Raw genomic sequence first — 57,671 nt, 5'->3', positions numbered from 1 at the left:
GCTGCTGCGCACCGGGTTCCGGATGGTGCTCGCCGCCCAGCCGGACATGGAGGTCGTCGCGGAGGCGGGCGACGGCGTCGAGGCCCTCCAGGTACTGCGCTCGACCGCCGTCGACGTCGTCCTGATGGACGTCCGCATGCCGAAGCTGGACGGCGTGGAGACCACCCGCCGCGTCTGCTCGGAGCCCGACCCGCCGAAGGTGCTGATCCTGACCACCTTCGACCTCGACGAGTACGCCTTCTCCGGTCTGAAGGCGGGCGCCTCCGGCTTCATGCTGAAGGACGTGCCGCCCGGTGAACTCCTCGCCGCCATCCGATCCGTGCACAGCGGCGACGCGGTCGTGGCGCCGTCGACGACCCGGCGCCTGCTCGACCGGTTCGCGCCGATGCTGCCCATCACCGGCAAGGAGCCGCAGTACAAGGAGCTGGAGCGGCTCACCGAGCGCGAGCGCGAGGTCATGGTGCTGGTCGCCCAGGGACTGTCCAACGGCGAGATCGCCGCCCGGCTCGTCCTGTCCGAGGCCACGGTCAAGACGCACGTGGGCCGCATCCTCACCAAGCTGGGGCTGCGGGACCGGGTGCAGGTGGTGGTCCTGGCGTACGAGACGGGACTGGTCAGGGCGGGCGGGCACGGCTGACGCGCGGCCCCGTCCGGCCGGCGGAGGCCCGCCGGAGGGTCACACCGGCCGGTCCCGCCTGCCGCACGCGCGGCGGCAGAGTCGCCCCGAAGTACCACACCCCGCGCTTCATGCTCGTCCCCCGGCTCCCCGCCGAGTCGGAGGGGAAAACCCCCGCCGACCGCGGACCCGGCCGCGCGTGGGCCCGGCGATCGACGCCGCCGTGCCCGAGGCCACCACGAAGCCCACGAGGGTGCTCCGCCACCGACAACGCCGTTCCCGATCGGGGGTCCCCGAGATGTGCCCAAACCCACAGCCTGTGGACAGCCGGGCGGCCCCGGAAGCGATTAGCGTTAACATGACGAGAAATCGTCCGGTACCCAGAGCGGACTGGAACGGGAAGGCCGCCGTCGCGTGAGTACAGTCCACCAGCCAGACCCCAAGGACCGCCCCGCGCGGCTCACCGTCGGCGTCGTCGGCGCCGGCCGCGTGGGCCCCGCACTGGCCGCGTCGCTCCAGCTCGCCGGGCACCGCCCGGTGGCCGTCTCGGCGGTCTCCGACGCCTCCAGAAGGCGCGCCGCGGCGTTGCTCCCCGACGTGCCGCTGGTCCCGCCCGCAGAGGTCCTCCGGCGCGCCGAGCTGGTCCTGCTGACCGTCCCGGACGACACGCTGCCCGGGCTCGTGGCGGGCCTCGCCGAGACCGGGTCCGTGCGGCCGGGGCAGCTGCTGGTGCACACCTCCGGGCGGTACGGCGCGAAGGTCCTGGACCCCGCGCTGCGCGCGGGTGCGCTGCCGCTGGCCCTGCACCCGGCGATGACCTTCACCGGCACGCCCGTCGACGTCCAGCGCCTGGCCGGATGCTCCTTCGGGGTCACCGCGCCCGACGAGCTGCGGCTGGCCGCCGAGGCCCTCGTCATCGAGATGGGCGGCGAGCCCGAGTGGATCGCCGAGGAGAACCGGCCGCTGTACCACGCGGCGCTCGCGCTGGGCGCCAACCACCTGGTGACGCTGGTCGCCCAGTCCCTGGAGCTGCTGCGCACGGCAGGCGTCGAGGCCCCCGACCGGATGCTCGGCCCACTGCTCGGCGCGGCCCTGGACAACGCCCTGCGCTCAGGCGACCAGGCGCTGACCGGCCCGGTCGCGCGCGGGGACGCGGGCACGGTCGCCGCGCACGTCGCGGAGCTGCGCAGGCACGCCCCGCAGACGGTCGGCGGCTACCTGGCGATGGCCCGCGCGACCGCCGACCGGGCGCTCGCCCACGGGCTGCTCAAGCCGGAACTCGCCGAGGACCTCCTCGGGGTACTCGCCGACGGGGCCGACAGGACCGACGGGACCAACGGCGCCGAGGGAGACGCCCGATGACCACCACGCTGCTGCGTACCACCGGCGAACTGCACGCACGCACGCGCGTGGGCCGCCGCGCCGTCGTGATGACCATGGGCGCCCTGCACGAGGGCCACGCCACCCTGATCCGCGCCGCGCGCGCGATCGCCGGGGCGGACGGCGAGGTCGTCGTCACCGTCTTCGTGAACCCCCTGCAGTTCGGCGAGGGCGAGGACCTCGACCGCTACCCGCGCACCCTGGACGCCGACCTCAAGCTCGCGGAGCAGTCCGGCGCGGACGTCGTGTTCGCCCCGGCCGCGGAGGACGTCTACCCGGGCGGCGCGCCCCAGGTCCGCATCACGGCGGGCCCGATGGGCGAGCGCCTGGAGGGTGCCTCGCGGCCCGGCCACTTCGACGGCATGCTCACCGTCGTCGCCAAGCTGCTGCACCTCACGCGCCCGGACATCGCCCTGTACGGGCAGAAGGACGCCCAGCAGCTCGCGCTGATCCGCCGCATGGTCCGCGACCTGAACTTCGGCGTCGAGATCGTCGGCGTACCGACCGTGCGTGAGGACGACGGTCTGGCCCTGTCCAGCCGCAACCGGTACCTGTCCGCCGGGGAGCGGCGCACGGCGCTCGCGCTGTCCCAGGCACTGTTCGCGGGCAGCGACCGGCACGCCGCCCAGGAGGCGCTGCGGGCGCGGGCCCGCGAAGTGCCCGCCACGCGTGCGCGTGCCGAGGCGCTCAGCGCCATAGGGGAGTCCCGCGCGGCGGCCGACGCGCACGCGGTCGCCAAGGCGTCCCCGGGCGGCCCGGCGGCCGTCCGCGCGGCCGCCCGCCTGGTCCTCGATGAGGCCCTCCGCCTGGACCCGCCGCTGGTCCTGGACTACCTGGCCCTCGTCGACCCGTCCGACTTCACCGACATCGAGGACGACTTCACCGGCGAGGCCGTCCTCGCCGTCGCCGCCCGGGTCGGGACGACCCGGCTGATCGACAACATCCCCCTCACCTTCGGAGCCGCCTCGTGACCAGCACAGGCATACGACTGCACGCCCCCGCCCCCGGATGGTCCATCGCCGCGGACGTGGTGGTCGTCGGCTCCGGCGTGGCCGGCCTCACCGCAGCCCTTCGCTGCGAGGCCGCCGGCCTGACGACGGTCGTTGTCACCAAGGCCCGCCTCGACGACGGCTCCACCCGCTGGGCGCAGGGCGGCATCGCCGCGGCCCTGGGCGAGGGCGACACACCCGAACAGCACCAGGACGACACGCTGGTGGCGGGCGCGGGCCTGTGCGACGAGGAGGCGGTACGGATCCTCGTCACCGAGGGCCCCGACGCCGTACGGCGCCTCATCGACACGGGCGCCCACTTCGACGAGTCCGAGGAAGGCGGCCTGGAGCTCACCCGCGAGGGCGGCCACCACCGGCGTCGCATCGCGCACGCCGGCGGCGACGCGACCGGCGCGGAGATCTCCCGCGCGTTGGTCGAGGCGGTCCGCGCGCGTGGTCTGCGCACCATCGAGAACGCGCTCGTCCTGGACCTGCTCATGGACGCGGACGGCCGCACCGCAGGCGTGACCCTGCACGTCATGGGCGAGGGCCAGCACGACGGCGTGGGCGCCGTGCACGCCCCCGCCGTGGTCCTCGCGACCGGCGGCATGGGCCAGGTCTTCTCCGCGACCACCAACCCGTCCGTGTCCACGGGCGACGGCGTGGCCCTCGCGCTGCGCGCGGGCGCGGAGGTCAGCGATCTTGAGTTCGTCCAGTTCCACCCGACCGTGCTGTTTCTCGGCCCGGACGCGGAGGGCCAGCAGCCCCTGGTCTCCGAGGCGGTACGCGGCGAGGGCGCCCACCTGGTCGACGCGGACGGCGTGCGCTTCATGGCCGGGCAGCACGAACTGGCCGAACTCGCGCCCCGGGACATCGTCGCCAAGGGCATCATGCGCCGCATGCAGGAGCAGGACGCCGAGCACATGTTCCTCGACGCCCGGCACTTCGGCGCCGAGATGTGGGAGCACCGCTTCCCGACGATCCTCGCCGCCTGCCGGGCGAACCGCATCGACCCGGTCACCGAGCCCGTCCCGGTCGCCCCGGCTGCCCACTACGCCTCCGGAGGCGTGCGCACCGACTCCCGGGGCCGTACGACGGTCCCGGGCCTTTACGCGTGCGGAGAGGTCGCCTGCACCGGCGTGCACGGCGCGAACCGGCTCGCCTCCAACTCCCTCTTGGAGGGCCTCGTCTACGCCGAGCGCATCGTCGCCGACATCGCGGAGAGCCAGGCGGACAGCGGCCTCCACGCGCGCGTACCCGAGCCGGTCCCCCACCCCGGCAAGCCCGCGCACCCCCTGCTCGCGCCGGAGGCCAGGTTCGCGATCCAGCGGATCATGACGAACGGCGCGGGCGTCCTGCGCTCGGCCGACTCCCTCGCCAAGGCCGCCGACCAGCTCCAGCGGCTGCACACCGAGGCCCGCGACGCCCTCGACGAGAACGGCAAGACCGCGGAGCCCGGCGTCGACACCTGGGAGGCCACCAACCTCCTGTGCGTGGCCCGCGTCCTGGTGGCCGCCGCCCTGCAGCGCGAGGAGACCCGCGGCTGCCACTGGCGCGAGGACCGGCCCGAGCGCGACGACACGACCTGGCGCCGCCACATCGTCGTACGGCTGAATCCGGACCGCACACTCGCCCTGCACACCACCGATACCGCAGACTTCCCCCCGACCCGGCAGAACCGGCAGCGCCTCCAGGAGCAGTGACAGAAGTGAGCACCCCCGACCTTCCCCTCGCGTCGACCGGCGGCTGCGGCGACGGCTGTGCCTGCGGCGCGCAAGCCGACGAAGAATTCCTGGAGTGCGGTCTCGACCCCGCGCTCGCGCAGCTCCTTTCCGACGCCGGACTCGACCCCGTGGAGGTCGAGGACATCGCCAGCGTCGCCCTCCAGGAGGACCTGGCCCACGGCGTGGACGTGACGACGGTGGCGACCATTCCCGAGGACGCCGTCGCCACCGCCGACTTCAGCGCGCGCGAGGCGGGCGTCGTGGCCGGCCTCAGGGTCGCCGAAGCGGTGATCTCCGTGGTCTGCACGGACGAGTTCGAAGTGGAGCGGCACGTCGAGGACGGCGACCTCGTGGAGGCCGGGCAGAAGCTCCTGTCGGTCACCACGCGCACGCGTGACCTGCTGACCGCGGAGCGCAGCGCCCTCAACCTCATGTGCCGTCTGTCGGGCATCGCGACCGCCACGCGCGCGTGGGCGGACGTCCTGGCGGGGACGAAGGCCCGTGTGCGGGACACCCGGAAGACCACGCCGGGCCTGCGCTCCCTGGAGAAGTACGCGGTCCGCTGCGGCGGCGGCGTCAACCACCGCATGTCCCTCTCGGACGCGGCCCTGGTCAAGGACAACCACGTGGTCGCCGCGGGCGGCGTCGCCCAGGCCTTCAAGGCGGTGCGCGAGGCCTTCCCGGACGTTCCGATCGAGGTCGAGGTCGACACCCTGCACCAGCTGCGCGAGGTCGTGGACGCCGGGGCCGACCTGATCCTGCTGGACAACTTCACGCCCATCGAGTGCGAGGAGGCGGTCGCCCTCGTCCACGGCCGCGCGGCCCTGGAGGCGTCGGGCCGGCTGACCCTCGAGAACGCCAAGGCGTACGCGGACACGGGCGTGGACTACCTGGCCGTGGGGGCGCTCACCCACTCCTCGCCGATCCTGGACATCGGCCTTGACCTGCGTGAGGCGGAGTAAGGCCATGCTCCTCACGATCGACGTGGGCAACACACAGACGGTCCTGGGTCTGTTCGACGGCGAGGACGTCGTCGAGCACTGGCGCATCTCCACGGACGCGCGCCGCACGGCCGACGAGCTCGCGGTGCTCCTGCAGGGCCTCATGGGCATGCACCCGCTGCTCGGCGACGAGCTGGGCGACGGTATCGACGGCATCGCGATCTGCGCGACCGTGCCGTCCGTGCTGCACGAGCTGCGCGAGGTGACCCGGCGCTACTACGGCGACGTGCCGGCCGTTCTCGTCGAGCCGGGCGTGAAGACGGGCGTGCCGATCCTCACCGACAACCCGAAGGAGGTCGGCGCGGACCGGATCATCAACGCGGTCGCCGCCGTCGAGCTCTACGGCGGCCCGGCGATCGTGGTCGACTTCGGTACGGCGACGACGTTCGACGCCGTCAGCGCGCGCGGGGAGTACGTCGGCGGGGTCATCGCCCCCGGCATCGAGATCTCGGTCGAGGCGCTGGGCGTCAAGGGCGCGCAGCTGCGGAAGATCGAGGTGGCGCGGCCGCGGAGCGTGATCGGCAAGAACACGGTCGAGGCGATGCAGGCGGGCATCATCTACGGCTTCGCGGGCCAGGTGGACGGCGTCGTGACCCGGATGGCGCGGGAGCTGGCGGACGATCCCGGCGACGTGACGGTCATCGCGACCGGTGGTCTGGCGCCGATGGTCCTCGGCGAGTCCTCGGTCATCGACGAGCACGAGCCGTGGCTGACGCTGATCGGCCTGCGGCTGGTGTACGAGCGGAACGTCTCCCGCATGTGACGTGATCACCTGCGGAGCGCAAAGCCTGTGTGCGCCGTCCGGCGAGGCCACCCGCCCACCCGGGTGGCCCGCACCGCGCCACACCCAGCCCTTATGTCTTGTTTGTCCGATTAGCGCGTACTGTCGGAGCATGCCCACGCCATACGGATCCCGCGGCGGCATGGCGTTCGGCGTGGAGGAGCTGCGTGTGCTCCGCCGCGCTCTCGCCCTCGCCCTTCAGCCCAGCCCCGCCTCCGCCGAGGACGTTCAGGACTGTCTCCTCCTCGCCGAGTCCCTCGACGAGGCGATGCGGGAGGGGGCCCGGCTGCGGGCCTTCCTGGTGGCCGACCTGGCCCGGTACCGCGCCGCCCTGCCGGGCACCGCCGCCGGCTACCTCTCGCTCCTTGAGGAGGCGCTGGGCGCCGGATACCGCCCGGACGCCGACGACCTCGCCGCGCTCCGGGCCCTGCGCGGCAACCCCGTGGCAGCCGCCCTGCTGGACCGCTGCCAGAATCTCGCCGAGCAGGACGTACGCGCCCGTCTCGCCCGCCGGACGGCGGCCGGAGCCGCACAGGCCGCACCGGCCGTCCCCACCTCCCGTACACGCCTCCTGGCCCTCCCCGGCGGCCTTTCCGGAGCGGGCGCGCGCCAAGTCGGTGAGGAGGGTGGCCAGGACCCCGCCCGGCGGCCCGAGAAGAAGCCCGCCGAGAAGCCCGCGGAGAAGCCCGCCGAGAGGCCGGCTCCGAAGCCCGCCCCCGCCGCTCCGAAGCCCGGCCGTCCCATCCCCACCCCGGGCGAGGTCTTCCCGCGCCGCAAACCCACCCCGCCGTCCGCGAACCCGCCGCACCAGCTCGCCGCGGGCTGAGCAGCCCGGCCGTCGGGCCCGTTTCGCCCCACCCCGCCCCGCCCGTCCCCAGGCGCCCGTGGCTACCCTGGACGCATGGACTATGTCTCCGCGCTCGTGCCCCCGGTCGTCATGGCCGTGTTCTTCATCGGTCTCATCAGGGTGATCGTGAAGACCCAGGGCGGTGCCAACAAGGCGAAGGAGGATGCGGTCGTCGACGCCGCCCTCGCTCGCGCGGAGGGCGCCCGCCAGGTGTCCCCGAACGCCGACGCCTGAGTCGTCCCCGGCTGTCCCTGCCTGCCCCCTCCCGGGCGTACGACTCTCGAGTCGTACGCCCTTTTCGTCGCTGTTTGCCAGTGAATGTGCACGTCCGGCACGCCAATGCCTGGATCTCCCACTATTGTGCTGAGCTGTGCCTCGCCCATTGGGAGAACTCGAAGACGCGGTCATGACGCGGGTGTGGAAGTGGAACCGCCCGGTGACCGTTCGAGAAGTCCTGGAAGACCTTCAGCAGGAACGGTCCATCGCCTACACCACGGTGATGACCGTTTTGGACAATCTCCATCAGAAGGGCTGGGTGCGCCGTGAGGCAGAAGGCCGGGCCTATCGATATGAAGCGGTCTCCACACGGGCCGCCTACGCGGCCGCGCTGATGAACGACGCCTGGTCGCAGAGCGACAACCCCGCCGCCGCGCTCGTGGCCTTCTTCGGGATGATGAGCGACGAACAGCGACAGGACCTGCGGGACGCCGTACGGATCGTCCAGGGCCCGGAAACTTCCGAGGCCGCCACGGATACCGCGGCCGATACCGGCGGCGAGAACCCCGGCTCGGCACTGGAGGGCGGCGGGCGATAGCGTCCGCACATGTCCGTAGAGCGCCCCGAAGCCACCGCAAAAGCCATCACCGTCCGGCGGGCCCGTACCAGCGATGTCCCGGCCGTGCGCAGTCTCCTTGACGCGTACGTCCGTGACCGCATCCTGCTCGACAAAGCCACGGTGACGCTTTACGAGGACATCCAGGAGTTCTGGGTTGCCGAACGGGACGCCGGCTCAAGTACCGAGGTGGTCGGCTGCGGTGCCCTGCACGTGATGTGGGAAGACCTCGCGGAAGTGCGCACTCTCGCCGTGAAGCACGGACTCAAGGGTGCCGGCGTCGGTCATCAGTTGCTGGAGAAGTTGCTGGAGACCGCACGCTGGCTCGGCGTTCGCCGTGTTTTCTGTCTGACCTTCGAAGTGGACTTCTTCGGCAAGCACGGCTTCGTCGAGATCGGCGAGACGCCGGTCGACACCGATGTCTACGCGGAGCTGCTGCGTTCCTATGACGAAGGCGTGGCTGAGTTCCTCGGTCTCGAACGGGTGAAACCGAACACCTTGGGCAACAGCCGGATGCTTCTGCATCTGTGATCGCCAAGGATCCGCAGGCTTCGTCGGCCCGCTCCACAAGGATCGTCAAGACATATTCCACCCGGGCCCGTCGTGCCCAGGTTCCCTATGTCCGAAACGCGCATGTTTCCGGGCCGGGGCGGGCCTACGGGTCTCTCCCGGGGGTTTGTGTTTTTCCAGCAAAAGCGGTTTGCTTTCCGACGTACTGCAGTACTGCATATAACAAGGGACGGCGAAACGGCGGACGCCGCAGGCCCCCGGCCCTCAAGTTATGGATGAAAGGAAATCCGGTGGCACAGAAGGTTCAGGTCCTTCTTGTCGACGACCTCGACGGCGGCGAGGCGGACGAGACTGTCACGTTCGCACTCGACGGCAAGACGTACGAGATCGATCTCACGACATCCAATGCGGACAAGCTGCGCGGCCTTCTCGAGCCTTACGTGAAGGGTGGTCGTCGCACCGGAGGCCGTGCTTCGGGCGGCCGCGGAAAGGCGCGCGCCGCTGCCGGCGGCAGCCAGGACACCGCACAGATCCGCGCCTGGGCCAAGGAGAACGGTTACGAGGTCAACGACCGCGGCCGTGTTCCCGCGTCCATTCGCGAGGCCTACGAGAAGGCCAACGGCTGAGCGCACGCGCGCACAAGCCGCAGCCGGTGGCACTGCGTCGCCACCGTGTCCAGCACGCGTACCAGATCGGGGGCCCCGGCACCGCCGCCCCCCAAGGCCGACACCGTCGGCAGCGAGGCCTCGACCTCGCACCCCGGGTCGGGGGGCCGCAGCCACACGGCGGCCCCCTGCAGGACGCCGAAGCGGTCCGGCCCGGGCGGCCGCGCTCCGGCCCGTCCCCCCGCAGGGGGCAGCGGCGCGTCCATGAGCCCGCCCTCGCCGGTCACAGCGAGATCGAGTGGCAGCGCGCCCCACTCCAGCCAGACCAGCACGCCGGGCAACTCGTCCGCGCTCCCCGCCGCCACCAGCAGCCGCATCCGGTCGCCCTGTACGGCCACCGGAGAGCCCGGCGCCAGGTGCCGCAGCGCCGCCCGTCCCGCCTCGGCCGGAACATCCAGGACGTCGAAGCGCAGGCCCGTGCGGAGCCGTACCGGACGTCCGGGGCTTCCGGGGCCTGACGGACCCGCGGGCACCGTGGGCCACCCCAGTTCGTTCTCGTACCAACGGCGAACCTGATCGCTCATGTCGAGCGGCCGGCGGGGGAGGGGAACCGTGACCGGAGGGAGGCTGCCAACCATGCCAAGTGCAACCGTCGGAACGGCCCCCGAGTTACGCTGGGTATTCCGGTAAACGCGCAGAGTGCCGGAATCGGGGGGCGTGCGGGGGCACGGTGTGGCGCAAGGTTGTTCGCCCATAGCGGAGGGAACCGGTGCACGCGGCATGGACCGTCCGTAGCAGCGGGTAAGACATCCCTAGTGGGAGGGGGGCGACACGCAGATCAGGACGTCTCACGTTCGCCATCGGCGTACTGATGGTGGGGGTAACTGTCTGGCCTGCGGGAACATCGTCTCGCACCATCGGGTTGGAGCAGATGTCGGCGTTCGGGGTCAGGAGGCAGTGTTGGTTCTCGGTCCGGTGTCGGCAGTTGGAATGAGCGGTCCCCGCTTGCGGGACTAAGCTGCGGAAGGACAGCGAGGGGAGCGTCCCCTCACTGCCTGACCGCTCTGAGGAGCGATTAACGATGTTCGAGAGGTTCACCGACCGCGCGCGGCGGGTTGTCGTCCTGGCTCAGGAAGAAGCCCGGATGCTCAACCACAACTACATCGGCACCGAGCACATCCTCCTGGGCCTGATCCACGAGGGTGAGGGTGTCGCCGCCAAGGCCCTTGAGAGCCTCGGGATTTCGCTCGAGGCGGTCCGCCAGCAGGTGGAGGAGATCATCGGCCAGGGCCAGCAGGCCCCGTCCGGCCACATCCCCTTCACCCCCCGTGCCAAGAAGGTCCTGGAGCTCTCGCTCCGCGAGGCCCTTCAGCTGGGCCACAACTACATCGGCACGGAGCACATCCTGCTCGGCCTGATCCGTGAGGGCGAGGGCGTCGCCGCCCAGGTCCTGGTCAAGCTGGGCGCTGATCTCAACCGGGTCCGGCAGCAGGTGATCCAGCTGCTCTCCGGTTACCAGGGCAAGGAAGCCGCCACCGCCGGCGGCCCTGCGGAGGGCACCCCCTCGACGTCCCTGGTCCTCGACCAGTTCGGCCGGAACCTCACCCAGGCCGCTCGTGAGTCCAAGCTCGACCCGGTCATCGGGCGCGAGAAGGAGATCGAGCGGGTCATGCAGGTGCTGTCCCGCCGTACCAAGAACAACCCGGTCCTGATCGGTGAGCCCGGCGTCGGCAAGACCGCCGTCGTCGAGGGCCTCGCCCAGGCCATCGTCAAGGGCGAGGTGCCCGAGACCCTCAAGGACAAGCACCTCTACACCCTCGACCTCGGCGCCCTGGTCGCCGGCTCCCGCTACCGCGGTGACTTCGAGGAGCGCCTGAAGAAGGTGCTCAAGGAGATCCGCACCCGCGGCGACATCATCCTGTTCATCGACGAGCTGCACACGCTGGTCGGTGCGGGTGCCGCCGAGGGCGCCATCGACGCGGCCTCCATCCTGAAGCCGATGCTGGCCCGCGGTGAGCTGCAGACCATCGGTGCGACCACCCTGGACGAGTACCGCAAGCACCTGGAGAAGGACGCGGCCCTGGAGCGCCGCTTCCAGCCCATCCAGGTCGCGGAGCCGTCCCTGCCGCACACCATCGAGATCCTCAAGGGCCTGCGGGACCGTTACGAGGCGCACCACCGCGTCTCCATCACGGACGAGGCCCTGGTCCAGGCCGCCACCCTGGCCGACCGGTACATCTCGGACCGCTTCCTGCCGGACAAGGCGATCGACCTTATCGACGAGGCCGGTTCCCGGATGCGTATCCGCCGGATGACCGCGCCGCCGGACCTGCGCGAGTTCGACGAGAAGATCGCCGGTGTCCGCCGCGACAAGGAGTCCGCGATCGACTCGCAGGACTTCGAGAAGGCCGCCTCCCTGCGCGACAAGGAGAAGCAGCTCCTGGCCGCCAAGGCCAAGCGGGAGAAGGAGTGGAAGGCCGGCGACATGGACGTCGTCGCCGAGGTCGACGGCGAGCTGATCGCCGAGGTCCTCGCGACCGCCACCGGCATCCCGGTCTTCAAGCTGACCGAGGAGGAGTCCTCGCGTCTGCTCCGCATGGAGGACGAGCTCCACAAGCGGGTCATCGGCCAGGTCGACGCCGTCAAGGCGCTGTCGAAGGCGATCCGCCGTACGCGTGCCGGTCTGAAGGACCCGAAGCGTCCCGGTGGTTCGTTCATCTTCGCCGGCCCGTCCGGTGTCGGTAAGACCGAGCTGTCCAAGGCCCTCGCCGAGTTCCTCTTCGGTGACGAGGACGCGCTGATCTCCCTGGACATGTCGGAGTTCAGCGAGAAGCACACGGTGTCGCGTCTGTTCGGTTCGCCCCCCGGATACGTGGGTTACGAAGAGGGCGGCCAGCTGACCGAGAAGGTCCGCCGCAAGCCGTTCTCCGTCGTCCTGTTCGACGAGGTCGAGAAGGCCCACCCGGACATCTTCAACTCGCTGCTGCAGATCCTGGAGGACGGTCGTCTGACCGACTCCCAGGGCCGGGTCGTGGACTTCAAGAACACGGTCATCATCATGACGACCAACCTCGGCACCCGGGACATCTCCAAGGGCTTCAACCTGGGCTTCGCGGCTCAGGGCGACACGAAGTCGAACTACGAGCGCATGAAGAACAAGGTCTCGGACGAGCTCAAGCAGCACTTCCGCCCCGAGTTCCTCAACCGTGTCGACGACGTGGTGGTCTTCCCGCAGCTGACCCAGGACGACATCCTCAAGATCGTGGACCTGATGGTCGGCAAGGTGGACGAGCGCCTGAAGGACCGGGACATGGGCATCGAGCTCTCCCAGTCCGCCAAGGAGCTGCTGTCCAAGAAGGGTTACGACCCCGTCCTGGGCGCCCGGCCGCTGCGCCGGACGATCCAGCGCGAGATCGAGGACTCGCTGTCGGAGAAGATCCTCTTCGGCGAGCTGCGCCCCGGTCACATCGTGGTCGTGGAGACCGAGGGCGAGGGCGAGGCCCAGACCTTCACCTTCCGTGGCGAGGAGAAGTCGGCGCTGCCGGACGTCCCGCCGATCGAGCAGGCGGCCGGCGGAGCCGGGCCGAACCTGAGCAAGGAGGCGTGACCCTGCGGGGTCCCGCCGGCAGAAAGGGGCAGGTGCTCTCCCGAGCACCGGCCCCTTTCGCGTTGCCGGTCACGTCATCCGCGTGCCGGTCACGACAACTGACCGTCGTAGTCCGGCAGCTTGTACGTCTTCTCGGCGTGGCCGCCCGACAGGTCGGTGGCGCTGTTGCCGATGTTGGCGATGATCGTGTAGCCCTTCGACTCGATGTCGACGCGCTGGGCGGTCTTGTAGTCGGCGACGTCCTTGAAGAGGTCGAGCAGACCGCGGACGTAGAGCCCGGAGACCCTGTAGCCGCGGTACTTGAGGTTGTAGTCGGTGAACGGCTGGATGATGCCGGGCCGTGCGGTCACGAAGAACACGGAGACCCCGCGCTCCTGGGCGTACTCGGCGACGTCCAGGACCGGCCTGTTGGCCGGCTGCGGGTAGCTGAAGCCGAAGTCGGTCTCCAGTGTGGTGTTGTCGATGTCGAAGACGATCGCCTGCTTCTCGCCCGGCCTCGGGGCGGCGATGCGCTGTTTCAGATAGGGCAGGGCCTCGTTCATCACGGCCTGGCAGTCCTGCTGCCAGGTGGCGTAGTCGACGTCCTCGGCGGCCGCTGTGGCCGCGGCGATCGTGGCGGCCGCGGACGGGCTCGTGGTCGCGGCGTCGGCGGGGGCGGCCATGGCCACGAGGGCGGCCGTGGAGACGGCGGTGACGGCGATGCGGCGCGCCAGGGGGCATCCGTGTCTCATGGGTGGGGGGTCCTCTCACGTCCGTACGTGCCGTGTCGGGTGCATGTTCGTAGGCGAGGGTGGCGTGAGGGGAACCGTAGGGTTACTCGGGGGTAAGTGGCTAGAGGCGTGCATCACACCGAGCTGTGCGTCTTCACGATGGTGGGTTTCACCGGGAGGGGCGCGAGGACCTCTTCGGGCATCTCGTGGACATGTGGGGCGAGTTGGAGGGTGATGTTCCGCAGGTTGGGGAAGGACGCGTGGACCTGCGAGAGGTCCTCGTTGCCGAAGAACGGGTTGATCCGCAGGCTGGTGACGCGGGGCAGGGGCGGGCCGGTCCAGCCCGCGGCCGGCCAGACGGCGCGCAGTTCCTCCAGGTCCGGGAGGAGGCCGATCTCGTCGTGGTCCGCGGCGGACAGGTCGTCGAACAGTCCGCCCAGGCTCAGCGTCTTCAGCGACCGGAGCCGATGGAGACCGCGCAGGCCGGTGTGCCGGACGGCCCTCGGGGTGAGTCTCAGATAGCGCAGCGACGCGTCCTGGGGGAGGGCGTCGTCCAGGCTCCCGGCCATCAGCGTCACCCCGATGCTGAGGTGCCACAGGGTGGCGGAGCCGTTGAACGGGGCCAGGGCGCCGGGCCGTTCAAGGCCGGCGAGGCGGTTGAGGGACAGCTGTTGCAACGGCAGCCGAGCGACCGGCGAGAGGTCCTCCACCCGGGGAGATCCATAGAGGGACAGGTGGCTGAGCCGGCGCAGGGGCGTCAGGCAGTTCAGGTCGCTGAGCTCCTCGCACTCGCCCACATGCAGGCGGGTCACCGTGTCGGGGGGGATCACGCCGCTCAGCTCGGCCGGGCTGGTCCCGCCCAGAAGCTGCACGGCCGGCCTGCCGCCGAGGTCGCACAGGGCGCGCAGGTGCTGCTGGGAGTGCACGGAGAAGAAGAGGTCGTCCGGGAGCAGATGGGCGATGACCTCCCGCGCGTACCGCCGGGTGTCGAAACGCCACCAGCTCCACGTGAGCTGCGCACGTACGTCCACCGCCCGATGCTCACGGAACCGCGCCAGCACCGGCACCGCCGCCTCCGTGCCGATGAGGGATGCCGCGACGACGACCGCTCTCGCCTCGGTGTCGCTGAGGCCCTCGGGGCCGGGCAGCAGTTCCAGGGCGAGCGGGCCGGCCGAGGCGAGGGTGCGGGCCTCCTCGGTGGTCCGGGGCGGGATGAGCGCGGCCGCGTTCTGCTCCACGGCGGCCCGTACGGCCGGGTCGAGTTGGGTGGCGTGCTCCAGTGAGGCCAGAGCGAGGAGCCGTACGCGGGTGGCCGCCGGGCCGTCCAGGTGCCGTGCCGACTCGGTCAGGTCGGTGAGCAGTTCGGCCCGTTCGCGGGGCCGTGCGTGGGCCACCGCCATGCGGACCACGTCCGCCCACTGTTCGTCGACGGCTCCCCGGACGAGCAGTCCGAAGTCGCCGTCCTCCACGGCCGCCTTCGCGCCCAGGTAGTCCTGGAAGGTGCGGTGCACGAACTCGACCGTGCCGGAGGAGGGTTCGCGCAGCAGCCCGCTGCGGACGAGGAGGTACCGCAGGATCTTCCGGGCGTCGCCCTGCGCCGCGGCGGCCGGGAGGGACGGGAGGACGTCGGCCACGATGCGTTCGGCGCGCTCGCGGTCCATCTCCGACTGGTTGTTGCGGATCAGCCAGTAGGCGAGACGCTGGAGCAGCTGGATCTGGGGGAGTTCGGTGAGGTGGACACCGTCGCCGTCCCGTTGGGGAAACATGTCCCGCTCCTCGTCCCGGCGCGCGAGCAGCATCGACAGGGCGGCGTCGTACAACTCCTGGCGGCCGTGCGGGAGATAGCCGCGCCGGTCCCGGTGCAGGGCGCAGATCAGGCCGCACATCAGGGGGTTGGTGGCGAGGCGCCCGAGGTCGGGTTTGGTCTGCACGGCGTCGAGGAGGCCGCGTTCGTAGTCGGCCAGGCGGCCGAGGTCTTCCTCGTGGGCGCCGGCACCGGCCGCGGTGTGCCAGCGGGTGATGAAGGCGGCGACATCGCCCTGGCCCATGGGCGTGAGGGCCAGCTCCGCGAAGCCGTCCGGGGCGAGCCAGTCCTCCCGTACGGCGGAGGGGCGGGAGGTGACCAGCCACTCGTTGCCGGGATAGACGTCCAGCAGGTCACGCAGCCAGCGGCGGGTCTGCTCCCGTTCCCGCTCGGGGATCTCGTCGATCCCGTCCACCAGCAGGAGGCCGCGGCGGGCGCCGAGCACACGGTCCGCCCAGCCGTCCGGCTGCGTCGCGTGGAAGGGGACGCGTACGGCGGTCAGGAACGCGTCGGGGGCCGGGAGGCCGTCGGGGCGGCGGACGAGGGTGCGCAGGGGCAGGACGAACGGGATCCGGTCACCGCGCTCGCCCCGCGCCGACGTCACCGCGAGCCACTGCACGAGGGTCGTCTTGCCGGAGCCGGCCACCCCGCGCAGCAGCACCCGGTCGTGCCGGGCGAGGGCCTGTTCGGCGGGCCGGGCGGTCGCCGCGGCGGCGATGTGCAGCCCGCCGGGGCCAGTCGCGTGACCGTCCTCGGCGGGGCCCAGCGCCTGGAGGCTGAGGTATGCGGCGTCCAGGGGCCAGCGGTCGGGGGAGTCGGCCAGGTCGATGCCATAGATGGTGAGGTGGCTGTGCTTGGTGACGACGTACGACAGGTACCGCCGCTCGAAGGCCGTGTCCGTGCCGCCGGTCGGGGGCGTCCGGGCGATCAGCTCGTCGACCTTGGCGATGAGCTCCCGCTGCCGGCGGCTCTGCTCGACGAGGGTGCGGGCGACAAAGGTGGACCGCTGGGTGAAGAAGTGGACGATGTGCAGACAGGCCGTGGTCAGCAGGCGGCCGTAGAACAGGCTCGCGTCGAGGGAGAGGTCCCGGTCCGGATTGCCGCTCGCGGAACGGAGGCCGGCGGCGAGGAATTCGTGCCCGAGCTCGACCGCCTGTGCGTCCGTCATGGTGAGGGCGCCCAGGGCGTGCAGGGTGTCGGCGAGCGCGTGCACGACGGCCTGTTCCTCGTCGGCGTGGATGGGGCGCTCGCCGGTCTTCAGGGACTGGCGGACCAGTTCCGCGGAGAGTTTGTGCAGGGCGGCTTTGTCGAGTGTGCGGTTTTCTCCCTTGAAGGAGACGAAACCGGATATCCGGACGGGCTTGTCGACCAGCCCGGCGCCGGGCCCGTCGGCGACGAAGAGTTTCCTGATGAGGGGAGTGACCACGGTGGAGGCCAGCTTGGCGCCGATGGTCGTGGGTTCCATGGTGGGGGTTGCTCCTCGGGCTTCGCGGTGGGGCGGGGGTTTCGCCGCCGGCCTGGATGTACGGCCGGTCGGCCAGGGCCACGGCCTGCCGTCGGATCCACTCGGCCTCCCCCTGCGCCTCGTTGACTGCGCAGCAGCGTAGTCCGGGTCACATTCCCGGATCCTTGGACCTTTGCGGCCGGTGACATGCCGCACAGGCGATTTGTCCGTTACTAGGGTGAATAGTGGCTGGGCCTAGTTGGGCAAAAGGGACATTTAGTTCAGGTGGTCGAGATGAATCCTGCTGTACTGGGCGTATTCGTCCCAGATGGGGGCTCTGTCAAGAAGAGGTGATGTTTGACAGGGAGTACTAGCTTCAGTCGTAGACGGGGGGTTTGGGAGTCCGCGGGGCGTGGGGTTACCAAGGGATGGCCCATTCGGCGGGTGTCCGTGCGCCGGGTGGCTTTTCTGTCCCCGTCCCCATGAGGTTTCCATGTCCCAGCGTGTCTCGTCCCGTTCTTCCCGTACGTCCCGGCTCCGCACTCGTGCGGCCGTACTGGCCGCCGGCCTGGGGGCTACGGCCGTACTGGGGGCCGGGGTCGCGGCCGCCGCCGACACGAGCGCGGCCACCACCCCGGCCGCCACCACCGCGAACGCCGTCCAGGCGCAGGCCGCCGCGCAGGCCAAGGCCGCCAAGGCCGCCAAGGCCGCCGCGGCCGCGAAGGCGAAGGCCCAGGCCGCCGCCGCTGCCAAGAAGGCAGCGGCCGCCAAGAAGGCTGCCGCCGCCAAGAAGGCCGTCTCCTGGGTCGACCCGGTGAAGAAGTACACGCTCTCCGCGAGCTTCGCGCAGGCCGGCGGCATGTGGCAGTCCACCCACAGCGGGCAGGACTTCGCTGTGCCGAGCGGCACCAACGTCATGGCCGCGCACGGCGGCACCGTCGTCAAGGCGGGCGGCAACGGCGCCGGTGACGGCCCCGCCTACGGCAACGCCGTCGTCATCAAGCACGGCAATGGCACCTACTCGCAGTACGCCCACCTCTCGCGCATCGACGTGAGCGTCGGCCAGGTCGTCGGGACCGGCCAGCACATCGCCCGGTCCGGCAACACCGGCAACTCCAGTGGGCCGCACCTGCACTTCGAGATCCGTACGACCCCGAACTACGGCTCGGCCATCGACCCGGTCGCCTTCCTGCGCGCCAAGGGCGTGACGGTCTAAGGACGTCCGAAGGGCACTGGTCCGAAGGGCACTCGGCAGAAAGACGCCGGCCCGAAAGGCACTCAGGAACCCTGGTGGGCCTGGGTCACGAGGTCGATCGCGACCTGGAGGACGGCCTCGCGCTTCTCCTGGGGGTCGGCCTCCAGGTCGTGCAGGAGGAACATCCCGGCGTGCAGCGTGAACAGGGCGCTGACGCAGCGGACCTGGGCGACCAGGTCCGCGTCCGGGTCGACGATGATGTCGCGCATGCCCAGCATGCGGCTCTTGAACGACTCGCCGATGCTCAACTCCCGTACCGTCGCCTGGTTCTCCTGCATGAAGCGGAAGAGCGGGGCGGCCTCGGCCAGGGCCTGGCTGTAGCGGCGTACGAGCTCGTGCTTCGTCTCCAGGGAGTGCGGCTGCTGCCGTCCCCACTCGATCAGTTCGCTGATCGGCCGCGTCAGGTCCTCGAAGAGACTGACGATGATCTCTTCTTTGGTCTTGAAGTGGTAGTAGAGCGCCGCCTTGGTCACGTCCAGGCGCTCGGCGATCTCGCGCAGGGAGGTCTTCTCGTAGCCCTGTTCGGCGAAGAGCTCCAGCGCCACGTCCTGGATGCGCTGGCGGGTGTTTCCGCGGCGCTGCTGCTTGGTGCCGTCCATCGTGTCGCCCATCTTCGCACCCTCGAGAAACTTACTTGACGCCCGGCTAGTTGCGGGGCTACCTTCCCAGTCTAGTCAACTAGCCGGTCGGCAAGTAAGTGACCGGACGGGGAAGTGCCCAGGGGAGTGGCAACGATGGCGGACACGGCTGCGGTTGAGGCGGGGACGGAGAAACGGCCCAGGAGCGTCCGGGTCGTCCTGCTCGCGCTCATGATCACGATGATGCTCGCGATGCTCGACAACATGATCGTGGGCACGGCGATGCCGACGATCGTCGGCGAGCTCGGGGGACTCGAACACCTTTCCTGGGTCGTGACCGCGTACACCCTCGCCACCGCGGCCTCCACGCCGATCTGGGGCAAGCTCGGCGACATGTACGGGCGCAAGGGCGCCTTCATGACCTCGATCGTGATCTTCCTGATCGGCTCGGCGCTCAGCGGCATGGCCCAGAACATGGGCGAGCTCATCGGGTTCCGCGCGGTCCAGGGCCTCGGCGCGGGCGGTCTGATGGTCGGCGTCATGGCGATCATCGGTGACCTGATTCCGCCGCGGGAACGCGGCAAGTACCAGGGCATGATGGCCGGCGTTATGGCGCTCGCGATGATCGGCGGTCCGCTGGTGGGCGGCACCATCACGGACAACTGGGGCTGGCGCTGGTCCTTCTACATCAACCTGCCGCTCGGTGTGGTGGCGCTCACCGCGATCAGCGCCGTCCTGCACCTGCCGAAGAAGCGTTCGCAGGCGCGGATCGACTACCTGGGCGCCGGGCTGCTGACCGTGGGCATCACCTCCGTCGTGCTCGTGACCACCTGGGGCGGTACGGAGTACGCCTGGTCGTCCGCGCGGATCATGGAGCTCATCGGGATCGGCGTCGCCGCGCTCGTCGGGTTCGTGTTCTGGCAGACGAGGGCCGCCGAGCCGATCGTGCCGCTGCACGTCTTCCGCAGCCGCAACTTCACGCTGATGTCGGTCATCGGCTTCATCACCGGCTTCGTGATGTTCGGCGCGACGCTCTTCCTGCCGCTGTACCAGCAGTCGGTGCAGGGCGCCTCCGCGACCAACTCCGGGCTGCTGCTCCTGCCGATGCTGGGCGCGATGCTCGTCACCTCGATGGTCGCGGGACGGGTGACCACGGACACCGGCCGGTACTACGTCTTCCCGGTCGTCGGCAGCGTCCTGATGGTCGTCGGGCTGTACCTGCTGTCGCTGATGGACACCGGTACCAGCCGGTTCACCTCCGGTCTGTTCATGGCCGTCGTCGGTCTCGGCATGGGCTGCCTGATGCAGATCACCATGCTCGTCGCGCAGAACAGCGTGCAGATGAAGGACATGGGCGTGGCGTCGTCGTCCACCACCCTGTTCCGCACGCTCGGCTCCTCCTTCGGTGTCGCCATCATGGGCGCGCTGTTCAACAACCGGGTCCAGGACGTCATGGCCGAGCGGGCCGGGGCGCTGGGCTCCAAGGTGACGGAGCAGTCCGCGCAGCTGGACGCGGCGAGCCTGGCGAAGCTGCCGGACGGCGCTCGCGAGGCGTACCAGCACGCGGTGTCGGCAGGAACGCACTCGGCGTTCCTGCTGGGAGCGGTCGTCGCACTGGTCGCGCTGGTGGCGGCCGTGTTCGTCAAGGAGGTTCCGCTCAAGGGGGCGGGGCCGCAGAAGGACGAGGGCTCGGCAGACGAGGCGGCGGCGCAGCGCACGGTGATCGAGGCCGTCTGAACCGACGTGAACCGAGGGCCCCCGGACGGCGTCCGCCCCGGGGGCCCTCGGCCTGGTCTGCCACCATGCGCCGTACGGACAGGATGCGGCACCCGGACGGACGACTGCCTGGGTGACCTTTGGAGAAAGGCCCTACGGCAGCATCGGGTAGCTGCCCGTGTTCGTGGGCGCGTGTTCCGGCAGCCACAGCACCGCCACGGCCCCCTCCGCCGGCATGTGCTCCGGCGCCCCCGCCGGCCGTACGTTGCGGAAGGTCAGCCGGGCGCCCAGCACCCGGGCCTGGCCCGCCGCGATGGTCAGGCCGAGGCCGTGACCGTGTCCGGCCCGGTCCCTGCTGCCCGTCCGGAAGCGGCTCGGGCCGTCGGCGAGCAGGTCCTCGGGGAAGCCCGGGCCGTGGTCGCGCACGCGGATGACCCGGCCCTCGACGGTGACCGCGATCGGCGGCCTGCCGTGCCGTGCCGCGTTGGCCAGCAGGTTGAACAGCACGCGTTCCAGGCGCCGGGGGTCGGTGGTGACCTCCGACTCGTGCACCACGCGCACCTCGATCGCCGGGTCCTTCGCCGCCACCCGCCGGCTGACGAACTCGCCCAGCAGGATGTCCTGCAGTTCGGCCCGCTCGGAGGCGCCGTCCAGGCGGGCCACTTCCAGGACGTCCTCGACGAGGGTGCGCATGGCCTTCGCCCGGTCCAGGACCAGCTCCGTCGGCCGGCCCGGCGGCAGCAGTTCGGCAGCGGTCAGCAGCCCGGTCACCGGCGTGCGCAACTCGTGCGCGATGTCGGCGGTGACCCGGCGTTCGGCCTCCAGCCGCTGCTGCAGCGCGTCCGCCATGGCGTCCACCGCGCTCGCGAGGTCGTCGGTCTCGTCCCGTACGACCCCGCCGATGGCGTCCCGGACGCGCACGTCCGGCTCGCCCTTGGCGACCTGGTTGGCCGCGGCCGCCGCCTTGCGCAGCCGGCGCGAGAACTGACCGCCGATCAGCACGCCGAGCGCGCTGCCGCCGAGGACGACGGCGATGGAGCCGATCACGAGGGCCTGGTCGAGGTCGTTGAGGATGTCCGTACTGCGGTCGGTGAACCCGGTGTGCAGGGACAGCACATGGCCGTCCTTGACCGGCACGGCGGCCCAGATGTCCGGCCCGCTGCCGGCCCGGTCGGTGACGTAGGTGGCCCGGCGGCCCTGTTCGACCTTCTGCCGCAGCGCGCCCGGCAGCGCCGAGTCGTCGATCTTGATGTTGGGGAAGTTCGCCCGCCCGGACAGCTCGTAGTTGCGCTGGGCGATCTGGACGCGCTCGTCCGCGAGGTCGCGCGCGTTGTCCAGCATCGAGACCCGGGCCGCGTTGTGCACGACCAGGCTGAGCGCGATCGCCACCAGCGCGCCGACCAGCGCGATGGCCGCGCTGAGCTTCCACCGCAGACCGGTGCGCATGCCCGTGCCGAGCTGTCGTCCGTGCCCCGTGGGCTTGCCCGGGCGTTCTGGGACCGGGCGTCGGAAGATCCCCCGCATACTTCTGCTACCCCTGCTCAGGCCTTCAACTTGTAGCCGAAGCCGCGGACCGTCTCGATCCGGTCCTGGCCGATCTTCGTGCGCAGTCGCTGCACATGGACGTCGACCACGCGCGTGTCACCGCCCCAGCCGTAGTCCCACACGCGCTCCAGGAGCTTGTCGCGCGACAGGACCGTGCCCGGCGCGGAGGAGAACTCGAGCAGCAGCCGCATCTCGGTCGGCGTCAGCGCCACCGGATGTCCGGCCCGGCGCACCTCCATGCCCTCGGTGTCGATCTCCAGTTCGCCGAAGGTGAGCACGCTGCCGTCCGCCGTGGAGGTGGAGTCGTCCGTCCGGGAGCCGCCGCCGGCGTGACCGAAGCGGCGCAGCACGGCGCGGATCCGGGCGACCAGGACGGCACCGTCGAAGGGCTTCGTCACGTAGTCGTCGGCGCCGGCCTCCAGACCCAGCACCACGTCGATCGAGTCGGCCCTCGCCGACACCATGATCACCGGGACGGTGGACTCGTCCCGGATACGGCGGCAGAGGCTGACCCCGTCGAGGCCGGGAACCATGACGTCCAGGAGTGCGATGTCGGGGCGGTCCGCACGGAACGCCGCCAGGCCCGACAGCCCGTCGGGCATGGCGGTGACCGCGAAGCCGTCCCGCTCCAGGGCGAGCTGGGTCGCCTCGCGGATGACGTCGTCGTCCTCGACGAACAGAACGTGGGTCTGGTCTGCCATCCCGCTGCTCTCGCCTCTCGTTTCCGCCGTTGCACGTGAACGGACGCTCGTGGACCCGTCATCGGTTGATCGGACCGGGCGGCCCGATCGGTTCACGTCCGCGGGAGATCCGCGGCTCAATTGTCGGGGACGGGCGAGGGCTCGCCCCCGACAGCGCTGCTGTATTCGGTGCGGGTGCTGTACTTCTTGACGAAGCGGCCCGAGATCCAGGCGTACGTGATCACGTCCTCGCCGGACGGGCTCGACACCGGGTCGCCCTTCTCGTACACCTGCTTGGTCACCACCAGGGCGCCCCGGTCTATCTCGGCGTAGACCGGAGGCTCCTCGGACTTGAACACGTTCTCGTACCGTCCGCCGTCCGCGCGGTACACGTACGAGCCGACTCCGACCGCGTCACTGCAGGTCAGGACGTTGACCACGACGTCCTCGGCCGACGCACCGGTCAGCTTGCCGTACGACACGTCGACGGGGTACTCGTCGCCCACGCACGGCTTCAGCTCGCGCTTGACCTCCGCCGAGACCCGCGGATCGGCCTTCACCAGCCGGACCGCGTCCACCCGTTCGGGGGTGCTGGTGGGAGCGGCAGAGGCGGGCGAGGCCGCCCCGCCCACCACCGAGTGGGCGTGGGCCGGTCCCTCGTCGCGGGCGCCGGTCCCGCCGGTGGCGCAGGCGGAGAGAGAAAGGGCGAGGGCGGCGAGCACGGCCATTGCCGTGATCGCCGCCTGGACGGTCCCTCGGGCCGGTGTCGGCCCGGCGCAGGTCAGGCCGCGCAACGCTCCCGCTCCTCACGCTCCAGCGCGCGTGCGTCCAGATCGCGGCTCTCCAGCTCCTCGCGGAGCCGGGCGAGCGCCCGGTGCAGCGTGCTCTTGACCGTTCCGGCCGACATGCCGAGGGCGGCGGCCGTCTCCTCCGTTGACATCTGCTCCCAGTGTCGCAGCACCACGACACTGCGCTGCTTGGGAGCGAGCACCTTCATGACGTCCATCAGCAGGGCGCGGTCCGCGTGCTGCTCGGTGGAGTCGTCGACGGGTGCCTCCGGCAGCTGTTCGGTCGGGACCTCTTCCAGCTTGCGGGCCCGCCACCACTCGGTCCGCGTGTTGATCATCACCCGGCGCAGATAGGCGTCCGCGAGCCGCTTGTCCGAGATGCCCTCCCAGCGGCCGTACGTCCGCACGAGCGCCGTCTGCAGGAGGTCCTGCGCGTCGATCGGGTCCGGGACGAGCCGGCGGGCGCTGCGCAGCAGCGCGGCCTGCCGGGTGCGGACGTACTCCTCGAATTCGAGCACCTCGCCCTGCGCCATGATCAACCGCCTCCGTCCCCGTTTTCCGGCCCGCCTGCTGCCGGTTCCCTCGTTGCCTGCGTGCCGCGGTCCGTGCGGCATGGCAATGAAGCTACGGAGCGGTTGTCACGGCGCTGTCCGAGGCAGCGCGCGGCCAGCACTCGGCTGTCCGTCGGTTGTGTAACGGAAGGAGGAACGGGGTGGAGAGGCGCACCGATTAGCTCTGGTTCAGGGCGATTTGGCATGCGGCGGTGCGAGCGGCAGCCGATACAGACCATCCGGCAGCGGCTCCACCAGACCGTCCGCGACGAGGCCGTCCAGCGCCCGTGCGCGCTGCACGGGCTCGTGCCACACCCGGTCGAGCGCCGCCTGCGGGACGGGCCCGTGCGCCTCCCGCAGGACGGCCAGCAGCCTGCCGCGGACCTGACGGTCCGTGCCCGCGTAGGTCTGGCCGCGGCGCGGCGGCCCGTCGTGCTCCGGCTTGCCCGCCAGCCGCCACGCGCACTGCGCGGCGATCGGACAGCGGTGGCAGGTCTCGTTCCTGGCCGTGCACAGGAGCGCGCCGAGCTCCATGGAGGCGGCGGCCCAGCGGGCGGCGGTCCGCTCGTCCCCGGGCAACAGTGCGCGGGCGAGCCTGCGTTCGGCGGCGGTGGTGGCGTTCGGCGGGTACTGGACGCCGGTGACGGCCCGCGCGAACACCCGGCGCACGTTGGTGTCCAGGACGGGATGCCGCTGTCCGTAGGCGAAGGAGGCGACGGCCGCGGCCGTGTACTCGCCGATGCCGGGCAGCGCGAGCAGCTGCGCGTGGTCGGTCGGTACGTCGCCGTCGTGCCGTTCCGTTATGGCGAGGGCGGCGCCGTGCAGCCGCAGGGCGCGGCGCGGATAGCCGAGCCGGCCCCAGGCGCGGACGGCCTCGCCAGGGGCGTCCGCGGCGAGGTCCGCGGGGCGGGGCCAGCGGGCCAGCCACTGCTCGTAGACGGGCAGCACCCGGTTCACCGGTGTCTGCTGCAGCATGAACTCGCTGACCATCACACCCCACGGCCCGGCCTCGGGCCGCCGCCACGGCAGATCACGGGCGTGCGCCTCGAACCAGTCGATGACGGGGGCGTGGAGGTCCTCTCCCTGCGAGGAGCCGGAGAGGGCGTCGGAGGGGCTGGTGTGCGGGGGCTTCATGGGCGCAGTCATGGCCTTCCGATCCTCCCACGAGAGAGCGGGGGGTCGGCAGGAGCGCCACCCCCCGGGGCGCGGGCGGGGCGTCCGGGATGATGATCCGGAAAAGTTGTGGCCCGGGCGGCGGGTGGGGCGGGCGAACGAGCCGATCTCTCGTACAGTTTGCGCCGTGGGATCTCTGCGCAATCCTGTCGGGCCGCTTCCCTCCTCCATCTACTGGCGTCGGAGGGCCGTACTGCTGTCCGTGCTCGCCCTGTTGGCGCTGCTGATCGCCTGGGTGCTCGGCTCGGGCGGCCCGGGCGGCAAGAACGGCGCGGACGGTTCCAACGGCAAGAATCCCGCGCCGTCGATCACCCCGGGGCCGTCCGGCTCCGGACCGGCGATCAGCCAAGCCCCGGGCGGGCGTGACGAGTCGGGCGGCGGGGACTCCGGCGGGTCGGGACCGGGTTCGGGCTCCGGATCGGGCTCCGGCTCCGGGTCCGGTGACTCCGGCGGTTCGGACGGGTCCGGTGACGGGTCCGCGGGCGGCGGCTCGGAGGGCGGTACGACCGGCGGCGTCAGTACGGGCGACGTGCTTCCGGCCGGCTCGACCCTGCCCAACTGCACGGCGAGCAAGGTCACGTTGACCCTGCGCAGCGTCCGGAACTCGTACGAGCCCGGCCGGACGCCCGCCGTCGAGCTGACCGCGAAGAACTCCTCCGGCAGCGACTGCAAGGTCGACCTCGGCCCGAAGACCACGGTGTTGACGATCACTCAGGCGGGCGCCGACGACACCTACTGGTCCTCCGCCGACTGCCCCGAGGCCTCCGGAAGCCGGCTGTTCCGGGTGCCCGCAGGCAGCAGCATCACGTACACCGTGAAGTGGGACCGCAAGCCGAGCGCCGCCCAGTGCGCGACGCCTCCGGCGGGGTCGGCCGCGGCGGGGACGTATCTGGTGGAGGCGAAGACGCCGGGCTACGCGAAGGCACGGACGTCGTTCGTGCTGGAGAAGGACTAGCGCGAACCGGCCCCGGCCATGACAAGGCCTGGGAACGGGAGCCAGTGCCGCGTCAGCCACGGTTCGCCCCGTCGCGACGCCCGGCACGCTCCCCCCTAAGGGCGTGGCAGGTGCCCCCACTCGCCGCACCGGCCGAAAGCCCGAGTACGGCGTCGCGGGGCGGGCGGGAATGTGACGACAGGGCCTGGGACCTGTCCGGCCGGTCACGGCGGAGACGCGGGGTGTGGCACGCACATCTGCCGCAGTGTCGTCGGTTGCCGACGCTCCGCGTCGACGCCCTCCTCCGCCTTGCAGCCGCACGCACCACACCCCGCTCACCGGAACCGACGGGCCGCCGCCTTCCTCCGCCGTGAGCGCCCGGACAGGTCCTAGACGTACCGCTCCAGGATCGAGCTCTCCGCCAGTCGCGACAGGCCCTCCCGGACGCTCCGGGCACGGGCCTCGCCGACGCCGTCCACTGTCTGCAGGTCGTCGACGCTGGCGGCGAGCAGTTTCTGCAGGCCGCCGAAGTGCTCCACGAGACGGTCGATGATCGCGCCCGGGAGCCGCGGCACCTTCGCCAGCAGGCGGAAGCCCCGCGGGGACACCGCCGAGTCGAGTGCCTCCGGCGAGCCGGTGTAGCCCAGCGCCTTGGCCACCGTGGACAGTTCGAGGAGCTCGGCGTGGGTGAGGGCGTCGAGCTCGTACAGGGCCTCGTCGACCGTGCGGGAGCGCTTGGCGGTGGGCTCGGGGACGTAGTCCCGCACGACGAGCTCGCGCTCCGGCTCCACGCCGGCGATCAGCTCGTCGAGCTGGAGGGCGAGCAGGCGTCCGTCCGTGCCCAGTTCGACCACGTATTCGGCGATCTCGGTGGCGATCCGGCGCACCATCTCCAGGCGCTGCGCGACCGCGGAGACGTCCCGGACGGTCACCAGGTCCTCGATCTCCAGCGCCGACAGCGTGCCCGCGACCTCGTCGAGGCGCAGCTTGTAGCGCTCCAGGGTCGCCAGGGCCTGGTTGGCGCGGGACAGGATCGCCGCCGAGTCCTCCAGGACGCGGCGCTGACCGTCGACGTACAGCGCGATCAGCCGCATGGACTGGGAGACGGAGACGACGGGGAAGCCGACCTGCTTGCTGACCCGGTCCGCGGTGCGGTGCCGGGTGCCCGTCTCCTCGGTGGGGATCGTCGGGTCCGGGAGCAGCTGCACCCCGGCCCGCAGGATCTTCGACAGGTCCGCGGACAGCACGATGCCGCCGTCCAGCTTGCACAGCTCGCGCAGCCGGGTGGCGGTGAACTCGACATCCAGGACGAATCCGCCCGTGCACATGGTCTCGACGGTCTTGTCGGAGCCGAGCACGATGAGGCCGCCGGTGTTGCCGCGGAGAACCCGCTCGAGGCCGTCGCGCAGGGCCGTGCCGGGTGCCACGGCGCTCAGTGAGGCGCGCATCAGGCCATCGGCACCGGAACTCCCACCGGACTTTCCGGGAGCTGCTGCCCGGTCGTTGGCTGCCACTGCACTCCTCCGGTCGCAGGTTCTTCAGGCGCTCCCGTTTCGCACGCTCGGTTCGTACGGACGGGCGAGACCAGGGCAAAGTCTACCGGCGGTCCTCCGCCTCCCGTGGGGCGTCTCGGCGACGCGAGCGCGGAAGGACGCTGAGGGCGTCCCCCATGTCCGCCACTTCCAGCACCTTCATGCCGGGCGGGATCTTGCCGGGATCGCCCGGTACCAGGGCGTGCGTGAAGCCCAGGCGGTGTGCTTCGGTGAGCCGGCGCTGGACGCCCGTGACCCGCCTCACCTCGCCCGCGAGGCCCACTTCGCCGATCGCGACGAGGTTCTTGGGCAGGGGGGTGTCGCTCGCGGCCGACGCCAGCGCGAGGGCGATCGCGAGGTCGGCGGCCGGCTCGGAGAGCTTCACGCCGCCGACTGTGGCGGAGTAGATGTCCCTTTTGCCCAGGGCGCTGATCCGGCCCCGCTGTTCGAGTACGGCGAGCATCATCGAGACGCGGGAGGTCTCCAGGCCCGACGTGGTGCGCCGGGGGGAGGGGATCTGCGAGTCGACGGTGAGCGCCTGGACTTCGGCCACCAGGGGACGGCGGCCCTCCAGGGTCACGGTCAGGCAGGTGCCCGGCACCGGCTCGGCGCGCCGGGTCAGGAAGAGGCCGCTCGGGTCGGCGAGGCCCGTGATGCCTTCGTCGTGCAGCTCGAAGCAGCCGACCTCGTCCGTCGCCCCGTAGCGGTTCTTGACACCTCGTACGAGCCTGAGGCGGGCGTGCCGGTCGCCCTCGAAGTGCAGGACGACGTCCACGAGGTGTTCCAGGAGGCGGGGCCCGGCGATGGCCCCGTCCTTGGTGACGTGGCCCACCAGCAGCGTGGACATCCCGCGCTCCTTCGACGCCCGGATCAGGGCGCCCGCGACCTCCCGCACCTGCGCCATGCCGCCGGGGGCACCGTCGATTTCCGGCGAGGCCACCGTCTGCACGGAGTCGAGGATCAGCAGGGACGGCTTGACCGCGTCCAAGTGGCCGAGCACGGCCGCCAGATCGGTCTCGGCGGCGAGATACAGGTGGTCGTCGAGGGCCTTGATGCGGTCGGCGCGCAGCCGCACCTGACTCGCGGACTCCTCGCCCGTCACATACAGCGTGCGGTGTTCGTCACTCGCCGACTTGGCCGCCACGTCGAGCAGGAGCGTCGACTTGCCGACGCCGGGCTCGCCCGCGAGGAGGACGACCGCGCCGGGCACGAGACCGCCGCCGAGCACGCGGTCCAGCTCGGGCACACCCGTGGGACGCGCGGTGGCCTGCCGCCCGTCGACCTGGGCGATCGGCACGGCGGAGGTGGTGACGCGCCCCGGCGTCGTCGTACGGACGGCGGGCGCTCCGTACTCCTCGACCGTCCCCCATGCCTGGCACTCGGGGCAGCGGCCGAGCCACTTGGCCGTCTGCCAGCCGCACTCGGTGCAGCGGTAGGACGGACGGTCCTTGGTGGTCTTCGTACGGGCAGCCATGGACGAACCGTAGCCGAGGCCACTGACGGCGCCCGACGGCGCCGAGAACCGTGCCCGCGAAGTTGGGGCAATGCTCCCCCTGCCGGGGGCCGGTCTCTCTACAATCGCGGCTGTGAACGCCACGACCGGGGACGTCGTGGAGTGGCCGCACCGCGGGGGCAGGAGGGTGGCCAGTGTCTGACGACGACGTGATCGACTGGGCGCGAGAGGTGTACGGCGGACTCCTCGACGCCGGCCTCACGGACTACGAGACGGCCATCGACGTCGATCCGGACGGACAGCGGGCCCCGGAGATCGCCCGCCGGCTCGACACGCTCTTCCGGGAACACCCGGAGTACCGCGGCATCGCGATCCGCGTCGCGGGGCGGCCGGACGGGGCCGTCGCCGGGATCAGCAGCCACGCGCGCGTACGCGAGTCCTTAGGGGTCGCCGGGGGCCCCGCGCCGGGCGCCTCCGGCGGCGCGGACTGGGGCGCGGGAGACCGCGCGGGGCTGCTCGGCACGTCGACGCAGTACCGGATCGTCCTGTTCGTGTGCCGGGTGTGCGGAGAGGGCGTGGCGCGCTCGTACCACGATGCGCGGCTCCTGCCGCGCTGCCCGGCCGCCCACGGGGCCATGGAGCTGGTGCGATGAAGCTGGGGGCCTCGATGCAGCCGCCGGCCGGGCTCGCGGCGGGACGGCGCTTCTTCCTGGTGGGCTACCTGCCGACCTACGCCGCGGTCTTCTTCGTCGTGCTGCTCTTATGGGCGGGTGCCCGCGCCTGGCTCCCCCCGGCCGGCGGCGGCCTCAGCTTCGGCAGGGCCTGGGCGACGGCCGCGGCGCTGGGCGTGGGCGAGGTGCTGGTCCTCGTACTCGGCGTCACACTCGTCGCCGTACTCCTCGCCCCACTGCAGAACGCCGTGGTCCGGCTGGTCGAAGGGGCATGGCCCGAGCGGCTGGGCGCCGGATGGGCACGGGGGCGGCAGCTGGCGCGGAAGGCGGCCTGGCAGACGCGGGCGGCGCTGCCCGCCGTCGGCCCGTTCCCGCCCGGCTCACCGAGCTCCTGGACCGTTCCCGCCTCCGTCATCGGACCGGACGCCGTCCAGCGGGCGGGCGTCGCCGGCGCCGAACTGCGCCGCCGCTATCCGCTCCTCGACCACCTGGTCCGCCCGACCGCCCTGGGTAACGCCCTCGCCGCGGCCGAGGACACCGCGGGCCGCGCGTTCGGCTACGACGCCGTCGTGGCCTGGCCACGCCTGTATCCGCTGCTGGGCGAGCAGACGCGGGTGGTGGTCGACGACCGGCGGGACACGGTGGACGGCGCGGCCCGGATGGCCGTGACGACGGCGGTCACCGCGCTGGTCGCGGCGGGCGTGCTCGCCCGCACGGGCTGGTGGCTGGCGCTGGCTCTGGTACCGCTTGCCGTGTCGTGGATCGCGTACCGGGGTGCGGTGCAGGCGGCCATGGCCTACGGCGAGTCCCTGCACGTCGCCTTTGACCTGCACAGGTTCGCCCTTCTGCAGGCCCTGGGCGTGAAGGTTCCCGAAGACCCCGCCCAGGAGCGGGAGATCGCGGCCCGGTGGTGCGATCTGTGGCGTCAGGGCGTGCCGCTGCCGCCCGGCTTCCGGTACACCGCCGAGGCCGGTCCGGTGACCACCGGCGGACAGGGGCAGCAGCCATGACGGACGACACACGCCACGATGCCGGGACGGGGAGCGACGAGATGCACGACACCTCCGCCGCCCAGGACGACGACGAGCGCGACCTCGACGCCGCCCAGGACGACGACGAGCGCGACCTCGACGCCGCCCAGGAGGCCGCCGCGCTCGACACCGTCCTGCCGTACGCCCTGATCGTCGGCCAGAAGGAACTGCGTACCGCCTTGGAGATCGCGTACGTCTGCCCGGCCGTGGGCGGCGTCCTCGCCACCGGGCAGCGCGGTACCGCCAAGACCACGACCGTGCGCGCCTTCACCAAGATGGCGGTCGGCGGTCTCCCGGTGACGATGCCGATCGGCGCCACGGACGACCGGGTGCTGGGCGGCTGGCGCATCAAGGAACTCATGCGGGGCAAACCGCGCAAGTCCGACGGCCTGCTCGTCCAGGCGTCCCGCTCCAAGGCCCGCATGCTGTACGTGGACGAGATCAACCTGCTCGACGACTACCTGGTCAACATCATCCTGGACGCAGCCTCCACCGGCATCCTCGCCCTGGAACGCGACCACCGCTCCGAACAGACCCAGCACGTGGAGTTCACCCTTGTCGGCACCATGAACCCGGACGAGGGCGGACTGCGGCCCCAACTCCTCGACCGCTTCGGCCTGGTGGCCACCGTCGAGTCCGAGTCCCAGGCCGGGCAGCGGCGGCGCATCGTGGAGACGGTCCTGCGGTTCGAGGCCGAACGCGGAGACCCAAACTCGCAGTTCATGGCCGAGGCGCTGCGGGCCGACGCCGAAAAGAGGAACGAGCTGAACGCGGCGCGGCTGCGCCTCGGGGACACCACCTGGGGGGACGACGTGTACGAGGGCTGCGCCGCGCTCGCCGAGGGCTTCCAGCTCGCCGGGCACCGTGGGGAGATCGTTCTGCTGCGCGCCGCGCGTGCGCTCGCCGCGATCGAGGCGGCCCCGTGCGTAACCGTCCGGCACCTGCGCGAGGTGGCGAAACCGTCCCTCGTGCACCGCCGGGGGCGCGGTGACACCGGCACTCTCCCGGACTGGAGCGAGGAGGACGACTCCCGCGTGGACGCCCTGCTCGCCACCAGCGGCGACCAGGACTGAACCGTGCGGGACCGTCCAGCCGACGCTGTGCCGGGGCCGGCAGAGCCTCCCGGCCCCGCCCTTCCCTCCGCGAGCACCCTCTCCTCCGCCACGAACGCGCCCTCCGCCACGAACGCGCCCTCCACCGTGACCCGCGCCCTCAGCCTCCTCGCCTGTCTCGCGACCGAACCGGGGGCCGGCGGAGTTCTCTTCCTCGGGCTCGATCAGGAGCTGCTGCCCGTGCTCGGTGGCTGGCTCGCCGGGCATAGCGGGGCGGGGGGCGATGTCCGGGTCCTCGGGTCGTGGCTCGGTGAGGAGGAGCTCTGGCTGCGGCCCCAGCTGAGCGGCGACGGGCTGCGGATGGTGCCGGGGCTGCTCGTGGAGGAGCCGGACGGCCCGGCACCCGTCGTACTCGTCCCGGACCTCTGCCAGGCCGGGCCCGCCGTCGTCCGTGCCGCCGTGACCCTCATCGGCGCCGACGCGGCCCACGTCGAGATGCACGGCCACAGCCTCTGCTGGCGTCCCCGGGCCCATTGGCTGGCCGCCGTCGACCGCACCGAGGCCACCCGGCTCTCACCGCACCTGCTGGACCGTTTCCCGCTCCGGGTCGAGGCGGAGCGCCTCAACGACGCCCTGTGGCGCCTGGACGCCGACCGGTTCTGGGATCTGCCTGCCGAACGCGGCGCCCTCGTCGACGCGCTGCCCTCCATCCCGTACCTGCCGGGCGGCGCCCCCCGCCCGGCCCTGACGCCCGAGGCCGGCGACCGTGTCGTCGACCTGGTCGCGCCGGGCACCGGCATGCGCCGCGGCCTGGCCCTCGCCCGCGTCGCCCGCGCCCTCGCGATCCGAGCCGGCGGGCACGGCGACGCGACCCCCCGCGTCGACGTCCGGCACGTCACCGAGGCCGCCGTCCTCCTCGGCATCGCGACGCCCCGGGCCCGCTCCGACCGGAGCCGGGACGGCCGGTCGTCCCGGCCTCCGGCAGCTCCCGCCGAGGCCCAGGAGCCCGCGGAGGCGCAGCCCGAACCGAGCGCTCCCGCCAGGCCCGCCCCCGTCGCCGCCCCCGCCCCGCCCAGGCCGCTGGCCGCCGCCCCGGCGACCCCTCGCGCCACGGCGCCGCCCTCGCCGTATCCGGAGGACTCCCCGGACGCCCTGGCCCAGCCGGGTTCCCTCCGCCCGCCAGGCCGCCGCGCGGGCGCGGCCCGGCGGCTGCACGGCCGCCCGATCGGCACGATGCGCGCCCGTGACGTGCAGGACCTCGCCCTGGTCCCGAGCCTCGTGCAGGCGGCCACCTCCCGGCTGCTCCACCCGGACCTGCGGGACCGGCCGCTCGCTCTGCGCGCTGTGGACCTGCGCCAGTACCGTCGCCGCCCGGAGCCCGCGCACGCTCTCGTCCTGGTGCTGGACCACTCCTGCCGGGACTGGGACCGGTCGCCCGCCCTCGCCCCCCATCTGCGCTGGGCCTACGACTCGAACGCCGTCGTCACGGTCGTGGAGTTCGGCCATCGTGGCGCCGAGCTCAACCTGTGCGCCGAACGGGTCCGCGCGTCCTCCCTGCTCGACCCCGTTCTTCTGAGCACCTTCGACCGCGAACCCGGGACGGCCAGCCCCCTCGCGCACGCCCTCGACCTCGGCGTCCACGAACTGCGCCGGTTTCTGCGCCGGGGGCGAGCCGTGGTCGACGAGGCCCTGTTCGTCGTCGTGACGGACGGCCGCGGCAACGTCCCCCTGGACGCGAGCCTGCGCGGCCGGCCCCCCAGCGGCGTGCACCGCGAGGGCGTGGAGGACGCGCTGCGCGTCGCGGCCGCCGCGTCGACGCTGAACCGGATGCGGGCGGTGGTCGTCGCACCGGACCTGGACCAGTACCCGGAACTGCCCGTCCAGCTCGCGGAGGCGCTCGGCGCGACGCTCGTGGTGGCACCGCAGCCGCAGCGCGGACCACGGGCACCGGGGGCGCCGTCATGACCACGGAGCCGATGAACCTGCGCAGCCGGCTGCACGCCGACGCCGAGCACGACGAGGTGCCCAGGACACCGTCGTACGACCGGACAGTCTCGTACGAAGGCACGCCGCACCCGCCGCCCGCCCACGACCTCGGCCTCGACGACGTGGAGAAGCCGTCCGAACCCGAGGGCCTCGCCCCCGAGAACGCCCCCCTCTCCGCCGAACTCCCGCCCGGCACGGCTCTGTTGTGCGTCAAGAACACGTCGTACGCCGGCGCGCCGAGCTTCGAGCTGTACTTCCACCACCGGGGCACCGTGCGTGGCGCGAACCGCGACAGCGACCTCGACCGGCGGCGGCAGCCCGGCCTCGGCCTGCCCCGTCTCGTCGACCGGGCCAGGAGCCACGGCTGGCGCTCCACCTACCGGCACGTCAAAGGCTGGTGGCGCACGGAGACCGTGCTGGCCGGATGGGTCGACCAGCTGCGGTCGGCGGCCGGCGACCCGCGTCTGGTCGTCTGGGACCACACCTCGTACGAGATCCCCTGGGAGCTCCTGCACCGCCGGCCCCTCGGCTTCGCCCCGGCTCCGGACCCGGCAGGGGACACGGGCGGCTGGATCGGCGCCGCGCTCCCCGTCATCCGCTGGACCACCGTGTACGACGGCGACCGCGCCGAGCGGTACGACGCGCGCCCCCGCCAGTGCCGGGGCGGCGTACTCGTCTACGAGGACCCCGAGTTCGCCGTGACGCACGACGGCATCGGCCGGTACGAGGTCGGGGAGCGGTCGACCGGGATGGAGGATCTGCACCGGCGACTGCGGGACAGCAGGACCGCGTTCGGTCTGCTGCTCATGCGCTGTCACGGCAGGTACGCCGAGGACCCCGAGAACTTCACCCTCGGCAGCGTCTCGCTCCCCGAACTGTCGGAGGACTGGGAGATGTGGGCGCTCCGGACCAGCGGAGCCGCCGTCCTCGTCAACTCCTGCGTCTCCGCCCGCCCGGTCGTCGACCGCCGCTACGGGGCGGCCGTACCGCGCAACTTCGCGGAGGTCTTCCTGCGGTGGGGCGCCGGCGCGGTCATCGCCACCGTCGCGGAGGTGAGCAAGGCGCACGCACACGACTTCGCGGCGCGGCTGCTCAACAACGCCCGGCACGGGCCGGTCAACCTGGCCGACGAGCTGCTGGAGCACCGCGCGTACTACGCCCGGGAGGCCGAGCGAGCGATCCTGGAAGGCGACGACCGACGGGCCGAGGAGGCCATCGAGGGTTTCTTCACCAGCTTCATGTACGCCTACTTCGGGCACCCTGGGACCACACTGGCCCTGGAGCCTCCGCCGTGCGATGAGCGGGAGGAAGGTGATGGCACGCCGTGAACGCCCCCTCCGTGAGCCTCCGCCCCCTCGTGAGCTGGCCCGAGGAGGCCGAGACCGGGCGCAAGTACATGGTCACGGTGGACGTCGAGTTCGACAGCGAGTCGAGCCCATGGCCGTACGAAACCGAGGAGTACGCGATCGGCTGCGTGGTCGAGGGCGAACCCCGCCTCGCCGTCGAGTCGGTCGGCGACACGACACTCGTCCTGCACCGCTTCGGCGGCACGTACGGCCCTGCCCGCTTCGTCACGTACGTGGTCGGGGACGGGCCGGTGCAGGAGACCGCGCTGTGGCTGACGCTGATCACGGCGGGTGGGGTGCCGTTCAGGAGTGAGCGGCTCGGGGTGCGGGTCGGGGGGACGGAAGCGGCGGAGGCCGTGCCGGAGATCGAGGTGGCGTTGCCGTCGCGGGAGGCGGTGGCGGAGCCGCCCGGCCGTGTGCCGGTACCCGTGCGGGAGCTCGCCCCCGAGGCCGGCGGGACCGTCCTGATCCTGCCCGGCACCTTCGGGGTGCGCGAAGCGGTGAGCCGGCGGTTGGTGGACGCGCAGGACAGCCGTTACGGAATGTGGTACGGCGCGGAGATCGGTGAACTGCCCGGTACCGCCTGGCGTGTCGCGCTGATGCGGACGGTGGGCGAGAGTGAGACGGGCGTGGCCGAGGTCAGACGATCGCTCCGTGCCCCGATCATGGTGTCGGTCGTCGAGGCGAGCGGAGTGCCCGGCAGAACGGACCACGGCGACGTCGTCGTGGCCACGAAGGTGAGCGGTCTGCCCAGCTCGCGTTTCCAGCCGTCCGAGCGTCTGGTGCGGGCCGCCCGCGTGACACTGCAGAGCAGCGCCCACTTCGCGCCGGTGGACGGAGGGGGATTCCCAGACGACCAGGGCACCGCGGCGTTCGTCAACGTGCTGAGCTCCCGGTGTCTGCAGGCGGCGTACGCCGTGGAAGGCGAGCACCTCACGATCTGTGCGGTCGGCGAGGTGGCGGTCGAGCGGGCCGTGGAAGCGATGATGGCGGTCCTTGCCGACGTTCCCCCGGACCTGGATCACCTGGGACTGCCCCCGGTCCCGGACCCGTTCGTCGGACGGGAGCACGAACTGGAGCAGCTCCTGGAACTCCTGGCTCCCTCGGTCCCGACAGTGCGGTCGAACATCCTCGTACTGCAGGGCATGCCCGGCGTCGGGAAAACGGCGCTCGCGGTGGCGGCGGCCCACCGGGCGGTGGAGCGGGGGTTCACCGGGGGCGTCTACTGGGTCCCGGGCGACATGGACGCACGGGACGCGGTGCGCCAGGTCAGAGACCGGCTGCCGCACGACCACGGGCCCGTGCTCTTCGTACACGACGCCGCGAGGCCGCAGCCCTGGGAGGCCTTCGGGGACAGCAGGTTCAGCGTCCTGGTCACCAGGCGGCGCTACACCTCGGTCACTCAGGTCGCCAGGGTCATGACGCTCGAGCCGCTGTCCGTCGACTCCGCGGCGGAACTGTTCCCGGGCGACTCCGCGGAAGCCGCGGTCCGGCTGGCCGCGCTGTGCGGCGGGGTGCCGCTGGCGCTGCGCCTTGCCGGGCAACAGCGAGGAACGGCCGGCGCACTGCTCCGCCGTATCCACCAGGCGGGCGGTGTCTTCCACGTCCTCGACGAACTGCGCGAGGCCTTCGACACCGAGTACTGGGCACTGAACTCCGGACAGGCCAGGCTCCTCCGCTCGTTGGCCCTGCTCCCCGGCGACGTGAGCCGGGAGCTGGTCACGGGGGCCTTCGGCCGCAACGCGGGGGAGGCCATGCAGTGGCTCGTGGACGCCTGTCTCGTCACCGAGCACGACTCTCCGCCGCGCGCGCGGCTGCCCGCTCTGGTACGTGCCTACGTCGATCAGGTCCCGGCGGAGAGCGCGGCCATGCGGGACGCGCTGACCGTGGCCGAGGGCGCCTTGTGGTCGTACTGCACCGGCCGGACCGAGGACGCCGTCGTGCGTCTCGGGCTGGGTTCCACGGAGGCGGACGACCAGCGGCAGGGCCGCCGCGACGAAGCACTGGCCTGGCTGGACGGCGAGCGCGGAAACCTGGTCGCCCTGGCGGCCCGGAAAGCACCCTCGGCGGTGGAGGGACGGGAAGCCTTCGACCTCGTCGTCCACCTGGGTGCGTACCTGAACTGGCGGCGGTACTTCGACGACTGCGTCGCGTGCTGCTCCGCGGTGCTGCGACCGGCCGAGGAGAGCCATGAGACGGCGCACGTCTGGAACGTCCTGGGCATCGCGCAGCGCGGCCTGGGGCGCCTGGAGGAGGCGGCCGAGTCGCACCGACGTGCGCAGGCCGTCTTCGAGCGGCTCGGTGACACCTGGGGCGAAGCCAAGGCATGCGACGCGCTGGGCCTCGTCTACGCGGAGCAGGGCGACTGGGAGGCCGCCCGGCGGCTGCACATGGCGGCCCGGGAGACACTGAGGCACCTCAGCGACCGGCGCGGAGAGGCCGAGGCGTTGATGAACCTGGGGGCGTTGACCCTCCAGCACGGCGACGCGACGGAAGCCGCGGGCCACCTTGCCCGGGCCGTCGAGCTGTACCAGCTCCGGGGCGATGTGCTGGGCATGGCCTGGGCCGTACTGAACCGTGCCCTCGCGCTGATCCACAGCGGCAGTCCGGAGCACGCGGCGGCCATGGCTGCCGAGGTCATGCGGGACTTCGCCGTCATGGACGACACGTACGGGACGGCACGGGCCTGGGAGGTCCGGGCCCAGGCGTACGAGGACATGTTCCGGTTCGTCGAGGCGCGCAGTGCCTGGACGAAGGCCGAGGAGGCGTATGTCGCGGCCCGTGACGATGTACGGGCCGAGCTGGCCGGGGAGCGCGCCAGGAACGTCCGACGGCACATGGCCCGCCGCAGCGCCCGTGTCCTGGTCACCGCGGTCTCTTGGGCGGATGGGCCCGGGGTCGACTGGGCCATGTATGTCTCCGGCACCTCCGGGCGGGAGATGAGGTTCACCAATTCCGGTTCGATCGGGCTCGACGTGCTCCCGCTCGAACTGCCGTGGCACCTGGGTGACGCGCTGCGCCAGGCAGAGTCCGACTACCGCTCTGTTCCCGTCGAATTCGCCCTGCCCGCCGAGCACTTCGACCTGGCCCCCCACGCCTGGGCGCAGGACGGGGTCCCGATGTCGGCGTGCATCGGTGAGCAGCGTCCGGTGGTGCTCCGCGACGTGGAGCGGGCGGGCAGACCGGTTTCCTCGTGGCTCGCCCGCTGGCAGGGGCTGCGAGAGGCCCCGCGGCTGATCGCCTGGCACCTTCCGGTGGCACAGGAGCCGGTACGGCTTCCCGTCCCGGAGGCGCGAATCCCGGTCCTCTGCGGCGGGGTGAGCGAGGGACCCGGCCGGCGGATCATGTCCCGTCTGCTGGCGGACGGGCACGGCGTCGTCCTGTGGGCGACGGGCCGTCACGGGAAGGAGTGCGGGTCCGAATGCGTCCGGACGCGCGCGCAGGCCGACGGTCTCCTGGCAGGCGTCAGGTCCCTGGAAGAGCTTCCCGGTGAGCTCTGGCAGTTCCGTGCCGAGAGCCACGACCTCCGTCTCTCCCTGCTGTACGACGACCCCGGGTCACCCCTCCCCTCCCTGTTCGTCGAAGGCTAGTGCCGCGTCAGGGACACCCACCTCTCGTGGACCGGCCACGACCTGTCACGAGCGAGCCACGGAATCAGGCTTTCCGTCCCCTTGTGAGGGATCGTTTCACCCGTACGGATTAAATGTGCTCAAGCGGGAGGAAGGGCCCACCCCGCGCCGCCTACGGTCCACGGATGAGCAGCAGTCCGGAGACCTCGATCCGCACCACCGGAACACACAGGGCGCACCGGGAAGCGCGTGACCGTACTGCCGCGCGCACGCTGGCGCAGCGGCCGCTCGCGCGCTACGAGACGTATCTGGACGGCCTGTTCACCTACTGCCTGTCCGTGCTGTGCGACCACGACGCGGCGACCGCCGCCCTGGGTGAAGTCCTCGGGCTCGCCGAGCGCCGCCGCTGCCCGGACGCGGCCGGTGACCACAGGGCCTGGCTGTACGCACTGGCCCGCTGGGCGTGCCTGCGCAAGCTGGCCGAGGCCAAGCAGAAACGTCCGGGCACGCACGTGGCCGGCCGCCACACCGCCGGTCGGCAGAGCGCCGCGCAGCCCGCCGCCCAGCCGGTTCCCGAGGAGGCCCAGGAGCAGCGCCGGCGCGAACTCGCCCTGCTCGCCTGGCCGGAGGCGGCCGGCACCACCCCGGAGCAGCGCGAGGCGCTCGAACTCGCCGTGCGCCACCACCTGGCCGCCCCCGAGGTCGCCGCCGTCCTCGGCATGGCGCCCGCCGCCGCCCGCGAACTGCTCGCCACGGCCGCCTGCGAGGTGGAACGCACCCGCGCGGCGCTCGCCGTCGTCGAGACCTGCTCCTGTCCGGGCGTCGCCCGCCTCACGGGCGACAACCAGCTCGTGCTCGGCGCGGCCCTGCGCCGTGAGCTCGTACGGCACGTCGACGACTGCCCGCGCTGCCGCCGTACCGCCGAACGCGCGGTCCCCGGCCGCTGGCCCGGCGTCAGCGTCACCCCCGCCGAGCTGCCGGTCCTGGAGGCGCCCCGCCCGGCCCTGCGCGCCGCCGTGGCGCACCTCCCGCGCGCGCGGGGGAGCGCAGCCCCGCGTTTCGACCGGCGCGGCTTTCCGATGGACCCCAAGGACCGCGCCGCGCGAAGGGAGCGCCTGCGCGCGCGTGCCGTCACGACGACGGTCGTCGCCACCGTCGTCGCCGCCCCGGTACTCGCCTTGTGGGCCGCGTACAAGGGCGGGCCGGCCGACGAGGGCACGGCCGGGCGCCCGGCCACCGCCAGCGAGGCGCAGGGCCCCGGCAGCCTCGACGGCGAGGCGGCAGGTGGCGGTTACGAGAACGCGGGCAATGCCAGGACCAGCCGCGGCGGCCGCTTCGGCAAGGGCGCCGGAGGCGTCTCCGTCGAGGTCGTCAGCGTCACCGGCGGGCGGACGGGCCATGCCCGCCTCGACGTGTCGGCCGGTCACCGGGGCGACACCACACTCATTACCCTCACCGCCACCGGCTCCGCCCCGGTCCGCTGGTCCGCGACGGCGGCAGCCCCGTGGCTCTACCTGAGCCAGTCGTCGGGAACCCTCGACCCCGGCGAAACGCTGACGATCAAGGTGTACGTCGACCATCTGCGCGAGCCGTCCGGCCACTGGAGCGCGCGCGTGGCGATCGCACCCGCCGGCGCCGTCGTCTCCATCGAGGGCTACGGCACCGCGCCCGGCCAGTCCGACCCCGGCCCGGGCCAAGGCGACCCCGGTGACCCGCCCCCGCCCGGCCCGGACCCGACGCCCACGGCATCGGTCCCCTCGGATCCCACGCCGACCGACCCGCCCTCGTCGCCGGATCCGGAACCGACTCCCGGCGACACCGCGCCGTCCGACCCGGGGAGCTCGACCCCGCCGCCCGCCGACAACGACGACCCGAGCCCGGCCGCTCCCTAGGCCCACGACCTAGAGCGTGCCGGGTGCAGGTGAGCCCCGTGTCTCCGTACGAGCCCCGTGTCTCCGTACGGTCCCCGGAGCCTCGTCAGCCGACCGGATCCGCCGGATGAGGTGCCAGCAACGGCAGCTGCGAGGCCAGGCGCTCCTCGCACAGCTCGGCCAGACGGTCGTAGCCGGCCTTGCCCATCAGCTCGGTCAGCTCCGCCCGGTAGGACACGTACACCGGCTCGCCCGCGCCGTGCGCCGAGGTGGCCGACGTGCACCACCAGTGCAGGTCGTGGCCGCCCGGCCCCCAGCCCCGCCGGTCGTACTCGCCGATCGACACCTGCAGCACGCGCGTGTCGTCGGGCCGGTCGATCCAGTCGTATGTCCGCCGCACCGGCAGCTGCCAGCAGACGTCCGGCTTGGTCTCCAGCGGCTCGCGGCCCTCCTTCAGGGCCAGGATGTGCAGCGAGCAGCCCGCGCCGCCCGCGAACCCGGGGCGGTTCTGGAAGATGCACGAGCCCTGGTAGGGGCGGGTCTGCCGGGAGCCCTCGTCGTCCTCCGAGATCCAGCCCGTCTCCGTGCCGACATCGTGGTGCTGCCAGATCTCCGGCGTGAGCCTCGCCACATGCGCGGCGACCCGCTTCTCGTCGTCCTCGTCGGAGAAGTGGGCGCCCAGCGTGCAGCACCCGTCGTCCGCGCGGCCCGCCTGGATGCCCTGGCATCCGCTGCCGAAGATGCAGTTCCAGCGAGAGGTCAGCCATGTCAGATCACAGCGGAAGACCTGCTCGTCGTCCGCCGGATCAGGGAACTCCACCCACGCTCGCGCGAAGTCGAGCCCCTTCTCGTCGTCCGCCAGGGCCCGCTTCGGCTTCTTCGACGGCTTCGTCTGCTTCGCCTGCGAAGAACCGCCGACAGATTTGGCCGTCTTGTCGTCCTTCGCCTTTTTCGTCTTTGGCACCCGTCCAGGGTAAGTCGCCCGAGGCCCCTCTCGGGACCGTACGGGGGACGGAAGATCGCCCAGGTGGCAGTAGCGTTCCGTACATGAGACTCGGTGTCCTCGACGTGGGATCGAACACGGTGCATCTGCTGGTGGTGGATGCGCACCCGGGCGCGCGCCCCCTGCCCGCGCATTCGCACAAGGCGGAGCTGCGCCTTGCCCAACTTCTCGACGAGGGCGGGGCCGTAGGCACCGACGGGGTCGACAAACTGATCTCCGTCGTCCACGAGGCGCTGCAGGCCGCCGAGGACAAGGGCGTCGAGGACCTGCTGCCGTTCGCGACCTCCGCGGTGCGGGAGGCCAGCAACGCCGACGACGTCCTCGCGCGCGTGCAGGCGGAGACCGGCGTCGAGCTGCAGGTCCTCACCGGCGCGGAGGAGGCCCGGCTCACGTTCCTCGCCGCCCGCCGCTGGTTCGGCTGGTCCGCGGGCAAGCTGCTCGTCCTCGACATCGGCGGCGGTTCCCTGGAGATCGCGTACGGCATCGACGAGGAGCCCGACGCGGCCGTCTCCCTGCCGCTCGGCGCGGGCCGCCTCACCGCCGGATGGCTGCCCGGCGACCCGCCCGACCCGGAGGCGATAAGGGCCCTGCGCCGCCACGTCCGCGCCGAGATCGCCCGTAGCGTCGGCGAATTCAGCCGCTTCGGCGCCCCCGACCACGTGGTCGCCACGTCGAAGACCTTCAAGCAGCTGGCCCGCATCGCCGGCGCCGCCCGCTCCGCCGACGGCCTGTACGTCCAGCGCGAACTCAAGCGCGAGTCCCTGGAGGCCTGGGTCCCGCAACTGGCCGGCATGACCACGGCCCAGCGCTCAGAACTCCCGGGTGTCTCCGAGGGCCGCGCGAACCAGCTCCTGGCGGGGGCCCTGGTGGCGGAGGGCGCGATGGACCTCTTCGGCGTGGACAACCTGGAAATCTGCCCGTGGGCGCTCAGGGAGGGCGTGATCCTGCGGCGCCTCGACCATATGGGCTCGGCGTAGCCGGCGCAGGGTGTGCGGGGCTGTGACACATGCGGCTCGGCGCGTGGGCGCGACAAGCTCCAACGCGCCCGCAGCTGTTTATGGCGAACACCACAACGGCGCATAGGCACCCCGCCCCCACCCGACCGCACCCCGTAATCTGTCCCCCATGGCGGAGCCAGTCGTACGCATCCCGGATGCGAAGGTCGCGCTGTCCACGGCCTCCGTGTACCCGGAGTCCACGTCGACGGCCTTCGAGATCGCCGCGCGCCTCGGGTACGACGGAGTCGAGGTCATGGTGTGGACCGACCCGGTCAGCCAGGACATCGAGGCGCTGCGCAGACTCAGCGACTACCACGGGATCCCGGTCCTGGCCGTGCACGCCCCGTGCCTGCTCATCACGCAGCGCGTGTGGTCCACCGACCCGTGGGTCAAGCTCCAGCGGGCCCGGGCGGCGGCCGAGAAGCTCGGCGCGAGCACGGTCGTCGTTCATCCCCCGTTCCGCTGGCAGCGCCAGTACGCCCGCGATTTCGTCACCGGGATCTGGCGGATGGCGAACGAGACGGATGTGAGGTTCGCCGTCGAGAACATGTACCCCTGGCGCTACCGCGACCGCGAGATGCTCGCCTACGCGCCCGACTGGGACGTGACGAAGGACGACTACCGTCACTTCACGATCGATCTCAGTCACGCCGCGACGGCCCGCTCCGACGCGATGCAGATGGCCGACCGCATGGGGGACCGTCTCGGGCACGTCCACCTCGCGGACGGCAAGGGATCGGCGAAGGACGAGCACCTCGTTCCGGGGCGCGGCTCCCAGCCCTGCGCCGAGCTGCTGGAACGTCTGGCCCTGACCGGCTTCGACGGCCATGTCGTCATCGAGGTCAACACCCGCCGTGCCATGTCCGGCGCCGAACGGGAGGCCGACCTCGCCGAGGCGCTGGCCTTCACCCGCCTCCACCTGGCCTCGGCCGTGAAGGTGCCCCGGCCGTGACCGGCGCCACCGCCCGGCGCCGGGGCCGGCCTCCTCGTACGGAATCCGCCGGCACCCGCGACCGGATCCTGGCCGCGGCCCGCGCGGAGTTCTCCGAGCGGGGCTACGACAAGACGTCCGTGCGCGGTATCGCGAAGGCGGCCGGAGTGGACTCGGCCCTGGTCCACCACTACTTCGGCACCAAGGAACAGATCTTCGCGGCGGCCGTGGAGGTCGCCTTCGCGCCCGCCCTGAACATGCCCGAGGCGGTCGCCGACGGTCCCCTCGACGCGGTGGGCGAGCGTCTGACCCGCTTCATCTTCGGCATCTGGGAGAACCCGACCACCCGTGCGCCGCTGCTGGCGATCGTCCGCTCCGCCGTCAACAACGAGACCGCGGCCGCCGTCTTCCGCCGGCTCGTGGCCTCGCAGCTGCTGCGCCGCATCGCCGCCCAGCTGGAGCTGCCGGACGCGGAACTGCGTGCCGAACTCGCGGCGGCGCAGCTCGTGGGGACGGCGATGCTGCGGTATGTGATCAAGGTGGAGCCACTGGCGTCGGCGGACCTGGAGCAGATCATCGCGCGGGTGGCGCCGGTGGTACAGGGGCATCTGACGCAGCCCTGACGGGTGAGACGCGCATCCCGCATTCCGGACAACGTGTCCGCCCTCTGGATGAGCGGCGTACGCTCGATAGCAGTCAGAAGTCTCTGATCGCAGTCTCTGCAGTCCCTAAGGAGCGAGCGACGATGCCCGAGCTGAGGTCCCGCACAGTCACCCACGGCCGCAACATGGCGGGCGCCCGCGCCCTTATGCGCGCCTCCGGTGTACCGGGTGCGGACATCGGCCGCAAGCCGATCATCGCGGTCGCCAACAGCTTCACGGAGTTCGTGCCCGGCCACACCCACCTCCAGCCGGTCGGCCGGATCGTCAGTGAGGCGATCAGGGAGGCGGGCGGCATCCCGCGCGAGTTCAACACGATCGCCGTCGACGACGGCATCGCGATGGGCCACGGCGGCATGCTCTACTCCCTGCCCTCCCGAGACCTCATCGCGGACAGCGTGGAGTACATGGTCGAGGCCCACTGCGCCGACGCCCTGATCTGCATCTCCAACTGCGACAAGATCACCCCGGGCATGCTGAACGCGGCCCTGCGCCTGAACATCCCGGCGGTCTTCGTCTCCGGCGGTCCGATGGAGTCCGGCCGCGCCACCCTGGTCGACGGCACGGTGCGCACGCTCGACCTGGTCGACGCGATCTCCGACGCGGTCAACGACAAGATCTCGGACGAGGACATCGCCCGGATCGAGGAGAACGCCTGTCCGACCTGCGGCAGCTGTTCCGGCATGTTCACGGCCAACTCGATGAACTGCCTGACCGAGGCGATCGGCCTGTCCCTGCCCGGCAACGGCTCGGTCCTCGCCACGCACACGGCCCGCAAGGCGCTGTACGAGAACGCGGCCCGCACGGTCATGGACATCACCCGCCGCTATTACGAGCAGGACGACGAGACGGTCCTGCCCCGTTCCATCGCCTCCTTCGCGGCCTTCGAGAACGCGATGGCCCTGGACATCGCGATGGGCGGCTCGACCAACACGATCCTGCACCTGCTGGCGGCGGCCCAGGAGGCGGGCGTCCCCTTCGGCCTCGAGCAGATCGACGCGGTCTCGCGCCGCGTGCCCTGCCTCGCGAAGGTCGCCCCGAACGTCGCCAAGGACCGCACGTACTACATGGAGGACGTGCACCGCGCCGGCGGCATCCCCGCCCTCCTCGGTGAGCTGCACCGCGCGGGCCTGCTCAACGAGGACGTGTACTCCGTGCACAGCCCGTCCCTGGCCGACTGGCTGAAGACGTGGGACGTGCGCGGCGGCTCCCCGTCCGCCGAGGCCGTCGAGCTGTGGCACGCGGCGCCCGGCTGCGTCCGCTCCGCCGAGGCCTTCTCCCAGTCCGAGCGCTGGGACGCCCTCGACGAGGACGCGGAGGGCGGCTGCATCCGCTCCGTCGAGCACGCGTACTCCAAGGACGGCGGCCTGGCCGTGCTGAAGGGCAACCTGGCCGTCGACGGCTGCGTGGTGAAGACGGCGGGCGTCGACGAGTCCATCTGGACCTTCGAGGGCCCGGCGGTCGTCTGCGAGTCGCAGGAGGAGGCCGTCGAGAAGATCCTCAACAAGCAGGTCACGGACGGCGACGTGGTCGTCATCCGCTACGAGGGCCCGAAGGGCGGTCCCGGTATGCAGGAGATGCTCTACCCGACCTCCTTCCTCAAGGGCCGCGGCCTCGGCAAGACCTGCGCCCTGATCACCGACGGCCGCTTCTCCGGCGGCACGTCCGGCCTGTCCATCGGCCACGCCTCCCCGGAGGCCGCGTCCGGCGGCACCATCGCCCTCGTGGAGGACGGCGACCGGATCCGCATCGACATCCCGAACCGCTCGATCGAGCTGCTGGTCGACGAGGCCGAACTGGCCCGCCGCGAGCAGGCGCTGGACGGGGCGTACGCCCCGAAGAACCGCGAGCGGAAGGTGTCGGCGGCGCTGCGGGCGTACGCGGCGATGGCGACCAGCGCGGACAAGGGCGCGGTGCGGGACGTGAGCAGGCTGGGCTGAGCTCCCGTTTCCCCCCTTGGGCCGTCTCCTTCCCGTGTGAGGGGGGCGGCCCTTTCGCGTACTACCAGGCCGAGGGGTTCCGTCCGTCGACGCCGAACACGGTGCCGTCGGGGGCGCCTGCGTAGATGTGGTGGTTGGCGAGGAGGGGCTGGGGCAGCGTGGCCACGACCTGGTCGGAGTTGGGGCCGAGCCTTGGGGGTGTCTGCCCGACGAGTTTCCCGGTGCGGGCATCGACGGCGAGGAGGCGTCCGTCGGGGGCGGTGACGTACACGTGCTCGTCGTCGGCGACCGGTGTCGAACCGCGGCTCACGGACGTCTCGAGAAGCCACAGCCGCTGCCGGGTGCCGGTGTCCACGGCCTCCAGCGAACCGCCGGTGGCCAGCAGGTAGGTGACGTTCCCGCGCACGGTGACCGTGGGGTCCTGGCGTGGAACGGGCAGCGCCACCTGGGTCGACGACCTCGGCCCAGGGGTGTAGCGGACCACGGCGTTCGTGTCGCCGGAGCCCAGGTCGGTGGAGAGGAAGAACACTGATCCGCCCTGGGCCCCGACGGGTCTCAGCGCCCCCTTCAGCCCTGCTTCCCACCGCACGTCACCCGTTTCCGGATCGACCGCGGTGACCTGTGTGCTCGTCCCGTCGGAGGTCGTCCTCGTCGCGTATGCCAGCGGGTCCCCGGCGAACGAGGTGAACGAGTCGACGCCCGATACCCGGCGGCTCCACTTCGTGTCGCCCGACGCGCTGTCCACACCCGTGACCGTGCCGTCCGCACCGGTGAGCAGGAGCATGCCGCCGACGTACCGCACCGAGCCGGGCGCGGACAGACTCCGCTCCCAGACCTGTTTGCCCGAGGCCGGATCGAGCGCCTCCAGACGTCGGCCTCCGTAGGCCTGCACCAGCCCGCCGGAAACGACCGGTGGTCCGCCGGCGCTCTCCTCGGGGACGGGGTGGCGCCACAGCAGGGTGCCGTCGGCCGGTGAGAGAGCGTAGACGACTCCGGGCTGCTTACAGAGCAACTTGCCTGCCCCGTGGACGCATTGCGGCACGCTTCCGGCTCCGGGGGCAGGCTTCGTTTCCCAGCCGCTCCACGCGGCCGGTGTGGTCCGCGCCGAGGTGCCCTTCGACGCGGCCGGGTCCCCGTCCGTCAGCCGAACTGCGGCGAACACACCGCACGTGACCAGGGCGACGGCACCGGCCGCGAGGACCGCCGGCGTGCGCAGGCTTCTCCTGGGCCCCGGCTCGGGCTCCTCGGCGTGGGCCTTCGGTTCCGGCGCATCACCCGACCCACCCGTGCGCTGCGCCGGTATGAACGCCTGCGTGTCGTACGAGGCCGCCACGGACCGCAGCTCCCGCATCAACTCGTCCGGTGTGGGCCGGTCCTCGGGCTCCTTGGCGAGACAGCGGAGCACGAGTGGCGCGAGACTGTCCGGTACGCCCGTCAGGTCGGGCTCGTCGTGCACGACCTGGTAGGCGACGACGTACGGGCTGTCGGAGTCGAACGGCCCGCGTCCGGTGGCCGCGTGGACCATCACTGATCCGAGCGCGAAGACGTCGGCGGCGGGCCCGACCTCCCGCGGCCGCCGGAACTGCTCGGGCGCCATGAACGGCGGGGTCCCGATCAACTTTCCGGTCTCGGTGCGCAGTTCGCTGTCCTTTGGCCGGGAAATGCCGAAGTCGATGACCTTCGGCCCGTCCTCGGCGAGCAGCACGTTGCTCGGTTTCAGATCCCGGTGCACCACGCCGACCCGGTGAATGTCGCGCAGCGCCTCGGCCAGCCCGGCCATCAGACGGCGCAACTGGGCGGGCTCCATGTCCCCGTTCCGTTTCACATGGTCGGCGAGGGTCGGCCCCGGAATGAACAGTGTGGCCATCCAGGGCCGTTCGGCCTCCGGATCGGCGTCGACGACGGACGCGGTGAAGGCACCGCTCACCCGCCGCGCCGCGGCCACCTCCTGCCGGAAACGCCCCCTGAACTCGGGATCCCGGGCGAACTCGGCGTGGACGACCTTCACCGCGAGCTTCATCCCGGAGGTGCTCCGGGCCAGGTGCACGACGCCCATGCCTCCCGAGCCGAGACATGACTCAAGACGGTAGTGACCGGCGTACTCGGGAAGTTCCGCTTCCACATCCGCTCCGATGTCGTGCTGTGGCGCCATGGAACCACCCCCATGCTGTTCGTCCGCGCGCGCGACGCACGGAGCCTAGTCGATGACTCGAACGAGACAGAGACGGCTTGCTAGCATCCATGTGCGAGTTACGTACATGTGTTTCATGGCGTGTTTTAGGGGTATCAATGTGGCCTCATGGCGTTCATGGCGTTCATGGGGTTCAACGGGGGAGGATTTTCATGTCTGTTGACCGCGTCGAAGAGGTCGAGGGCAGTGGGGAAGAGGCATCCGCGACTGCAGCGGCCCTGCACTACTACACGACCGCACCGGTCCGTCTCAACGTCCGCAGCGGCCCCGGCACGAGTTACAACATCGTCCGCACCCTGCCCGGGAGCTCCAGGGTCCCGATCTACTGCCAGGCTCCGGGCACGACCGTCACGGGCACGTACGGCACCACCAACATCTGGGACAACATAAGCAACGGCGAGTTCATCTCGGACGCGTACGTGAACACGGGCAGCGACGGCTACGTGGCTTCACGCTGCGCCTGATCCCGACGGGAGCCCGCGGTGGCCCCGGAGCCATAATCGTCCCGTGAGCGACGAGACCGGCACCCCACCCACCCCCGCGGGCTCCACGGGCGGCGGCACCCCCCGCCCCGAACCCCTCCGCTTCTTCGGCACGACCTGGGTGAACCACGACGACGGCTACACCCTCCGCCGCGTCGCCGCGCCCATCGGTTCACTCGCGGCCGCGGCCGCCTCCTGCCTGGTCCTGCGCTTCGCATACGAAGGCCTGCAGATCGCGGACACCGGCACCTTCGTGACGCTGCTGGTGGTCGTGATGTTCACGGTGTGCAGCGCCCTCGCCTTCCGCCACACCTGGGACGGCTTCACCAAGCGCCACGACCCCGCCCGCCAGGCCTCGCTCCGCGGCCTCCTGGCCATCGGCTTCGTGGGCTCCCTCCTCGCGTACTTCTTCCGCTCCCTCACCGAGGCCCCCGGCGAGAAACTCCACCGCGAGGAGTACGAAGCGGCGCGCACCCGGCACGAGAAACGCACGACCCGCCGCACGGGCAACCCGTCGAAGAAACGCAGGCGTTCCTGACCTGCCGGGCTCACCACAACCACCTGCAGCCTGCATTCACCCCCGGCCACCATGGCCCTGTGACCACATCCTCGCCATCCCCGACTGCCACCCCACCCCCCTCTCACGCAAGCCGAGCCCACTCCTTCAACGCCGTCGCAGCCCAGTACGCCGCCAACCGCTCCTCCTACCCGCCCGCCCTCTTCGACGCGATCGAGGACCTGGCCGGCCGCCCCCTCCCCGGCGCCCGCGTCGCGGACATCGGCGCCGGGGCCGGCACCGGCATAGCCACCACACTCCTCCACGACCGCGGGTGCGCACGTGATCGCGGTCGAACCGGGCGACGGCATGGCGGCCGAGTTCCGCCGCACACTCCCCGGCATCCCGGTCGTCAGAGGCAACGGCAACGCCCTCCCCCTCACCGACGCCTGCGCCGACTTCCTCACCTACGCCCAGTCCTGGCACCGGACCGACCCCGCCAAGTCGATCCCGGAAGCCTTCCGGGTCCTGCGCCCCGGCGGCGAGCTCGCGCTGTGGGAACACCGACGCCCTCGACGTGCCGTGGATCGGCACGCAGGCGGACCGCGTCGGCCGCTTCCTCGGCATCGACATGGCGGCCGAGAAGAAGGGAGTCGGGGCCCGCGCCGCCGACCCCGACGGCCGCCTCGACTTCGCCGTCGGCCGACTCCGCTGGAGCCGCCGCGTCACATCGACACGCACCTCTCCAACGTCGGCAGCCCCTCCGTGTTCCTGGTCCACGACGAGGAGGCGGCCGCCGCCTTCCTCGCCGAGGAACGCAGGCTCCTGACGCGGGCCTTCCCGGACGGATTCGTCGAGGAGGTCTACGACGTCGATCTGCTGCTCGCCACCACGTCGTGACCTCAGGACCTGCCGTCCGGCGTGGCGCCCGTCACGCGGCGGCAGGTCCGGGCGGCGGCCCACCCCTCCAGGGCCGCCGCACACGCGTGGTCCAGGTGCCGCAGCCCGCTCAGTTCCAGCCGGACCTCCCGGTCGCGCGGCAACGCCTCCAGCGCATCCAGCAGTTTCGGCAGCCGCAGGAAGGTCGCGTGCCCGAGCACCCGCACGAGGAGGCCGGCTTCTCCCCGGTCCTCGGTCTCCACATGCACGTGGCTCGCGTCCCACGCCGTCTTCCCCACGGCCAGCACCAGCCCGACCAGCACTCCTTCGAAGAGATTCCCGGCCACGACCGCCCCGGCGGTCACACCCAGCACCACCACCTCCCCCCGATGCCCGCGCCACAGCCCCCGCACCTCCCGGACCGGCACGAGCTTGCACCCGGCGTGGACCAGCAGTCCGGCGAGCGCCGCCACCGGGATCAGCCCGAGCACCCCGGGCACGACGACCGTGAACACCAGCAGCCACACCCCGTGCAGCACCCGCGACGCCTTCGTCCGCGCCCCGGCCTGCACGTTCGCCGCACTGCGCACGATGACCGCGGTCAACGGGAGAGCCCCGAGCACCCCGCACACCGCGTTCCCCGCTCCCTGCGCCATCAACTCCCGGTCATAGTCGGTCCGCGCACCCCGGTGCAGCCGGTCCACAGCCGCCGCACTGAACAACGACTCGGCGGACGCGATCAGCGCGAAGGCGACGACGGTCCCGATCGCGCCCACTTCCGTCAGCCGCCCGAAATCCCCGGCCTGCGGCACCCGCACCGCATCCAGCAGCCCCCGCACCTCGACCCGCCGCACCCCCAGGTCGAACACCCCGGTCACCGCAGCCGCCAGCGCCACCGCCACGAGCGGCGCCGGCACCCGTCGCGCTCCCCGCTCCCACAGCGGCCACAGGAGCAGTACGGCAATGGTGGCACCGCCCACTGACAACGCCACGGGATCCACCAGCCCGGGCAGCGACACCAGCCCGGCGACCTTCCCGAGCCCGCTCGCTGGCGTGGCCGCGTCACCGATCGCGTACGCCTGTCCGGCGACCAGCACCAGCCCGATCCCGGCGAGCATCCCCTGTACGACGGCCACGGACACGGCCCGGAACCACCTCCCGAGCCGCAGCGCCCCGAGCCCCAACTGCACCGCCCCGGCGGCGAGCACCAGCACTCCGAGCGTCTTGAGGCCGTACCTCTGCACGGCTTCGTACACGAGCACCGTCAGCCCCGCCGCGGGTCCGCTGACCTGCAGGCTGCTGCCGGGCAGTGTCCCGGCGACCAGCCCGCCGACGATCCCGGTGACCAGCCCCAGTTCGGCGGGCACGCCCGAGGCAATGGCCACGCCGACGCACAGCGGGAGCGCGACGAGGAACACGACGAGGGAAGCGAACAGATCGGCCTTGCGTACGCCACAGCGCATGACGAAAGCACCTCCGGTGATGAGGGGAGATGCGTGGGCGCCGAGCCGGGGGAGTGCACGGCGAACTGAAATCCATTGTCGGGAACGCGGGGTCTCCCGCGCAGCCCGTCCGCGCGCCCGTACGGGTCGCGCGGAGGCACACAGCCGGTCCCGCCCGCTTCCGATCACCCCAGCACGCGCCTGGGCCGCCGAACACGCCCCACTTGACGGCGCCTCGGCCCGCGAGGATTATTCATCGCATGATGAATTACTCTTCCGGTCCGCCGGAGGCGGAGAGCCGTACCACGCAAACCCCGGCCGTACGCGCCGAAGGCCTCACCGTCGTCCGCGGCCCCCGCACGGTCCTGCGCGGCCTCGACTTCACCGTCCCGCGAGGCCAGATCACCGGCCTGCTCGGCCCCTCCGGCTGCGGCAAGTCGACCCTCATACGCGCGATCGTCGGTACCCAGGCCAAGGTCGCCGGCACCCTCGACGTCCTGGGCCTCCCCGCCGGGCACCCCACCCTGCGCACCCGCATCGGCTACGTCACCCAAGCCCCCTCCGTCTACGACGACCTGACCGTCCGCCAGAACCTCGACTACTTCACCGCGATCCTCACCCCCGGCCGCCCGGCCGCCGCCCGCCGCGACGACGTCGATCGCGTCCTCGCCGACGTCGACCTCGCCACCCACGCCGACGCCCTCGCCGGCAACCTCTCCGGCGGCCAGCGCAGCCGCGTCTCGCTCGCTGTGGCACTGCTGGGCACCCCCGAACTCCTCGTCCTCGACGAGCCGACGGTCGGCCTGGACCCGGTCCTGCGCCGCGACCTGTGGGCCCTCTTCCACGACATCGCGGCCACCCGCGGCGCCACCCTCCTCATCTCCTCGCACGTCATGGACGAGGCCGAGCGCTGCCACCGCCTGCTGCTGATGCGCGAAGGCGAGCTCCTCGCCGACGACGCCCCGGACGCCCTGCGCACCCGTACCGGCTCGGAGACGGTCGAAGCGGCATTCCTGCACCTGGTCGACGAGGCCGCGGCAGCCGGCCACCGAAAGGAAACAGCCCGATGAACACGCCGACGACGAGGCCGACGATCAGCACGCCGGCCCCCACGAGCGCCCTGAACATCTCCCGCACGACCGCCACCGCGGCCCGGGTCCTCCGCCAGCTGCGCCACGACCCGCGCACGATCGCGATGATGATCCTCATCCCCTGCGTGATGCTGCTCCTGCTGCGCTACGTCTTCGACGGCAGCCCACGCACCTTCGACGGCATCGGCGCGTCACTCCTGGGGATCTTCCCCCTGATCACGATGTTCCTGGTCACCTCCATCGCCACCCTGCGCGAACGCACCTCCGGCACCCTCGAACGCCTCCTCGCCATGCCCCTCGGCAAAGGTGACCTGATCGCCGGCTACGCCCTCGCCTTCGGCACCCTCGCGATCATCCAGTCCGCCCTCGCGACGGGCCTGGCGGTCTGGTTCCTGGGCCTCGACGTCACAGGCAGCCCCTGGCTCCTCCTCCTGGTGGCCCTCCTCGACGCCCTGCTCGGCACCGCCCTCGGCCTGTTCGTCTCGGCCTTCGCGGCCTCGGAATTCCAGGCGGTCCAGTTCATGCCGGCGGTGATCTTCCCCCAACTCCTGCTCTGCGGCCTCTTCACCCCCCGCTCCGAGATGCACCCGGTCCTGGAAGCCATCTCCGACGTGCTCCCCATGTCCTACGCGGTCGACGGCATGAACGAGGTCCTGCACCACACGGACATGACGGCGACGTTCCTCAGGGACGTCCTGATCGTGGCGGGGTGCGCGCTGCTGGTACTGGGCCTGGGCGCGGCCACGCTACGGCGCAGGACGGCGTGACCGACGCAGCCCGCGCCGGTCGACGCCCCCCAACCGCGGGCAGCCGTGCCGCTCGGGCGGCGCCCGTCCCAGAAGGGCCCCCAGCAGTGCCGGGCTGCGCGCCCCACCCCCGGCACCCTCCCAGCCCACGTTCCGCCCACCGGACAACCGAGCCGCGCACGCATCCCCGGTGCGAGGATGTACCCCGGACGACGCACCCCCGGAGGGCCCCGCACCATGACCCAGAAAGTCGCAGTCCTCGGCACCGGCAAGATCGGCGAAGCCCTGCTCAGCGGAATGATCCGAGCGGGCTGGGCCCCGGCCGACCTCCTGGTCACCGCCCGCCGCCCCGAGCGGGCCGACGAACTCCGCACCCGCTACGGAGTCACCCCGGTCACCAACCCGGAGGCCGCCAAGACCGCCGACACCCTGATCCTCACGGTCAAACCGCAGGACATGGGCACCCTCCTCGACGACCTCGCCCCCCACGTCCCCGCCGACCGCCTGGTCATCAGCGGAGCAGCCGGCATCCCCACCTCCTTCTTCGAGGAGCGCCTCGCCGCGGGCACCCCGGTCGTCCGTGTCATGACCAACACCCCCGCCCTCGTCGACGAGGCCATGTCCGTCATCTCCGCCGGCAGCCACGCCACCGCCGAGCACCTCGCCCACGCCGAGGAGATCTTCGGCGCCGTCGGCAAGACGCTGCGCGTCCCGGAGTCCCAGCAGGACGCCTGCACAGCCCTCTCCGGCTCCGGACCGGCGTACTTCTTCTACCTGGTCGAAGCCATGACCGACGCCGGCATCCTCCTCGGCCTGCCCCGCGACAAGGCCCACGACCTGATCGTCCAGTCCGCGATCGGCGCGGCCACCATGCTCCGCGACAGCGGCGAACACCCGGTCAAGCTCCGCGAGAACGTCACCTCCCCCGCCGGCACCACGATCAACGCCATCCGCGAACTCGAGAACCACGGCGTACGAGCCGCCCTCATCGCCGCCCTCGAAGCCGCCCGCGACCGCAGCCGCGAACTGGCCTCCGGCAAGAAGGACTGACCCGCACCCAGGGGGCGGCAGGTCACCGCGCCGCGTCGACGACCTCCTTCGCCGTCACCACGCGAGCGAAGCCGCCCCCATGCAGGGACACCGCCGTCGACTGCGCCACCTCGTCCGCGGTCCGCCGCCAGCCGAACGGCCCCTGCAGATCGAAGGTGTGCGTCGCGTCGTACGCGAACACCACGTCGTACCCCAGATTCCCGCCCATCCGCGCGGTCATCTCCACGCACATGTTGGTCTGGATCCCGACCAGGACAACCTGGGAGATCCCCTCCGCCTTCAGCCAGGCGTCCAGATCCGGTGTGCCGTAGAACGCCGAGTTCACCGTCTTCGTCACCAGCAGCTCCGCCCCGGCCCCCTTCCCGCGCCGCTGCTCCACGTACTCCTTGAAGTCGTTGCCCACGTACCCGAGCCGCAGAGGCGACTGTGGCTCTCCGGAGTCATGGCGGACGAAGACGACCGGCCGACCCGTCGACTGCCAGACGTCGATGAGCGAGGCGATGCTGTCATCCGCCCCGGGGTTGTTCCGCGGTCCCCAGAAGTCGAGCTCCTCGAAGCCCTTCTGTACATCCACGACAATCAGCGCTGCGTTCTGTGTGATCTCCATGCCCACGATCCTGCCGTCGCGGTCACCCCCGACCCAGAGCCGCAAAAGTCAGCGATCGATGGTTTACTGCCAGCGTGGAGCATGCGTACCGCGTCGCACTCGTCGCCTTCCCGGGTATCCGCGCCTTCGACGTCTCCGTCATCACCGAAGTCTGGGGCGCCGACCGCACAGGCAGCGGCCTCCCCGCCTTCGATCTGCACCGGGTGGCCACCGACACGACCCCGGTCCCGATGCGCGGCGGCCTCACCCTCCTCCCCGACCGCACCCTCGGCTGGCTGCCCCGCGCCGACCTCATCGTGATCCCCGGCCTCGACGACCACACCACTCCCGCACCCACCCCCGTCCTCGACGCCCTCCGCCGCGCCCACGCCCGCGGCACCACCATCGCCGCCCTCTGCGGCGGCGCCTTCACCCTGGCCCAGGCCGGCCTCCTCGACGGCCGCCGCGCCATCACCCACTGGAAGCTCGTCGACCCGCTACGCGCACACCACCCCCATGTCGCCGTCGTCCCCGGCGCCCTCTTCATCGAGGACGACAACATCTGGACCGCAGCCGGCACCGCCGCCGGCATCGACCTCTGCCTCCACCTCGTACGCACCGTCCACGGCGCCGAGGCCGCCGCCACCATCGCCCGCTCCATGGTCACGGCGCCCTTCCGCACCGGAACCCAGGCACAGTTCATCGAGCACCCCACCCCCCACACGGACCGCGACGCCGACGCCCTGGCCGCCGTACGCGAACACGCGCTGCGCCACCTCCACGAACCGCTCACGGTCGCCGGCCTGGCCGCCCACGCGGGCATGTCCGCGCGCTCCTTCGCCCGCCACTTCACCGCGGCGACCGGCACGACCCCCCTCCGCTGGCTCCTCGACCAGCGCATCGCCGCCGCACAGAAACTCCTGGAACGCACCGACCTCCCCATGCCCGAGGTCGCCCGCCGCGCCGGCTTCGGCAGCGAGGTCACCATGCGCCAGCACTTCGCATCGCGCCTCGCCACCAGCCCGCGCGCCTACCGGGCCGCGTTCAGCACGGCTCCGGTGTCCGGCACGGCTGCGGAATCGGAAGCCGCAGGCAGCAGCCCGATCGCACGGTAAGCGGCATCCACGGTCGGCCGGGCCATCGCCCGCGCCCGCTGCGCACCATCCCGCAGCACCCCCTCCACATATCCAGGATCCGCACACAGCTCCCTGTGCCTCTCCTGCACGGGCCTGAGAACCTCCACCACGGCCTCGGCCGTGTCCTTCTTCAAGGCGCCGTACGACTCGTATACACCGCTCAGACCCGAAGGGTTCCCACCGGTGCAAGCCGCCAGGATCTCCAGCAGATTCGCCAGGCCGGGCCGCGCCTCCCGGTCGTACACGACCTCCCGCCCGCTGTCGGTCACGGCCCGCATGACCTTCTTCCGCACCACGTCCGGCTCGTCCAGCACATAGACGATCCCCGGACCGGCGTCGTCGCTCTTCCCCATCTTCGAAGTCGGCTCCTGCAGGTTCATCACCCGCGCCGCCACCTCCGGATGCGTGGCCCGAGGCACCACGAACGTGTGCCCATACCGCTGGTTGAACCGCACGGCCAGATCCCGGGCCAGCTCCACATGCTGATTCTGGTCGTCCCCCACCGGCACCTCGTCGGTTCCGTACGCCAGGATGTCCGCCGCCATCAGCACGGGATACGTGAGCAACGACAGCCGGACACTCCCGCCCCGCTCGCGCTCTCGCGCGGCCTTCTCCTTGTACTGGATCATCCGCCGCATCTCGCCGTCCGTGGCCACGCACTCGAGCACGTACGACAGCCGCGCGTGCTCGTCCACATGACTCTGTACGAACACGGTGCACAGTCCCGGATCCAGCCCCGTCGCCAGAAGCAGCGTCGCCGCCTGGCGACTGAGCCGGCGCACCCGGGCCGGATCGTGGTCCACGGTCAGAGCGTGCAGGTCGACGATGCAGAACAGCGCGTCCGCCTGGTGCTGGTCGACGTCAGCCCACTGCCGCATGGCTCCCAGAAAGTTTCCCAGGGTCAGGTGCCCGGTCGGCTTGATCCCGCTGAAGACCCGTGTCATCTCTCCACCTCCTGCTCAAGACCGCCGCACCCGGCCGCCGACCCCTGGAGGGAGATACGGGAACGGCCGCCGAGTCGGCGGCCGATGAATGCATACGTGAGTACGGCCGCCGTCAGGCGGCCCACCACTGCTGGGTGCACGTATGCGTCGTCATGCACCTCAGCCTACGCCGCCGGGGGACCGTCCGGACCAGAGTTGACACACTCCGGTCAGGTCCGTAGTGTTCTTCGGGTTGTCCGACGTGAGCGCCGACTTCGGTCGGTCCCCGGACAGCCATTCCGCAAGTACCAGCCAACACTCGACGACCAGTCGTTCTGCCGTCGTGCCATTGGTATGCGTATTTGCGAAATGAGGAATCGCGTTCGAAAGGGCGCAGGCCCCCCGATTAGCTCGGGAGCCGGGACTCCGCTAAAGTCTCACTCGTCGGAACGGCCCAACAGCCGCGAAGACAAGCCCCGCTGACTGGGAGTCAGGCCCGAAAGGATCTGATAGAGTCGGAACCGCCGGAAAGGGAAA

General features: G+C 71.6%; 48 protein-coding genes and 1 pseudogene (1 of these 49 running past the window's edge). 33 read left to right on the top strand and 16 right to left on the bottom strand.

The window, feature by feature from the left end:
- The 11 genes from ACZ562_RS04250 to ACZ562_RS04200 all read left to right on the top strand — a co-directional run.
- Positions 1-637, top strand: the 3' portion of a protein-coding gene (locus ACZ562_RS04250; protein ID WP_471174109.1) for a response regulator transcription factor. Its footprint begins 35 nt before the window's first position; the window shows 637 of its 672 coding nt (coding positions 36-672); its start codon lies beyond the left edge, outside the window; the stop codon is at positions 635-637.
- Between the two features lie 393 nt (positions 638-1,030).
- A complete protein-coding gene (locus ACZ562_RS04245) occupies positions 1,031-1,978 on the top strand; it encodes a Rossmann-like and DUF2520 domain-containing protein (protein WP_471174107.1) in 948 nt (315 codons plus the stop codon).
- Positions 1,975-2,967: a pantoate--beta-alanine ligase gene (gene panC, locus ACZ562_RS04240; protein ID WP_471174105.1), complete on the top strand. Its 993-nt coding sequence runs from the start codon at positions 1,975-1,977 to the stop codon at positions 2,965-2,967. Before ACZ562_RS04245 ends, panC begins: the two co-directional genes overlap by 4 nt.
- On the top strand, positions 2,964-4,688 hold the full coding sequence (locus ACZ562_RS04235; protein ID WP_471174103.1) for an L-aspartate oxidase: 1,725 nt from the start codon (positions 2,964-2,966) through the stop codon (positions 4,686-4,688). The genes panC and ACZ562_RS04235 overlap by 4 nt, the downstream gene beginning before the upstream one ends.
- Before the next feature lie 5 nt (positions 4,689-4,693).
- Entirely contained in the window at positions 4,694-5,671 is a 978-nt protein-coding gene (gene nadC, locus ACZ562_RS04230) for a carboxylating nicotinate-nucleotide diphosphorylase (RefSeq protein WP_471174101.1), read from the top strand.
- 4 nt (positions 5,672-5,675) lie between these two features.
- Positions 5,676-6,473, top strand: a complete 798-nt coding sequence (locus tag ACZ562_RS04225) for a type III pantothenate kinase (RefSeq protein ID WP_471174099.1) — start codon at positions 5,676-5,678, stop codon at positions 6,471-6,473.
- A gap of 160 nt (positions 6,474-6,633) precedes the next feature.
- Positions 6,634-7,317: a hypothetical protein gene (locus tag ACZ562_RS04220; protein WP_471174750.1), complete on the top strand. Its 684-nt coding sequence runs from the start codon at positions 6,634-6,636 to the stop codon at positions 7,315-7,317.
- A 75-nt stretch (positions 7,318-7,392) separates the two neighbouring features.
- Complete coding sequence (locus ACZ562_RS04215; RefSeq protein ID WP_471174097.1) at positions 7,393-7,572, top strand: hypothetical protein; 180 nt, start codon at positions 7,393-7,395, stop codon at positions 7,570-7,572.
- Positions 7,573-7,720: 148 nt separating this feature from the next.
- Positions 7,721-8,152, top strand: a complete 432-nt coding sequence (locus ACZ562_RS04210) for a BlaI/MecI/CopY family transcriptional regulator (RefSeq protein ID WP_471174747.1) — start codon at positions 7,721-7,723, stop codon at positions 8,150-8,152.
- A gap of 9 nt (positions 8,153-8,161) precedes the next feature.
- Entirely contained in the window at positions 8,162-8,701 is a 540-nt protein-coding gene (locus ACZ562_RS04205) for an amino-acid N-acetyltransferase (protein ID WP_471174095.1), read from the top strand.
- Between the two features lie 269 nt (positions 8,702-8,970).
- Positions 8,971-9,306 carry a histone-like nucleoid-structuring protein Lsr2 gene (locus tag ACZ562_RS04200; RefSeq protein ID WP_471174093.1) on the top strand — a complete coding sequence of 112 codons (336 nt, stop codon included), beginning with the start codon at positions 8,971-8,973 and terminating at the stop codon, positions 9,304-9,306.
- On the opposite strand, the gene ACZ562_RS04195 is transcribed toward ACZ562_RS04200, so the two are convergent.
- Entirely contained in the window at positions 9,285-9,923 is a 639-nt protein-coding gene (locus ACZ562_RS04195; protein ID WP_471174090.1) for an SCO3374 family protein, read from the bottom strand. The two genes, ACZ562_RS04200 and ACZ562_RS04195, sit on opposite strands and share 22 nt — an antisense overlap.
- A 443-nt stretch (positions 9,924-10,366) precedes the next feature.
- On the opposite strand from ACZ562_RS04195, the gene ACZ562_RS04190 reads away from it, so the two are divergent.
- On the top strand, positions 10,367-12,892 hold the full coding sequence (locus ACZ562_RS04190) for an ATP-dependent Clp protease ATP-binding subunit (RefSeq protein WP_471174089.1): 2,526 nt from the start codon (positions 10,367-10,369) through the stop codon (positions 12,890-12,892).
- Positions 12,893-12,981: 89 nt separating this feature from the next.
- Here the strand turns inward: ACZ562_RS04190 and ACZ562_RS04185 are convergent, their stop codons facing one another.
- Positions 12,982-13,623, bottom strand: coding sequence for an HAD family acid phosphatase (locus tag ACZ562_RS04185; protein WP_471174087.1), 642 nt, complete (start codon positions 13,621-13,623; stop codon positions 12,982-12,984).
- A 113-nt stretch (positions 13,624-13,736) separates the two neighbouring features.
- Positions 13,737-16,871 carry an NACHT domain-containing protein gene (locus tag ACZ562_RS04180; protein ID WP_471174085.1) on the bottom strand — a complete coding sequence of 1,045 codons (3,135 nt, stop codon included), beginning with the start codon at positions 16,869-16,871 and terminating at the stop codon, positions 13,737-13,739.
- Positions 16,872-17,343: 472 nt separating this feature from the next.
- On the opposite strand from ACZ562_RS04180, the gene ACZ562_RS04175 reads away from it, so the two are divergent.
- Entirely contained in the window at positions 17,344-18,066 is a 723-nt protein-coding gene (locus tag ACZ562_RS04175) for a M23 family metallopeptidase (protein WP_471174083.1), read from the top strand.
- Positions 18,067-18,128: 62 nt separating this feature from the next.
- On the opposite strand, the gene ACZ562_RS04170 is transcribed toward ACZ562_RS04175, so the two are convergent.
- Complete coding sequence (locus tag ACZ562_RS04170) at positions 18,129-18,716, bottom strand: TetR/AcrR family transcriptional regulator (RefSeq protein WP_471174081.1); 588 nt, start codon at positions 18,714-18,716, stop codon at positions 18,129-18,131.
- Between the two features lie 123 nt (positions 18,717-18,839).
- Here ACZ562_RS04170 and ACZ562_RS04165 point away from each other — a divergent pair, with 123 nt between their 5' ends.
- Positions 18,840-20,420, top strand: coding sequence for an MDR family MFS transporter (locus ACZ562_RS04165; protein ID WP_471174079.1), 1,581 nt, complete (start codon positions 18,840-18,842; stop codon positions 20,418-20,420).
- A 132-nt stretch (positions 20,421-20,552) separates the two neighbouring features.
- On the opposite strand, the gene cseC is transcribed toward ACZ562_RS04165, so the two are convergent.
- The 5 genes from cseC to ACZ562_RS04140 form a co-directional block, all read right to left on the bottom strand.
- Positions 20,553-21,923 (bottom strand): two-component system sensor histidine kinase CseC, encoded by a 1,371-nt coding sequence (cseC, locus tag ACZ562_RS04160; protein WP_471174077.1) that lies wholly within the window; start codon positions 21,921-21,923, stop codon positions 20,553-20,555.
- Between the two features lie 17 nt (positions 21,924-21,940).
- A complete protein-coding gene (gene cseB, locus ACZ562_RS04155; RefSeq protein ID WP_471174075.1) occupies positions 21,941-22,645 on the bottom strand; it encodes a two-component system response regulator CseB in 705 nt (234 codons plus the stop codon).
- 116 nt (positions 22,646-22,761) lie between these two features.
- Positions 22,762-23,418 carry a hypothetical protein gene (locus ACZ562_RS04150; RefSeq protein ID WP_471174073.1) on the bottom strand — a complete coding sequence of 219 codons (657 nt, stop codon included), beginning with the start codon at positions 23,416-23,418 and terminating at the stop codon, positions 22,762-22,764.
- Positions 23,406-23,945, bottom strand: a complete 540-nt coding sequence (locus ACZ562_RS04145; protein WP_471174071.1) for a SigE family RNA polymerase sigma factor — start codon at positions 23,943-23,945, stop codon at positions 23,406-23,408. Before ACZ562_RS04145 ends, ACZ562_RS04150 begins: the two co-directional genes overlap by 13 nt.
- Before the next feature lie 207 nt (positions 23,946-24,152).
- Positions 24,153-25,109 carry an HhH-GPD family protein gene (locus tag ACZ562_RS04140; protein WP_471174070.1) on the bottom strand — a complete coding sequence of 319 codons (957 nt, stop codon included), beginning with the start codon at positions 25,107-25,109 and terminating at the stop codon, positions 24,153-24,155.
- A gap of 154 nt (positions 25,110-25,263) precedes the next feature.
- Between ACZ562_RS04140 and ACZ562_RS04135 the strand changes: the two genes are divergently transcribed.
- Complete coding sequence (locus ACZ562_RS04135) at positions 25,264-26,091, top strand: hypothetical protein (protein WP_471174068.1); 828 nt, start codon at positions 25,264-25,266, stop codon at positions 26,089-26,091.
- 368 nt (positions 26,092-26,459) lie between these two features.
- Here the strand turns inward: ACZ562_RS04135 and disA are convergent, their stop codons facing one another.
- Together disA and radA are read right to left on the bottom strand one after the other, a co-directional pair.
- Complete coding sequence (gene disA, locus ACZ562_RS04130; protein WP_471174066.1) at positions 26,460-27,584, bottom strand: DNA integrity scanning diadenylate cyclase DisA; 1,125 nt, start codon at positions 27,582-27,584, stop codon at positions 26,460-26,462.
- An 82-nt stretch (positions 27,585-27,666) separates the two neighbouring features.
- The gene (gene radA / locus ACZ562_RS04125) at positions 27,667-29,076 is read right to left on the bottom strand and encodes a DNA repair protein RadA (RefSeq protein ID WP_471174064.1); all 1,410 of its coding nucleotides are present in this window, start codon (positions 29,074-29,076) and stop codon (positions 27,667-27,669) included.
- Positions 29,077-29,249: 173 nt separating this feature from the next.
- On the opposite strand from radA, the gene ACZ562_RS04120 reads away from it, so the two are divergent.
- The 7 genes from ACZ562_RS04120 to ACZ562_RS04090 all read left to right on the top strand — a co-directional run bounded on the left by ACZ562_RS04120 (position 29,250) and on the right by ACZ562_RS04090 (position 40,602).
- Positions 29,250-29,708 carry a hypothetical protein gene (locus tag ACZ562_RS04120; protein WP_471174062.1) on the top strand — a complete coding sequence of 153 codons (459 nt, stop codon included), beginning with the start codon at positions 29,250-29,252 and terminating at the stop codon, positions 29,706-29,708.
- Positions 29,705-30,736: a hypothetical protein gene (locus ACZ562_RS04115; protein ID WP_471174059.1), complete on the top strand. Its 1,032-nt coding sequence runs from the start codon at positions 29,705-29,707 to the stop codon at positions 30,734-30,736. Before ACZ562_RS04120 ends, ACZ562_RS04115 begins: the two co-directional genes overlap by 4 nt.
- A complete protein-coding gene (locus ACZ562_RS04110) occupies positions 30,733-31,830 on the top strand; it encodes an AAA family ATPase (protein ID WP_471174055.1) in 1,098 nt (365 codons plus the stop codon). Before ACZ562_RS04115 ends, ACZ562_RS04110 begins: the two co-directional genes overlap by 4 nt.
- A 3-nt stretch (positions 31,831-31,833) precedes the next feature.
- On the top strand, positions 31,834-33,774 hold the full coding sequence (locus ACZ562_RS04105; RefSeq protein ID WP_471174052.1) for a hypothetical protein: 1,941 nt from the start codon (positions 31,834-31,836) through the stop codon (positions 33,772-33,774).
- Positions 33,771-35,123 (top strand): hypothetical protein, encoded by a 1,353-nt coding sequence (locus ACZ562_RS04100; RefSeq protein WP_471174050.1) that lies wholly within the window; start codon positions 33,771-33,773, stop codon positions 35,121-35,123. Before ACZ562_RS04105 ends, ACZ562_RS04100 begins: the two co-directional genes overlap by 4 nt.
- Positions 35,120-38,731 carry a tetratricopeptide repeat protein gene (locus ACZ562_RS04095; RefSeq protein WP_471174048.1) on the top strand — a complete coding sequence of 1,204 codons (3,612 nt, stop codon included), beginning with the start codon at positions 35,120-35,122 and terminating at the stop codon, positions 38,729-38,731. Before ACZ562_RS04100 ends, ACZ562_RS04095 begins: the two co-directional genes overlap by 4 nt.
- Positions 38,732-38,895: 164 nt before the next feature.
- Entirely contained in the window at positions 38,896-40,602 is a 1,707-nt protein-coding gene (locus ACZ562_RS04090; protein WP_471174046.1) for a BACON domain-containing protein, read from the top strand.
- Positions 40,603-40,687: 85 nt separating this feature from the next.
- On the opposite strand, the gene ACZ562_RS04085 is transcribed toward ACZ562_RS04090, so the two are convergent.
- Positions 40,688-41,545 carry a DUF3109 family protein gene (locus ACZ562_RS04085; RefSeq protein WP_471174044.1) on the bottom strand — a complete coding sequence of 286 codons (858 nt, stop codon included), beginning with the start codon at positions 41,543-41,545 and terminating at the stop codon, positions 40,688-40,690.
- Positions 41,546-41,628: 83 nt separating this feature from the next.
- Between ACZ562_RS04085 and ACZ562_RS04080 the strand changes: the two genes are divergently transcribed.
- From ACZ562_RS04080 to ilvD, 4 genes are all read left to right on the top strand, one after another.
- Positions 41,629-42,561: a Ppx/GppA family phosphatase gene (locus ACZ562_RS04080; RefSeq protein ID WP_471174041.1), complete on the top strand. Its 933-nt coding sequence runs from the start codon at positions 41,629-41,631 to the stop codon at positions 42,559-42,561.
- Positions 42,562-42,709: 148 nt separating this feature from the next.
- The gene (locus ACZ562_RS04075) at positions 42,710-43,534 is read left to right on the top strand and encodes a sugar phosphate isomerase/epimerase family protein (protein WP_471174039.1); all 825 of its coding nucleotides are present in this window, start codon (positions 42,710-42,712) and stop codon (positions 43,532-43,534) included.
- Complete coding sequence (locus tag ACZ562_RS04070) at positions 43,531-44,136, top strand: TetR/AcrR family transcriptional regulator (protein WP_471174037.1); 606 nt, start codon at positions 43,531-43,533, stop codon at positions 44,134-44,136. The genes ACZ562_RS04075 and ACZ562_RS04070 overlap by 4 nt, the downstream gene beginning before the upstream one ends.
- A gap of 122 nt (positions 44,137-44,258) precedes the next feature.
- Positions 44,259-46,112, top strand: coding sequence for a dihydroxy-acid dehydratase (gene ilvD, locus ACZ562_RS04065; protein ID WP_471174035.1), 1,854 nt, complete (start codon positions 44,259-44,261; stop codon positions 46,110-46,112).
- 61 nt (positions 46,113-46,173) lie between these two features.
- Here the strand turns inward: ilvD and ACZ562_RS04060 are convergent, their stop codons facing one another.
- Positions 46,174-48,264 carry a serine/threonine-protein kinase gene (locus ACZ562_RS04060; protein ID WP_471174032.1) on the bottom strand — a complete coding sequence of 697 codons (2,091 nt, stop codon included), beginning with the start codon at positions 48,262-48,264 and terminating at the stop codon, positions 46,174-46,176.
- A gap of 191 nt (positions 48,265-48,455) precedes the next feature.
- Here ACZ562_RS04060 and ACZ562_RS04055 point away from each other — a divergent pair, with 191 nt between their 5' ends.
- The 3 genes and pseudogenes from ACZ562_RS04055 (at position 48,456) to ACZ562_RS04045 (ending at position 50,181) form a co-directional block, all read left to right on the top strand.
- Positions 48,456-48,767 carry an SH3 domain-containing protein gene (locus ACZ562_RS04055; protein ID WP_471174031.1) on the top strand — a complete coding sequence of 104 codons (312 nt, stop codon included), beginning with the start codon at positions 48,456-48,458 and terminating at the stop codon, positions 48,765-48,767.
- A 43-nt stretch (positions 48,768-48,810) separates the two neighbouring features.
- A complete protein-coding gene (locus ACZ562_RS04050; protein ID WP_471174029.1) occupies positions 48,811-49,323 on the top strand; it encodes an EamA/RhaT family transporter in 513 nt (170 codons plus the stop codon).
- Positions 49,324-49,382: 59 nt separating this feature from the next.
- Positions 49,383-50,181: pseudogene (locus ACZ562_RS04045) on the top strand (class I SAM-dependent methyltransferase).
- Positions 50,182-50,183: 2 nt separating this feature from the next.
- On the opposite strand, the gene ACZ562_RS04040 reads toward ACZ562_RS04045, so the two are convergent.
- Positions 50,184-51,623 carry a SulP family inorganic anion transporter gene (locus ACZ562_RS04040; protein ID WP_471174027.1) on the bottom strand — a complete coding sequence of 480 codons (1,440 nt, stop codon included), beginning with the start codon at positions 51,621-51,623 and terminating at the stop codon, positions 50,184-50,186.
- Between the two features lie 239 nt (positions 51,624-51,862).
- Here ACZ562_RS04040 and ACZ562_RS04035 point away from each other — a divergent pair, with 239 nt between their 5' ends.
- The 3 genes from ACZ562_RS04035 (at position 51,863) to proC (ending at position 54,489) form a co-directional block, all read left to right on the top strand.
- On the top strand, positions 51,863-52,672 hold the full coding sequence (locus ACZ562_RS04035) for an ABC transporter ATP-binding protein (protein WP_471174026.1): 810 nt from the start codon (positions 51,863-51,865) through the stop codon (positions 52,670-52,672).
- Positions 52,669-53,460, top strand: coding sequence for an ABC transporter permease (locus ACZ562_RS04030; RefSeq protein WP_471174024.1), 792 nt, complete (start codon positions 52,669-52,671; stop codon positions 53,458-53,460). Before ACZ562_RS04035 ends, ACZ562_RS04030 begins: the two co-directional genes overlap by 4 nt.
- 216 nt (positions 53,461-53,676) lie before the next feature.
- The gene (gene proC, locus ACZ562_RS04025) at positions 53,677-54,489 is read left to right on the top strand and encodes a pyrroline-5-carboxylate reductase (RefSeq protein WP_471174022.1); all 813 of its coding nucleotides are present in this window, start codon (positions 53,677-53,679) and stop codon (positions 54,487-54,489) included.
- 22 nt (positions 54,490-54,511) lie between these two features.
- Here the strand turns inward: proC and ACZ562_RS04020 are convergent, their stop codons facing one another.
- Complete coding sequence (locus ACZ562_RS04020) at positions 54,512-55,096, bottom strand: cysteine hydrolase family protein (protein ID WP_471174020.1); 585 nt, start codon at positions 55,094-55,096, stop codon at positions 54,512-54,514.
- Positions 55,097-55,170: 74 nt separating this feature from the next.
- Between ACZ562_RS04020 and ACZ562_RS04015 the strand changes: the two genes are divergently transcribed.
- Positions 55,171-56,190 carry a GlxA family transcriptional regulator gene (locus tag ACZ562_RS04015; protein ID WP_471174018.1) on the top strand — a complete coding sequence of 340 codons (1,020 nt, stop codon included), beginning with the start codon at positions 55,171-55,173 and terminating at the stop codon, positions 56,188-56,190.
- Here ACZ562_RS04015 and trpS read toward each other — a convergent pair.
- Positions 56,106-57,155: a tryptophan--tRNA ligase gene (trpS, locus tag ACZ562_RS04010; RefSeq protein WP_471174017.1), complete on the bottom strand. Its 1,050-nt coding sequence runs from the start codon at positions 57,153-57,155 to the stop codon at positions 56,106-56,108. The two genes, ACZ562_RS04015 and trpS, sit on opposite strands and share 85 nt — an antisense overlap.
- Between the last annotated feature and the right edge of the window lie 516 nt (positions 57,156-57,671).

The sequence above is a fragment of the Streptomyces sp. NPDC040410 genome, from assembly GCF_055595715.1.
This window is presented reverse-complemented; position numbering and strand designations above follow the sequence as displayed.

Coding starts and splice junctions, on each gene's coding strand:
- panC (WP_471174105.1), top strand. CDS start 1,975: ATGACCACCACGCTGCTGCGTACCACCGGCGAACTGCACGCACGCACG.
- ACZ562_RS04225 (WP_471174099.1), top strand. CDS start 5,676: ATGCTCCTCACGATCGACGTGGGCAACACACAGACGGTCCTGGGTCTG.
- ACZ562_RS04220 (WP_471174750.1), top strand. CDS start 6,634: ATGGCGTTCGGCGTGGAGGAGCTGCGTGTGCTCCGCCGCGCTCTCGCC.
- ACZ562_RS04215 (WP_471174097.1), top strand. CDS start 7,393: ATGGACTATGTCTCCGCGCTCGTGCCCCCGGTCGTCATGGCCGTGTTC.
- ACZ562_RS04205 (WP_471174095.1), top strand. CDS start 8,162: ATGTCCGTAGAGCGCCCCGAAGCCACCGCAAAAGCCATCACCGTCCGG.
- ACZ562_RS04195 (WP_471174090.1), bottom strand. CDS start 9,923: ATGGTTGGCAGCCTCCCTCCGGTCACGGTTCCCCTCCCCCGCCGGCCG.
- ACZ562_RS04190 (WP_471174089.1), top strand. CDS start 10,367: ATGTTCGAGAGGTTCACCGACCGCGCGCGGCGGGTTGTCGTCCTGGCT.
- ACZ562_RS04185 (WP_471174087.1), bottom strand. CDS start 13,623: ATGAGACACGGATGCCCCCTGGCGCGCCGCATCGCCGTCACCGCCGTC.
- ACZ562_RS04180 (WP_471174085.1), bottom strand. CDS start 16,871: ATGGAACCCACGACCATCGGCGCCAAGCTGGCCTCCACCGTGGTCACT.
- ACZ562_RS04175 (WP_471174083.1), top strand. CDS start 17,344: ATGTCCCAGCGTGTCTCGTCCCGTTCTTCCCGTACGTCCCGGCTCCGC.
- ACZ562_RS04170 (WP_471174081.1), bottom strand. CDS start 18,716: ATGGGCGACACGATGGACGGCACCAAGCAGCAGCGCCGCGGAAACACC.
- ACZ562_RS04165 (WP_471174079.1), top strand. CDS start 18,840: ATGGCGGACACGGCTGCGGTTGAGGCGGGGACGGAGAAACGGCCCAGG.
- cseC (WP_471174077.1), bottom strand. CDS start 21,923: ATGCGGGGGATCTTCCGACGCCCGGTCCCAGAACGCCCGGGCAAGCCC.
- cseB (WP_471174075.1), bottom strand. CDS start 22,645: ATGGCAGACCAGACCCACGTTCTGTTCGTCGAGGACGACGACGTCATC.
- ACZ562_RS04145 (WP_471174071.1), bottom strand. CDS start 23,945: ATGGCGCAGGGCGAGGTGCTCGAATTCGAGGAGTACGTCCGCACCCGG.
- ACZ562_RS04140 (WP_471174070.1), bottom strand. CDS start 25,109: ATGACTGCGCCCATGAAGCCCCCGCACACCAGCCCCTCCGACGCCCTC.
- radA (WP_471174064.1), bottom strand. CDS start 29,076: ATGGCTGCCCGTACGAAGACCACCAAGGACCGTCCGTCCTACCGCTGC.
- ACZ562_RS04115 (WP_471174059.1), top strand. CDS start 29,705: ATGAAGCTGGGGGCCTCGATGCAGCCGCCGGCCGGGCTCGCGGCGGGA.
- ACZ562_RS04110 (WP_471174055.1), top strand. CDS start 30,733: ATGACGGACGACACACGCCACGATGCCGGGACGGGGAGCGACGAGATG.
- ACZ562_RS04100 (WP_471174050.1), top strand. CDS start 33,771: ATGACCACGGAGCCGATGAACCTGCGCAGCCGGCTGCACGCCGACGCC.
- ACZ562_RS04090 (WP_471174046.1), top strand. CDS start 38,896: ATGAGCAGCAGTCCGGAGACCTCGATCCGCACCACCGGAACACACAGG.
- ACZ562_RS04080 (WP_471174041.1), top strand. CDS start 41,629: ATGAGACTCGGTGTCCTCGACGTGGGATCGAACACGGTGCATCTGCTG.
- ACZ562_RS04075 (WP_471174039.1), top strand. CDS start 42,710: ATGGCGGAGCCAGTCGTACGCATCCCGGATGCGAAGGTCGCGCTGTCC.
- ilvD (WP_471174035.1), top strand. CDS start 44,259: ATGCCCGAGCTGAGGTCCCGCACAGTCACCCACGGCCGCAACATGGCG.
- ACZ562_RS04060 (WP_471174032.1), bottom strand. CDS start 48,264: ATGGCGCCACAGCACGACATCGGAGCGGATGTGGAAGCGGAACTTCCC.
- ACZ562_RS04055 (WP_471174031.1), top strand. CDS start 48,456: ATGTCTGTTGACCGCGTCGAAGAGGTCGAGGGCAGTGGGGAAGAGGCA.
- ACZ562_RS04040 (WP_471174027.1), bottom strand. CDS start 51,623: ATGCGCTGTGGCGTACGCAAGGCCGATCTGTTCGCTTCCCTCGTCGTG.
- ACZ562_RS04035 (WP_471174026.1), top strand. CDS start 51,863: ATGATGAATTACTCTTCCGGTCCGCCGGAGGCGGAGAGCCGTACCACG.
- ACZ562_RS04030 (WP_471174024.1), top strand. CDS start 52,669: ATGAACACGCCGACGACGAGGCCGACGATCAGCACGCCGGCCCCCACG.
- proC (WP_471174022.1), top strand. CDS start 53,677: ATGACCCAGAAAGTCGCAGTCCTCGGCACCGGCAAGATCGGCGAAGCC.
- ACZ562_RS04020 (WP_471174020.1), bottom strand. CDS start 55,096: ATGGAGATCACACAGAACGCAGCGCTGATTGTCGTGGATGTACAGAAG.
- trpS (WP_471174017.1), bottom strand. CDS start 57,155: ATGACACGGGTCTTCAGCGGGATCAAGCCGACCGGGCACCTGACCCTG.